The 54,824-nt window shown below is 73.8% G+C and carries 53 protein-coding genes, 1 tRNA gene and 2 pseudogenes (1 of these 56 running past the window's edge); 30 read left to right on the top strand and 26 right to left on the bottom strand.

Annotated features, from left to right (window positions below; genetic code table 11):
• A protein-coding gene (locus tag ACSLTV_RS09615) for a M20/M25/M40 family metallo-hydrolase (RefSeq protein WP_432134575.1) crosses the window boundary here: on the bottom strand, nucleotides 1–1,079 show its 5' portion. It extends 247 nt beyond the left edge of the window; the window shows 1,079 of its 1,326 coding nt (coding positions 1–1,079); the start codon lies at nucleotides 1,077–1,079; the stop codon falls past the left edge of the window.
• A gap of 159 nt (nucleotides 1,080–1,238) precedes the next feature.
• Between ACSLTV_RS09615 and ACSLTV_RS09610 the strand changes: the two genes are divergently transcribed.
• Together ACSLTV_RS09610 and ACSLTV_RS09605 are read left to right on the top strand one after the other, a co-directional pair.
• A tRNA-Leu gene (locus ACSLTV_RS09610) sits at nucleotides 1,239–1,323 on the top strand.
• A gap of 92 nt (nucleotides 1,324–1,415) precedes the next feature.
• Entirely contained in the window at nucleotides 1,416–1,862 is a 447-nt protein-coding gene (locus tag ACSLTV_RS09605) for a YchJ family protein (RefSeq protein ID WP_432155678.1), read from the top strand.
• Between the two features lie 59 nt (nucleotides 1,863–1,921).
• On the opposite strand, the gene ACSLTV_RS09600 is transcribed toward ACSLTV_RS09605, so the two are convergent.
• Nucleotides 1,922–2,623, bottom strand: coding sequence for a FadR/GntR family transcriptional regulator (locus ACSLTV_RS09600; protein ID WP_432134577.1), 702 nt, complete (start codon nucleotides 2,621–2,623; stop codon nucleotides 1,922–1,924).
• A gap of 143 nt (nucleotides 2,624–2,766) precedes the next feature.
• On the opposite strand from ACSLTV_RS09600, the gene ACSLTV_RS09595 reads away from it, so the two are divergent.
• Both ACSLTV_RS09595 and ACSLTV_RS09590 read left to right on the top strand, forming a co-directional pair.
• Complete coding sequence (locus tag ACSLTV_RS09595; RefSeq protein WP_432134578.1) at nucleotides 2,767–3,285, top strand: gluconokinase; 519 nt, start codon at nucleotides 2,767–2,769, stop codon at nucleotides 3,283–3,285.
• Between the two features lie 123 nt (nucleotides 3,286–3,408).
• Entirely contained in the window at nucleotides 3,409–4,806 is a 1,398-nt protein-coding gene (locus ACSLTV_RS09590; RefSeq protein ID WP_432134579.1) for a GntP family permease, read from the top strand.
• A gap of 75 nt (nucleotides 4,807–4,881) precedes the next feature.
• Here ACSLTV_RS09590 and ACSLTV_RS09585 read toward each other — a convergent pair whose 3' ends face one another.
• The 3 genes from ACSLTV_RS09585 to ACSLTV_RS09575 all read right to left on the bottom strand — a co-directional run bounded on the left by ACSLTV_RS09585 (nucleotide 4,882) and on the right by ACSLTV_RS09575 (nucleotide 7,365).
• Nucleotides 4,882–5,508 carry a cytochrome b/b6 domain-containing protein gene (locus ACSLTV_RS09585; RefSeq protein WP_432155676.1) on the bottom strand — a complete coding sequence of 209 codons (627 nt, stop codon included), beginning with the start codon at nucleotides 5,506–5,508 and terminating at the stop codon, nucleotides 4,882–4,884.
• On the bottom strand, nucleotides 5,492–6,220 hold the full coding sequence (locus ACSLTV_RS09580; protein ID WP_432155675.1) for a molybdopterin-dependent oxidoreductase: 729 nt from the start codon (nucleotides 6,218–6,220) through the stop codon (nucleotides 5,492–5,494). Before ACSLTV_RS09580 ends, ACSLTV_RS09585 begins: the two co-directional genes overlap by 17 nt.
• A 206-nt stretch (nucleotides 6,221–6,426) precedes the next feature.
• Nucleotides 6,427–7,365: a hypothetical protein gene (locus tag ACSLTV_RS09575; protein WP_432134582.1), complete on the bottom strand. Its 939-nt coding sequence runs from the start codon at nucleotides 7,363–7,365 to the stop codon at nucleotides 6,427–6,429.
• Between the two features lie 339 nt (nucleotides 7,366–7,704).
• Here ACSLTV_RS09575 and ACSLTV_RS09570 point away from each other — a divergent pair, with 339 nt between their 5' ends.
• The 4 genes from ACSLTV_RS09570 to ACSLTV_RS09555 all read left to right on the top strand — a co-directional run bounded on the left by ACSLTV_RS09570 (nucleotide 7,705) and on the right by ACSLTV_RS09555 (nucleotide 10,044).
• Nucleotides 7,705–8,598, top strand: a complete 894-nt coding sequence (locus ACSLTV_RS09570) for a DMT family transporter (RefSeq protein ID WP_432134583.1) — start codon at nucleotides 7,705–7,707, stop codon at nucleotides 8,596–8,598.
• Between the two features lie 219 nt (nucleotides 8,599–8,817).
• A complete protein-coding gene (locus tag ACSLTV_RS09565) occupies nucleotides 8,818–9,333 on the top strand; it encodes an NUDIX hydrolase (RefSeq protein WP_432134584.1) in 516 nt (171 codons plus the stop codon).
• 10 nt (nucleotides 9,334–9,343) lie between these two features.
• Entirely contained in the window at nucleotides 9,344–9,736 is a 393-nt protein-coding gene (locus tag ACSLTV_RS09560) for a YidH family protein (protein WP_432134585.1), read from the top strand.
• Nucleotides 9,733–10,044 carry a DUF202 domain-containing protein gene (locus ACSLTV_RS09555; protein WP_432134586.1) on the top strand — a complete coding sequence of 104 codons (312 nt, stop codon included), beginning with the start codon at nucleotides 9,733–9,735 and terminating at the stop codon, nucleotides 10,042–10,044. The genes ACSLTV_RS09560 and ACSLTV_RS09555 overlap by 4 nt, the downstream gene beginning before the upstream one ends.
• 130 nt (nucleotides 10,045–10,174) lie before the next feature.
• Here ACSLTV_RS09555 and ACSLTV_RS09550 read toward each other — a convergent pair whose 3' ends face one another.
• Nucleotides 10,175–11,125: an NADP-dependent oxidoreductase gene (locus ACSLTV_RS09550; RefSeq protein WP_432134587.1), complete on the bottom strand. Its 951-nt coding sequence runs from the start codon at nucleotides 11,123–11,125 to the stop codon at nucleotides 10,175–10,177.
• A 103-nt stretch (nucleotides 11,126–11,228) separates the two neighbouring features.
• On the opposite strand from ACSLTV_RS09550, the gene ACSLTV_RS09545 reads away from it, so the two are divergent.
• The 4 genes from ACSLTV_RS09545 to ACSLTV_RS09530 all read left to right on the top strand — a co-directional run bounded on the left by ACSLTV_RS09545 (nucleotide 11,229) and on the right by ACSLTV_RS09530 (nucleotide 14,742).
• Nucleotides 11,229–11,525, top strand: a complete 297-nt coding sequence (locus ACSLTV_RS09545; RefSeq protein ID WP_432134588.1) for a hypothetical protein — start codon at nucleotides 11,229–11,231, stop codon at nucleotides 11,523–11,525.
• Between the two features lie 169 nt (nucleotides 11,526–11,694).
• The gene (locus tag ACSLTV_RS09540) at nucleotides 11,695–12,720 is read left to right on the top strand and encodes a phosphotransferase family protein (protein WP_432155673.1); all 1,026 of its coding nucleotides are present in this window, start codon (nucleotides 11,695–11,697) and stop codon (nucleotides 12,718–12,720) included.
• Nucleotides 12,721–12,726: 6 nt separating this feature from the next.
• On the top strand, nucleotides 12,727–13,941 hold the full coding sequence (locus ACSLTV_RS09535) for an acyl-CoA dehydrogenase family protein (protein WP_432134590.1): 1,215 nt from the start codon (nucleotides 12,727–12,729) through the stop codon (nucleotides 13,939–13,941).
• Between the two features lie 297 nt (nucleotides 13,942–14,238).
• Complete coding sequence (locus ACSLTV_RS09530) at nucleotides 14,239–14,742, top strand: hypothetical protein (protein WP_435611971.1); 504 nt, start codon at nucleotides 14,239–14,241, stop codon at nucleotides 14,740–14,742.
• A gap of 43 nt (nucleotides 14,743–14,785) precedes the next feature.
• On the opposite strand, the gene ACSLTV_RS09525 is transcribed toward ACSLTV_RS09530, so the two are convergent.
• The 3 genes from ACSLTV_RS09525 to ACSLTV_RS09515 are packed head-to-tail and all read right to left on the bottom strand — an operon-like array spanning nucleotide 14,786 to nucleotide 17,832.
• Nucleotides 14,786–15,379: a TetR/AcrR family transcriptional regulator gene (locus tag ACSLTV_RS09525; RefSeq protein WP_432134592.1), complete on the bottom strand. Its 594-nt coding sequence runs from the start codon at nucleotides 15,377–15,379 to the stop codon at nucleotides 14,786–14,788.
• Nucleotides 15,380–15,403: 24 nt separating this feature from the next.
• A complete protein-coding gene (locus ACSLTV_RS09520; RefSeq protein ID WP_432134593.1) occupies nucleotides 15,404–17,071 on the bottom strand; it encodes a class I adenylate-forming enzyme family protein in 1,668 nt (555 codons plus the stop codon).
• Nucleotides 17,068–17,832 carry an SDR family oxidoreductase gene (locus tag ACSLTV_RS09515; protein WP_432134594.1) on the bottom strand — a complete coding sequence of 255 codons (765 nt, stop codon included), beginning with the start codon at nucleotides 17,830–17,832 and terminating at the stop codon, nucleotides 17,068–17,070. Before ACSLTV_RS09515 ends, ACSLTV_RS09520 begins: the two co-directional genes overlap by 4 nt.
• Before the next feature lie 130 nt (nucleotides 17,833–17,962).
• Here ACSLTV_RS09515 and ACSLTV_RS09510 point away from each other — a divergent pair, with 130 nt between their 5' ends.
• Nucleotides 17,963–19,273 carry a serine-threonine protein kinase gene (locus ACSLTV_RS09510; protein ID WP_432134634.1) on the top strand — a complete coding sequence of 437 codons (1,311 nt, stop codon included), beginning with the start codon at nucleotides 17,963–17,965 and terminating at the stop codon, nucleotides 19,271–19,273.
• Nucleotides 19,274–19,291: 18 nt separating this feature from the next.
• Here ACSLTV_RS09510 and ACSLTV_RS09505 read toward each other — a convergent pair whose 3' ends face one another.
• Nucleotides 19,292–22,090, bottom strand: coding sequence for a penicillin acylase family protein (locus tag ACSLTV_RS09505; RefSeq protein WP_435611970.1), 2,799 nt, complete (start codon nucleotides 22,088–22,090; stop codon nucleotides 19,292–19,294).
• A gap of 223 nt (nucleotides 22,091–22,313) precedes the next feature.
• Here ACSLTV_RS09505 and ACSLTV_RS09500 point away from each other — a divergent pair, with 223 nt between their 5' ends.
• Nucleotides 22,314–22,916: a hypothetical protein gene (locus ACSLTV_RS09500; RefSeq protein WP_432155671.1), complete on the top strand. Its 603-nt coding sequence runs from the start codon at nucleotides 22,314–22,316 to the stop codon at nucleotides 22,914–22,916.
• A gap of 245 nt (nucleotides 22,917–23,161) precedes the next feature.
• Entirely contained in the window at nucleotides 23,162–24,229 is a 1,068-nt protein-coding gene (locus tag ACSLTV_RS09495) for an RNA ligase (ATP) (protein ID WP_435611969.1), read from the top strand.
• A gap of 23 nt (nucleotides 24,230–24,252) precedes the next feature.
• Here the strand turns inward: ACSLTV_RS09495 and soxR are convergent, their stop codons facing one another.
• Entirely contained in the window at nucleotides 24,253–24,714 is a 462-nt protein-coding gene (gene soxR / locus ACSLTV_RS09490) for a redox-sensitive transcriptional activator SoxR (RefSeq protein WP_432134598.1), read from the bottom strand.
• A 124-nt stretch (nucleotides 24,715–24,838) separates the two neighbouring features.
• Here soxR and ACSLTV_RS09485 point away from each other — a divergent pair, with 124 nt between their 5' ends.
• Nucleotides 24,839–25,300: a MaoC family dehydratase gene (locus ACSLTV_RS09485; protein ID WP_435611968.1), complete on the top strand. Its 462-nt coding sequence runs from the start codon at nucleotides 24,839–24,841 to the stop codon at nucleotides 25,298–25,300.
• An 89-nt stretch (nucleotides 25,301–25,389) separates the two neighbouring features.
• On the opposite strand, the gene ACSLTV_RS09480 is transcribed toward ACSLTV_RS09485, so the two are convergent.
• The 3 genes from ACSLTV_RS09480 to ACSLTV_RS09470 all read right to left on the bottom strand — a co-directional run bounded on the left by ACSLTV_RS09480 (nucleotide 25,390) and on the right by ACSLTV_RS09470 (nucleotide 27,622).
• A complete protein-coding gene (locus ACSLTV_RS09480) occupies nucleotides 25,390–26,016 on the bottom strand; it encodes a TetR family transcriptional regulator (protein WP_432134600.1) in 627 nt (208 codons plus the stop codon).
• 106 nt (nucleotides 26,017–26,122) lie between these two features.
• A complete protein-coding gene (locus ACSLTV_RS09475) occupies nucleotides 26,123–26,410 on the bottom strand; it encodes a YiaA/YiaB family inner membrane protein (protein ID WP_432134601.1) in 288 nt (95 codons plus the stop codon).
• Nucleotides 26,411–26,470: 60 nt separating this feature from the next.
• The gene (locus tag ACSLTV_RS09470) at nucleotides 26,471–27,622 is read right to left on the bottom strand and encodes an acyl-CoA dehydrogenase family protein (protein ID WP_432155669.1); all 1,152 of its coding nucleotides are present in this window, start codon (nucleotides 27,620–27,622) and stop codon (nucleotides 26,471–26,473) included.
• 89 nt (nucleotides 27,623–27,711) lie between these two features.
• Here ACSLTV_RS09470 and ACSLTV_RS09465 point away from each other — a divergent pair, with 89 nt between their 5' ends.
• From ACSLTV_RS09465 to ACSLTV_RS09455, 3 genes are all read left to right on the top strand, one after another.
• Nucleotides 27,712–28,356, top strand: coding sequence for a TetR/AcrR family transcriptional regulator (locus ACSLTV_RS09465; protein ID WP_432134603.1), 645 nt, complete (start codon nucleotides 27,712–27,714; stop codon nucleotides 28,354–28,356).
• 101 nt (nucleotides 28,357–28,457) lie between these two features.
• Nucleotides 28,458–29,180: an ArsR/SmtB family transcription factor gene (locus ACSLTV_RS09460; protein ID WP_435611967.1), complete on the top strand. Its 723-nt coding sequence runs from the start codon at nucleotides 28,458–28,460 to the stop codon at nucleotides 29,178–29,180.
• 65 nt (nucleotides 29,181–29,245) lie between these two features.
• Nucleotides 29,246–30,217, top strand: coding sequence for a DMT family transporter (locus ACSLTV_RS09455; RefSeq protein ID WP_435612007.1), 972 nt, complete (start codon nucleotides 29,246–29,248; stop codon nucleotides 30,215–30,217).
• A 184-nt stretch (nucleotides 30,218–30,401) separates the two neighbouring features.
• Here the strand turns inward: ACSLTV_RS09455 and ACSLTV_RS09450 are convergent, their stop codons facing one another.
• The 7 genes from ACSLTV_RS09450 to ACSLTV_RS09420 form a co-directional block, all read right to left on the bottom strand.
• A complete protein-coding gene (locus tag ACSLTV_RS09450) occupies nucleotides 30,402–31,484 on the bottom strand; it encodes a zinc-binding dehydrogenase (protein WP_435611966.1) in 1,083 nt (360 codons plus the stop codon).
• Between the two features lie 15 nt (nucleotides 31,485–31,499).
• The gene (locus ACSLTV_RS09445; RefSeq protein WP_435611965.1) at nucleotides 31,500–32,888 is read right to left on the bottom strand and encodes an aldehyde dehydrogenase family protein; all 1,389 of its coding nucleotides are present in this window, start codon (nucleotides 32,886–32,888) and stop codon (nucleotides 31,500–31,502) included.
• Between the two features lie 145 nt (nucleotides 32,889–33,033).
• Entirely contained in the window at nucleotides 33,034–33,933 is a 900-nt protein-coding gene (locus ACSLTV_RS09440) for a class F sortase (RefSeq protein ID WP_432134607.1), read from the bottom strand.
• Nucleotides 33,934–34,012: 79 nt separating this feature from the next.
• A complete protein-coding gene (locus ACSLTV_RS09435) occupies nucleotides 34,013–34,366 on the bottom strand; it encodes a hypothetical protein (protein ID WP_432134608.1) in 354 nt (117 codons plus the stop codon).
• A 317-nt stretch (nucleotides 34,367–34,683) separates the two neighbouring features.
• Entirely contained in the window at nucleotides 34,684–36,942 is a 2,259-nt protein-coding gene (locus ACSLTV_RS09430; RefSeq protein ID WP_435611964.1) for a molybdopterin oxidoreductase family protein, read from the bottom strand.
• 205 nt (nucleotides 36,943–37,147) lie between these two features.
• A complete protein-coding gene (locus tag ACSLTV_RS09425) occupies nucleotides 37,148–37,765 on the bottom strand; it encodes a TetR family transcriptional regulator (protein WP_432134610.1) in 618 nt (205 codons plus the stop codon).
• On the bottom strand, nucleotides 37,762–38,364 hold the full coding sequence (locus ACSLTV_RS09420) for a hypothetical protein (RefSeq protein WP_432134611.1): 603 nt from the start codon (nucleotides 38,362–38,364) through the stop codon (nucleotides 37,762–37,764). Before ACSLTV_RS09420 ends, ACSLTV_RS09425 begins: the two co-directional genes overlap by 4 nt.
• A 156-nt stretch (nucleotides 38,365–38,520) precedes the next feature.
• Between ACSLTV_RS09420 and hmgA the strand changes: the two genes are divergently transcribed.
• The 3 genes from hmgA to ACSLTV_RS09405 are packed head-to-tail and all read left to right on the top strand — an operon-like array spanning nucleotide 38,521 to nucleotide 41,844.
• Nucleotides 38,521–39,897, top strand: a complete 1,377-nt coding sequence (hmgA, locus tag ACSLTV_RS09415; RefSeq protein WP_435611963.1) for a homogentisate 1,2-dioxygenase — start codon at nucleotides 38,521–38,523, stop codon at nucleotides 39,895–39,897.
• A gap of 27 nt (nucleotides 39,898–39,924) precedes the next feature.
• Nucleotides 39,925–40,671, top strand: coding sequence for a GntR family transcriptional regulator (locus ACSLTV_RS09410; protein ID WP_435611962.1), 747 nt, complete (start codon nucleotides 39,925–39,927; stop codon nucleotides 40,669–40,671).
• Nucleotides 40,672–40,698: 27 nt separating this feature from the next.
• Nucleotides 40,699–41,844, top strand: a complete 1,146-nt coding sequence (locus ACSLTV_RS09405) for a type ISP restriction/modification enzyme (protein WP_435611961.1) — start codon at nucleotides 40,699–40,701, stop codon at nucleotides 41,842–41,844.
• Here ACSLTV_RS09405 and ACSLTV_RS09400 read toward each other — a convergent pair.
• Nucleotides 41,831–41,998 (bottom strand): annotated as a pseudogene (locus ACSLTV_RS09400) (TetR/AcrR family transcriptional regulator); the annotation flags it as partial. The gene ACSLTV_RS09405 and the pseudogene ACSLTV_RS09400 overlap by 14 nt on opposite strands.
• A gap of 99 nt (nucleotides 41,999–42,097) precedes the next feature.
• On the opposite strand from ACSLTV_RS09400, the pseudogene ACSLTV_RS09395 reads away from it, so the two are divergent.
• Nucleotides 42,098–42,196, top strand: a pseudogene (locus ACSLTV_RS09395) (ABC transporter permease); the annotation flags it as partial.
• Nucleotides 42,197–42,237: 41 nt separating this feature from the next.
• On the top strand, nucleotides 42,238–43,434 hold the full coding sequence (locus ACSLTV_RS09390; RefSeq protein WP_432134615.1) for a CaiB/BaiF CoA transferase family protein: 1,197 nt from the start codon (nucleotides 42,238–42,240) through the stop codon (nucleotides 43,432–43,434).
• An 18-nt stretch (nucleotides 43,435–43,452) separates the two neighbouring features.
• Here ACSLTV_RS09390 and ACSLTV_RS09385 read toward each other — a convergent pair whose 3' ends face one another.
• The 3 genes from ACSLTV_RS09385 to ACSLTV_RS09375 form a co-directional block, all read right to left on the bottom strand.
• Complete coding sequence (locus ACSLTV_RS09385) at nucleotides 43,453–43,728, bottom strand: hypothetical protein (RefSeq protein ID WP_432134616.1); 276 nt, start codon at nucleotides 43,726–43,728, stop codon at nucleotides 43,453–43,455.
• A 126-nt stretch (nucleotides 43,729–43,854) separates the two neighbouring features.
• A complete protein-coding gene (locus ACSLTV_RS09380; protein ID WP_435611960.1) occupies nucleotides 43,855–44,670 on the bottom strand; it encodes an anti-sigma factor in 816 nt (271 codons plus the stop codon).
• On the bottom strand, nucleotides 44,667–45,209 hold the full coding sequence (locus ACSLTV_RS09375; protein ID WP_432134618.1) for a sigma-70 family RNA polymerase sigma factor: 543 nt from the start codon (nucleotides 45,207–45,209) through the stop codon (nucleotides 44,667–44,669). Before ACSLTV_RS09375 ends, ACSLTV_RS09380 begins: the two co-directional genes overlap by 4 nt.
• Before the next feature lie 178 nt (nucleotides 45,210–45,387).
• Between ACSLTV_RS09375 and ACSLTV_RS09370 the strand changes: the two genes are divergently transcribed.
• The 4 genes from ACSLTV_RS09370 (at nucleotide 45,388) to ACSLTV_RS09355 (ending at nucleotide 51,746) form a co-directional block, all read left to right on the top strand.
• Complete coding sequence (locus ACSLTV_RS09370; protein ID WP_432134619.1) at nucleotides 45,388–46,941, top strand: DUF4331 domain-containing protein; 1,554 nt, start codon at nucleotides 45,388–45,390, stop codon at nucleotides 46,939–46,941.
• 99 nt (nucleotides 46,942–47,040) lie between these two features.
• Nucleotides 47,041–48,459, top strand: coding sequence for a tetratricopeptide repeat protein (locus tag ACSLTV_RS09365; protein WP_435611959.1), 1,419 nt, complete (start codon nucleotides 47,041–47,043; stop codon nucleotides 48,457–48,459).
• Nucleotides 48,456–50,057: a nickel transporter gene (locus tag ACSLTV_RS09360; protein WP_432155660.1), complete on the top strand. Its 1,602-nt coding sequence runs from the start codon at nucleotides 48,456–48,458 to the stop codon at nucleotides 50,055–50,057. The genes ACSLTV_RS09365 and ACSLTV_RS09360 overlap by 4 nt, the downstream gene beginning before the upstream one ends.
• 45 nt (nucleotides 50,058–50,102) lie before the next feature.
• Nucleotides 50,103–51,746 carry a serine/threonine-protein kinase gene (locus ACSLTV_RS09355; RefSeq protein WP_432134622.1) on the top strand — a complete coding sequence of 548 codons (1,644 nt, stop codon included), beginning with the start codon at nucleotides 50,103–50,105 and terminating at the stop codon, nucleotides 51,744–51,746.
• Nucleotides 51,747–51,785: 39 nt separating this feature from the next.
• Here ACSLTV_RS09355 and ACSLTV_RS09350 read toward each other — a convergent pair whose 3' ends face one another.
• Nucleotides 51,786–52,592 carry an SGNH/GDSL hydrolase family protein gene (locus tag ACSLTV_RS09350; protein WP_432134623.1) on the bottom strand — a complete coding sequence of 269 codons (807 nt, stop codon included), beginning with the start codon at nucleotides 52,590–52,592 and terminating at the stop codon, nucleotides 51,786–51,788.
• Nucleotides 52,593–53,126: 534 nt separating this feature from the next.
• On the opposite strand from ACSLTV_RS09350, the gene ACSLTV_RS09345 reads away from it, so the two are divergent.
• Both ACSLTV_RS09345 and ACSLTV_RS09340 read left to right on the top strand, forming a co-directional pair.
• Nucleotides 53,127–53,972, top strand: a complete 846-nt coding sequence (locus ACSLTV_RS09345; protein WP_432134624.1) for a glycosyltransferase family 2 protein — start codon at nucleotides 53,127–53,129, stop codon at nucleotides 53,970–53,972.
• Nucleotides 53,969–54,824: glycosyltransferase family 2 protein (locus ACSLTV_RS09340; protein ID WP_435611958.1), on the top strand; the 856-nt coding region annotated here is incomplete at its 3' end. The genes ACSLTV_RS09345 and ACSLTV_RS09340, both read left to right, overlap by 4 nt.

The raw sequence follows: 54,824 nt of genomic DNA, 5'->3' as shown, positions 1-54,824 counted from the left end.
ACCAGCGCGCCGTCGAAGGAGGTCTCCAGCGCCTTGTCGGAGTGCACGTCCTCGCGGCTGACCCGGGGGCCGAGGAGGCGGTCCAGGTCGGCGAGGAACTCCTCCTCGTGGCCGGGCAGGAACCGCCCGTCGAGGTGGGCCGTGGCCTCGCCGGGGATGACGTTGACCTTGTAACCGGCGCCGAGCTGGGTGGGGTTGGCGGTGTTGCTGAGGGTCGCGCCGATGAGCTTGGCGATGCCGCCCAGCCGGGCGAGGGTGGACTCCATGTCCTCCGGGTCCAGTTCGGTGCCGAGGGCGTCGCCGAGCTCGTCCAGGAAGGCCCGGGTGGTCTTGGTGACGCGCACCGGGAAGGTGTGCCGGCCGACCCGGGCGACCGCCTCCGACAGCTCGGTGATGGCGTTGTCCCGGTGGATCATCGAGCCGTGCCCGGCGGTGCCGGCGACGGTCAGCTTCATCCAGTGCATGCCCTTCTCGGCCGTCTGGATGAGGTAGAGCCGTCGCTGCTCGCTCACCGTGAAGGAGAAGCCGCCGACCTCGCTGATGGCCTCGGTGACGCCCTCGAAGAGGTCCGGGTGGTGGTCGACGAGGTGCCGGGCGCCGTAGGTGCCGCCCGCCTCCTCGTCGGCGAGGAAGGCGAGCACGATGTCGCGCGGGGGCCGGCGGCCGCTGCGCAGCCGGTCGCGTACGACGGCGAGGGTCATGGCGTCCATGTCCTTCATGTCGACGGCGCCGCGTCCCCACACGCAGCCGTCGGCGACCTCGCCGGAGAAGGGGTGGTGGGTCCAGTCGACGGCGTTCGCCGGTACGACGTCGAGGTGGCCGTGGATGAGCAGCGCGGGCCGGGACGGGTCCTCGCCCTCGATGCGGGCCACCGTGGAGGCCCGGCCCGGATGGGATTCGAAGATCTCCGGTTCCAGGCCGACCTCGGCGAGCTTCCCGGCGACGTACTCGGCCGCCGCGCGCTCGCCGGGCCCCGAGTGGTCGCCGTAGTTGCTGGTGTCGAACTGGATCAGCTCGCGGCACAGGTCCACGACCTCGTCCTCGCCGGTGACGCCCCTGGCCGAGTCGGTCTCGCTCACGCTGCTTCCTCCCGCTGTCGCTGCTGGTGGTTCCCTTCATCCTCCCTCCCCCGCCCCCGGCCGGGCACGCCCCCGGGGGCAGCCCGTGATCGGGCACCTCCGAAAGCCTGGTAATGTTTACCTCGTCGCCGCGGGTGAGACCCCGACGACAGACACCTTGTCCGGGTGGCGGAATGGCAGACGCGCTAGCTTGAGGTGCTAGTGCCCTTTATCGGGCGTGGGGGTTCAAGTCCCCCCTCGGACACTTGAACGGCGAGGGCCGCGACGCGAGTCGCGGCCCTCGCTCGTTGTCGTCCCCGGCGAGGTGGGGCAGCGCGGGGCGGCACAATGGTGGCCATGGCCCGTCGCACCGCTCGTCCCGCCCGTCCTCCGCGTTCCGCTCCCCCCGCGAGTCCGGCCGCGTGCCCGTGCGGATCGGCCGAGCCGTACGACGCGTGCTGCGGCCGGCTCCACCGCGGGGAGGCCGCCGCGCCGACGGCGGAGCGGCTGATGCGGTCGCGGTACAGCGCGTTCGTGTGCGGCGATGCGGACTACCTGCTGCGGACCTGGCACCCGCGGACCCGGCCGGCGCGGCTGGAGCTGGATCCGGGGACCCGCTGGACGGGGCTGGAGATCCTGGCGACCGCGGACGGCACGGCGTTCCACACCACCGGGACCGTGGAGTTCCGGGCGTCACACCGGGGCGGTGCGCTGCGCGAGCGCAGCCGGTTCGAGCGGGTGGACGGGGCCTGGGTGTACGTCGACGGGGAGTTCCCCGAGGCCGGGGACGTCCCCGGCAGGTGAAACCCGCGGTGAGATCCGCGCCGCAGCCGGCGCCGGGCGTGCGGGTGCCGCAGGGCGCGCTACGGGGCCAGGATGTCCAGTTCCTGGAGTGCGCCCACCGTGATCTCCCGGGTCAGCTGTTCGGCGCGGGCCGCGTCGCCCTCACGGACGGCGGCGGCGACCTGCACGTGCAGGGTGACGGCGGCCGGATCGGGGTCCTCGAACATCACCTCGTGCTGTGTACGGCCGGTCAGCACCTCCGCGACGACATCGCCGAGCCGGGCGAACATCTCGTTGCCGGAGGCGGCGAGGACGACCCGGTGGAACGCCACGTCGTGGAGCAGATAGCCCTCCAGGCGGTGGCCGCGCGAGTGGGCCACCATGCCGAGCGCCGCCGCGGTCAGCTCGGCACACTGCTCGGCCGTGGCGTGCCGGGCGGCCAGACCTGCCGCCACCGGTTCGACGGCCGAGCGCAGCACGGTGAGCGAACGCAGCTGCCGGGGGCGGTCGGCGCCGGCCAGCCGCCAGCGGATGACCTGCGGGTCGTACACGTTCCACTCGTTCTGCGGGAGCACCGTCACGCCCACCCGGCGCCGCGACTCGACGAGGTGCATGGACTCCAGTACCCGGACCGCCTCGCGCATCACCGAGCGTGAGACGTCGAAACGCTGGGCGAGTTCATCGGTGCGCAGAACGCTGCCCGGCGGGTACTCGCCCGCGGTGATCGCGGGGCCGAGGGTGTCGAGTACATGGCCGTGCAGACCTCGGCCCGGTGTGGTCATGCACACAGAGTACGGGGTACGTCACGGGCTCAAAAAGTCAGACTTATTTGAAGCTGACTCTTGAATTCGTCGTACCTATGGGTTTCAGTACAGGGCGACGCCGGACGGCCCGGCGTCGATGGCGAGGAAGACAGCGAGGCAGCATGCTTACCCCTCACGTCGTCGTGGTGATGGGCGTCTCCGGCACGGGCAAGACCACGATCGGTCCGCTGGTCGCCGCCCGGCTCGGTGTTCCCTACGCCGAGGGAGACGCGTTCCATCCGCCGGCCAACATCGCCAAGATGTCGGACGGTGTCCCCCTCGGCGACGAGGACCGGTGGCCCTGGCTGGACGCCATCGGGGCCTGGGCACACAGCCGCTCGGGGCTGGGCGGCGTGGTCAGCTGCTCCGCGCTGAAGCGGTCGTACCGCGACCGGCTGCGGGCCGCCGCCCCCGACGTGCTGTTCCTGCACCTCACGGGCGACCGGGAGCTGATCGCGGGCCGGATGGGGCAGCGGCGGGGGCACTTCATGCCGACCGCGCTGCTGGACTCCCAGTTCGCCACGCTCCAGCCGCTCGCGGCGGACGAGGCGGGCGTGTCCGTCGACGTCGGCGGCAGCCCCGAGGAGATCGCCGACCGGGCCGTCCGGGCCCTGGACCGGCTCCCCGACACCGCCGTGTAGTACCCGCGGGCGCCCCACCACCGAGAAGTACCTGCCGGCACCTCCACCGCCGCGCAGTGGACCTCCCCTGCCCGCATCCCCGTAAACCCGTAGCCCTGTACTCCGTACCTGCAAGGGAACCCCGTGACCAGACTCAGAGTCGAGATGCTGGCAGCGGACACCGTCGAGCCGATCACCTCGGCCGGCCATGCCCGGCTGGGCGTCGCCGTGCTGGCCGGCATCGCCGTCATCGTCCTGCTCATCACCAAGTTCAAGCTCCACGCCTTCCTGTCGCTCACCATCGGCTCGCTCGCGCTGGGCGCGTTCGCCGGTGCGCCACTGGACAAGGCGATATCCAGCTTCACCGCCGGGCTCGGCGCCACGGTGGCCGGCGTGGGCGTGCTGATCGCCCTGGGCGCGATCCTCGGCAAGCTGCTCGCGGACTCGGGCGGCGCCGACCAGATCGTCGACACGATCCTGGCCAAGGCGGGTGGCCGGGCCATGCCGTGGGCGATGGTGCTGATCGCCTCGGTGATCGGGCTGCCGCTGTTCTTCGAGGTCGGCGTGGTACTGCTGATCCCCGTCGTGCTGATGGTCGCCCGGCGCGGCAACTACTCGCTCATGCGGATCGGGATTCCGGCCCTGGCCGGTCTGTCCGTGATGCACGGCCTGGTGCCGCCGCACCCCGGCCCCCTGGTCGCCATCGACGCGGTCGGGGCCGACCTGGGGGTGACCCTGGCGCTGGGTGTCCTGGTCGCCGTCCCGACGGTCGTCGTCGCCGGTCCGCTGTTCTCCCGCTACGCGGCCCGTTGGGTGGACGTGCCGGCGCCGGACGGGCTGGTCCCGCAGCGCGCGTCGGAGGATCTGGCGCGGCGCCCCGGCTTCGGCGCCACGCTGGCGACGATCCTGCTGCCGGTCGTGCTGATGCTGTCCAAGGCACTGGTCGACATCGTCGTGGACGACCCGGAGCACACCGTGCAGCGCGTCTTCGACGTGGTCGGCTCACCGCTGATCGCCCTGCTCGCGGCCGTGATCGTCGGCATCTTCACGCTCGGCAGGCCGGCCGGGTTCTCCAGGGAGCGGATCTCCGGCCTGGTCGACAAGGGGCTCGCGCCGATCGCGGGCATCCTGCTGATCGTCGGCGCGGGCGGCGGCTTCAAGCAGACCCTGATCGACTGCGGGGTGGGCCGGATGGTCCTGGACATCTCCGAGGACTGGTCGATCCCGGCGCTGCTGCTGGCCTGGCTGATCGCCGTGGTCATCCGGCTGGCCACCGGCTCCGCGACCGTGGCGACCGTGTCGGCGGCCGGTCTGGTGGCGCCGCTTGCCGCCGACATGTCGACCACCCACGCGGCCCTGCTGGTCCTCGCCATCGGCGCCGGCTCGCTCTTCTTCAGCCATGTCAACGACGCCGGGTTCTGGCTGGTCAAGGAGTACTTCGGGGTCAGTGTCGGGCAGAACCTGAAGACCTGGTCCGCGATGGAGACGATCATCTCGGTGGTCGCGGGCGGCCTCGTCCTGCTGCTCTCGCTGATCATCTAGCCGGAGGTCCGGGGACACGACGAGGAGGGCCCGCCCGCGCCGGGAAGCGCGGGCGGGCCCTGGTCCGTCCCGGGTTCACCGGCGCCAGAGGGGGTGCTCCCGCTCGGCCCAGGCCGGGCTGACCGAGCCGGTGCGCATACCGCGGCGGGCCTCGGGGTCGCCGAGGGCCATGCCGACGTGGCCGGCGAGGACGATGCCGATGGTCAGGGCCAGCCAGTCGTGGACGAAGGTCGCGCTGGTGCGCCACTGCACCGGGGTGAGGTGGGTGAACCACATCAGCAGCCCGGTGCCGAGCATCACGAGCGTGGCCCCGGCGATCCAGGAGGCGTAGATCTTCTGACCGGCGTTGAACTTGTCCGCCGGGCGGGACTCGCGTCGCCGGTCCCGGCGCAGCGCCGCCCGCAGCCAGAGCCGGTCGTGCGCGCCGAAGCGGTTCAGCCGGCCGAGGTCGGCGCGGAAGGCCCGGGAGGCGAGGCCGGCCAGGACGGGCACGGGCAGGGCGAGCCCGGCCCACTCGTGGACGCGCACCACCAGGGCACGGCGGCCGACGAGTTCGGCGAGCTGCGGAAGGTAGAGGCAGGCGGCGCTGGCCACGCACACGCCCATCAGCAGGGCGGTGGCACGGTGGATCCAGCGTTCGGCGCGGCTGAAGCGCCGCACGCGGGTGGTGGCCGCCGGGGCCGGATCAAGTCGTAGGGTCATCGTCCCGTCCGTTCGACCGGCCGACCCAGGCGTCGACGTCGTAGCCGCGCTTCTCCCAGTAGCCGGGGCGCACGTCCTCTGTGACGGTGATGCCGGAGAGCCACTTGGCGGACTTGTAGAAGTACATCGGGGCCACGTAGAGGCGGACCGGGCCGCCGTGGTTGTGGCCGAGGTCCTCGTCCTGCATGCGCAGGGCGACGAGGACGTCGGCGCGGCGGGCCTGGTCGAGGGTGAGGCTCTCGGAGTAGGCGCCGTCGAAGCAGGTGAAGCGGACCGCGCCGGCGTCGGCGCGCACGCCGGCCGCGTCCAGCAGCGCCGACAGCCGCACCCCCTCGAAGGGGGTCTGGGGGACCCGCCAGCCGGTGACGCACTGGACGTCCTTGACCAGGCGGGTCTGCGGGAGCGCCTTGAGGTCGGCGAGGGTGTAGGAGCGGGGGTGGTCGACCAGGCCGTCGACGGTGAGGCGGTAGTCGGTGGCGCTCCTGTGCGGGACCGAGGAGGTCACCGAGTAGTAGCGGAAGCCACCGCCGTTGGGGAGCAGGCCGGTCAGGCCGGTGGGGTCCTTCTGGGCGGCGTTGCCGAGCAGGGTCTCCATGCCGCGCTGCAGCGGGGGCGCGGCGGCGACGCCGAGCGCGCCCAGGGCGAGGGTGCCGAGGAAGACGCGTCGGCCGACCGGCGCGCCGCGGCCCTGCGGTGGTGGTTCCTGGTTCACCCGTCCATTCGAGCACCCGGCCGCCGGGCCGGGCCAGGGGCGGGGGCCGGCCGTCAGAATTCCGTCATCACTCGGGAGGGGCTCCGGTCAGCAACGGCCGGGGCCCCGCCGTCACTCGGGTGACGGCCTCGGCCGCCGGCCGCGGCCGGCCTCGGTCCGGCCCGGCTCCGGGGGACTCGTGCTGTCCCGCCGCTCCGGTGAACGTGTCACGACCGGCCCACGGCCACCCGGAGTCCGCTTCTGCCGAGTGCCGCCGCCCGCGCGGTCCGGAACGCGGCGCGCGGATCGCGGTCCGGGTAGGCCCACGGTACGGCGGTGGCGTGGTCGCCGATCCGGTGGAAGAGCGCGGCGGCCTCGGCCCCCTGGCCCTCGCAGACCTTGGCGTGGGCGAGGAAGTTCAGGTCGAGCAGCCGGCGCGGATGGTCGTCGCGCTCCCACTCCAGCCACCAGTCGAAGGCGGCCTTCAGCACGTCCCGGGCCCGGTCGTCCGACCAGTGTCCGGAGGCGAACGGGTCGTCGGGCGCGAAGCCGTGGACGGCCAGGACTCGGTAGCGCTCGGCGTGCGCCACCACCGGCAGGAGGGCGAGCGGCGAGTCGGCGGGTGCGCGCTCGGCGGCCCAGGCGGCGAACTCGTGGACCTCGTGCAGCGGGTCCGGGCCGGCGGCGGCGCGGCGCTCGGCGAGCCGGGCGACCAGCAGGTGGTGGGCCTGGTGGTGGTCGGGACAGCGGTCCCGGACCTCCTCGAACAGCCGGATCGCCGCCGGGCCGCCCTCGCTCTCCAGCATCAGCAGGCCGAGCCAGGGGGTGGGGTCGGCGGGTGCGCGACTCGCGGCGTCCCGGCAGGCGGCGCGGGCCCGGTCGGGGTGCTCCCGGCCGCGCAGCGCCCGGTGGACCAGGGCGAGGGCGAGCAGGGCGAGGGCGTCGGGGGAGCCGGGGTCGGCGAGCAGCCAGTCGCGGGCCCACGGGGCGGCGTAGGGGTCGGCCGCGAGGACGGTGAGCCGGTGGCCGCGGCGGTCCCAGTCGTCGCCGGTGCGGGCGAGCAGGGAGCGGGCGGCGCGGCGGCGGCCCTGGGTGAGCGCGGCCCGGGCGGCGCGCAGTTCCGCGTCGTCCAGGGCGGGGTCGAGCAGGGGCGGGGGTGAAGGCACCGCAAGGTTCCTCGTCAACGGTACGGTTTCGGCGTGCGATCGGCCGATGACGCACAGCAAAGCCCTAGCCGACGTTCAGCGTCAAGTGCCACTGGACCATGACAACCGTCAACTGGACTTTTGACGGCTGAAGTTGACCGGCCCGGCCGTGCCGGGTGCCGCGCGGGGGGTACGCGTGCGGCGCCGGTGTGGCGCACGCCATGGCGAGGGCGGGCCGGGCCGCCCACGATGGCGCGAGACGTTCCCTCCCGGGGGCGCACCCGGAGCGGCGGGGGCGCGGGGCGGCTACAGTCGGCCCCTACGCACCCGCCGTCCGGTCGGATGATCGAGGTATCCAGCGTGTCGGTTCTGGTTCTTGTTCTCGCCGTGAGCGCCGCGTGCTGCCTGGGGTTCGGATTCGTGCTCCAGCAGAGCGCCGCGCAGGAGGCGCCCCTGGGGGACTTCCTCTCGCCCCGGCTGCTGCTCGACCTGATGCGGGTGCCGCGCTGGCTGGGCGGCATCGCCCTGATGGCGGCCGGCATGGCGCTGGGCGCGCTCGCGCTCGGCCTCGGTGAGGTCTCCCTGGTGGAACCGCTCCTGGCGACGAACCTGCTGTTCGCGCTGGTGCTGTCGCGGCGCCGCACCGGACAGCCGCTGGGCCGGCAGGGCTGGGTGGGTCTGGCGCTGCTGGCCGGCGGGGTCGGCGCGTTCATCGTGGCGGGCGAGCCGCGCGGCGGCAGCGCGAGCGCCGGTGGGCTCCGGCAGTGGCTGATCATCGGGGTGATGCTGGGGCTGGCGCTGCTGCTGACGACCTGCGCCAAGCGCTCGCGGCTCGCCGCCGGGCCGGTGCTGCTGGCGCTGGCGGCCGGGCTGGTGTACGGCGTGCAGGACGCGCTGACCCGGGTGAGCGGGGAGCGTTTCGGTCACGGCGGCATGCTGGAGCTGCTGGCAGGCTGGCAGCCGTACGCGGTGCTGGCGCTGGGGGTGACCGGGCTGGTCCTGGTGCAGAGCGCGTTCGAGACGGCCCCGCTGCGGATGTCCCTGCCCGCGCTGACCGCCGCCCAGCCGCTGGCCGGGATCGTCTGCGGGGTGGGCTTCCTCGGCGACCGGCTGCGCACCGGCGCGGGCGCGCTGGCCTGGGAGGCGGCGGGGCTGGCGGGGGTCGTCGTGGGCATCGTGCTGCTCGGGCTGCACCCGGCGATGCCGTGCGGACCGGTGCCGCGGGGCGAGATGGCCGCCGTACGGGTGCGCTGACACCGACGAGGACCCCTCCCGGACGGCTTCCCGGTACGGCCGGCGCTGCGATGGGCGGGCGGACGGGGCGACGGTCACGAGGGCCGGCGCAGTGACGGGCGGGCGGCGCGCGAACGGGCGGGGTGGCGGTGCCGCATACGGGCAGGGCGGCGGGCACGGCGGCGGACGGGCCGGCCCATGACGCCGAGGCGTCCCCCGCGGGCTGGTTGGATGGGCGGTATGAGCGCCGCTGAGGAGATCCTGGACATCGTCGACGAGCAGGACCGGGTCGTGGACCGGGTGCCGCGCGGGCGGGCGTACGCCGAAGGCCTGCGTCACCGCTGTGTGTTCATCGAGGCGCGGGACGCCGAGGGGCGGATCTTCGTCCACCGCCGCACGCCGACGAAGCTGGTGTTCCCCTCGCTGTACGACATGTTCGTCGGCGGGGTCGTCGGCGCCGGCGAGTCCTACGACGACGCGGCGCTGCGCGAGGCCGAGGAGGAACTCGGCGTCACCGGTCTGCCGCGGCCGGCCTTCCTGTTCAAGTTCCTCTACGACGACGGGGCCGGCCGGAGCTGGTGGTCGGCCGTCTACGAGGTGCGCTGCGAGCTGCCGGTCCGGCCGCAGGCGGAGGAGGTCGCCTGGCACGACTTCCTGCCGGAGGCGGAGGTCGAGCGGCTGTTGCCGCGGTGGGAGTGGGTGCCGGACGGGCTGGCCGCCCACGACCGGCTCAGGGAGTTCCGGTCCGCCCGGTAGTGTCCTGGGCGTGATCGAGTTCGTACGGAACGTCCGGCTGTGGTTCGCTCCGGATCGGGTGCGGCAGGAGGGCAGCACTCCCGACTACCGGTTCTCGCTGGCGAACGAGCGCACCTTCCTGGCGTGGCTGCGCACCGCGATGGCCCTGGTCGGCGGGGGGTTCGCGGTGGACCAGTTCCTGCCCGACCTGCGCTGGGGCTGGCGGGTCGGACTGGCGCTCGCGCTGCTCGGGGCCGGAGTGCTGTGCGCGTTGCGCGCGGTGAACCACTGGATGCGCTGCGAGCGGGCGATGCGCCGGGGCGAGGACCTGCCCGTGTCGAGGTTCCCGGCCCTGCTGGGCACGGTGGTGGCGGTGGTGGCCGTCGCCATGGTGATCGTGGTGCTCGTCGGGTGGGAGGGGTGAGCGGCGCGCGCGATCCGGGGCTGCAACCGGAGCGGACGCGCCTGGCGTGGCGGCGTACGACGCTGGCCGGCACCGTCGTCACGGTGCTGGCGGTGCGGACGGCGCTGCACGGGGGGCTGTCGCCGGCCGCTCTCGCCGTGTGCGCGGTGTGCTGCGCGCTGTGGCTGGGGTTCCTGGTGGTCGCGCAGCGCCGCATCCGGGTGCTGGACACCGCGGCGCGGCCCGCCGCGCTGTCGGCCGGACAGGCCCGCGCCGCCGTCCTGTGCACGGTGGCGATGGCCCTCTGCGCCACCGCGCTGCTCTTCTAGGGCTGCCGGTGCGCGCCTTCCGGGTTCTCTGTGCGGGCCCTCCAGGTTCTCTGTGCGCGTCTTCCGGGTTCCGGTGCGCGTGTTCCAGGGTGCCGGTGCGCGTGTTCCACGGTTTCCGGTGGGCGGGTCCTCAGCCGGTGGGCTGCTCCGTCTCCGCGGGGACGGTGACGACGATCTTGCCCCGGGTGCGGCCCTCCTGGTTGAGCCGGTGGGCGTCGGCCGCGCGCTCCAGCGGGAAGGTCTGCGCGACGTGCACGGAGACGACGCCCGCTTCGGCTAGTTCCACCAGCCGGGCGAGGTCGTCGGCGTCGGGGCGCACCCAGCAGTAGCTGCCGCCGTAGCCGACGACGTCGCCGTCCGCGATGGAGGCGAGGCGGCCCTCCGAGGTGAGGAGCTGCGCCGAGACGCGCAGGGCCTCGCCGCCGACGGTGTCGAAGGCCGCGTCGACCCCTTCGGGGGCGAGCCCGCGCACCCGGTCGGCGAGTCCGTCGCCGTAGGTCACCGGCTCACCGCCCAGGGACCGGACGAAGTCGTGGTTGGGCTCGCTCGCCGTGCCGATGACCCGGCAGCCGAAGTGCCGGGCGAGCTGGACGGCGAGGGAGCCGACGCCGCCGGCCGCCGCGTGCACCAGGACGGTCTCGCCCCGCTTGACCCGCAGGGCCCCGGTGAGCACCTGGTAGGCGGTGAGGCCGACCAGCGGCAGTCCGGCGGCCTCCTCGAAGGAGAGGTTGCGCGGCTTGCGCGCCAGGGTGCGCACCGGCGCGGCGACGTACTCGGCGAAGGTGCCCCGGCAGAGGAAGTCCTCCCGGACGTAGCCGACGACCTCGTCGCCGGCCTCGAACTCCGTGACGGAGACGCCGGGCCGCACCACGACCCCGGAGACGTCCCAGCCGGGGACGACGGGGAAGACCGCCTCCAGCATGCCGTCCAGGTAGCCCTCGCGGGCCTTCCAGTCGACGGGATTGACCGCCGCGGCCCGGACCTTCACCAGGACGCCGTCGGGGCCGACCTTGGGGTCCCGCACCTCGCCGTACTCCAGTACCTCGGGGCCGCCGTACCGGCTGTAGCTGATCGCCTTCATGCCCTCGACCCTCCGGGGTACTCAGGCATCACGCAAGACGGAACGCGGGGATGTGCTCCGTTCGACCCAGCGCCCCCGCGGGCTTCACGGAAGGTGAACGCCCATGACCACGACGCACCTGGAACACTCCGCGCACACGCACACCCACGGCCCCGGCTGCGGGCACCCGGCCGTGCCGCACGGCGACCACGTCGACTACGCGCACGACGGCCACCTGCACCGGGAGCACGCCGGTCACTGGGACGAGTGCGAGCCGGGCGGGCACACCGCCCACGCGGAGCACGCGCACCGGCACGGCGAGGACTGCGGACACCCGCACGTGCCGCACGGCGACCACGTGGACTACCTGCACGACGGCCACCGGCACGCCGCGCACGAAGGCCACTGGGACGACCACTAGACCGCCCGGCGAACCCGGCCGACGGCTCCCCGTTCCCCCGCGGGGAGCCGTCGGCCTATCGTGGCCCACGTCACGTTGCTCCTGGAGGCTGGACTACATACCGACCGGTCGGCATCATGAGTCGGGTCATTCACGCGCCCGTACCACGCGCCCGTAGGAGGAGCGACGCATGAGCCCCGCCGACCACCCGCCCGGACTCGACCCCGACCGGCTGCGCGCCCTGCTCGACCGCGAGCGGCCCGGCCTGGTCCGCGGTCCCCTCACCGGCCGGCTGATCGAGGGCGGGCGGTCCAACCTCACCTACGCGGTCACCGACGGCACCTCCCGCTGGGTGGTGCGGCGGCCCCCGCTCGGCCACGTGCTGGCCACCGCGCACGACATGCGGCGCGAGCACCGGGTGATCAGCGCCCTGCACCGCACCGACGTACCGGTCCCGGCCCCGGTCCTGCTGTGCGAGGACGAGGAGGTGCTGGGCGCGCCCTTCTACGTCATGGAGTTCGTCGAGGGCACCCCGTACCGCACCGCCGGCCAGCTGGCCCCGCTCGGCCCCGAGCGCACCCGCAGCGCCGTGCTGTCCCTCGTCGACACCCTCGTGGAGCTGCACGCGGTGGACCCGGAGGCGGTCGGTCTCGGCGACTTCGGCCGGCCCGAGGGGTTCCTGGACCGCCAGCTGCGCCGCTGGGGCAAGCAGCTCGACGCCTCCCGCAGCCGCGACCTGGCCGGCATCGACGAACTCCACGCGGCCCTGGGCCGGGACCTGCCGGGCTCCCCCGCGCCCACGGTGGTCCACGGCGACTACCGGCTGGACAACGTGCTCATCGGCGCCGACGACCGCATCACGGCGATCCTCGACTGGGAGATGTCCACGCTCGGCGACCCGCTGACCGACCTCGGGCTGCTGGTGATGTACAGCATGCCGCTGGAGCTGCCGGACTCCCCCATCTCCACGACCGCCTCGGCCGCCGGGCATCCGGCGCCGGCCGAGCTGATCGAACGGTACGCCGCACGCTCGGGGCGCGACGTGTCCGCCGTCTCCTGGTACACGGCGTTCGCCTGGTTCAAGCTCGCCGTGATCCTGGAGGGCATCCACTACCGGTACACGCTGGGACAGACGGTCGGCCGCGGCTTCGACCGCATCGGCGAACTCGTCCCGGTCTTCATCGAGCACGGACTGACCACTCTTCAGGAAGGCTGACCGGCCATGGATTTCGCGTTCGACGCCCGCACCGAGGAACTGCGGGGCAAGCTGCTCGCCTTCATGGACGAGTACGTTCACCCGGCGGAGGCGGTGGCGCGGGAGCAGCGCGCGGCGCTGGCCTCGCCGTGGGACACGCCGGCCGTGGTGGAGGAGCTGAAGGCCGAGGCGCGCCGCCAGGGCCTGTGGAACCTCTTCCTGCCCGACGAGGAGTACGGCGCCGGGCTGACCAACCTCCAGTACGCGCCGCTGGCCGAGATCACCGGCCGCTCCCCGCAGCTGGCGCCGACGGCGCTGAACTGCTCGGCGCCGGACACCGGCAACATGGAGGTACTGGCGCAGTTCGGCGACGAGGCGCAGAAAAAGCAGTGGCTCCAGCCGCTGCTCGCCGGTGAGATCCGCTCGGCGTTCGCGATGACCGAGCCGGAGGTGGCCTCCTCGGACGCCACCAACATCACCACGCTCATCGAGCGGGACGGCGACGAGTACGTCATCACCGGACGCAAGTGGTACATCTCCGGTGCCATGGACCCGAACTGCGCGGTCTTCATCGTGATGGGCAAGACGGACCCCGACGGCCCCGACATCCGCCGCCAGCAGTCCATGGTCCTGGTCCCCCGCGACACGCCCGGCGTGACCGTGGAGCGCGCCATGCAGGTGTTCGGCTACGAGGACCACTACCACGGCGGTCACGCCGAGGTCGTCTTCGACCACGCGCGCGTGCCGGTCACCCACCTCGTCGGCGAGGAGGGCGGCGGGTTCGCCATCGCCCAGGCGCGGCTGGGCCCCGGCCGGATCCACCACTGCATGCGGCTGATCGGCATGGCGGAGCGGGCGATCGAGGAGATGTGCCGGCGGGCCGTCTCGCGCGTCGCGTTCGGCAAGGCGCTGGCCCAGCAGGGCGTGGTCCACAACTGGATCGCGGACGCCCGGGTCACCGTGGAGCAGCTGCGGCTGCTGGTGCTGAAGACCGCCTGGATGATGGACACCGTCGGCAACCGGGGCGCGCACACGGAGATCCAGGCCATCAAGATCGCCACACCGCGCGCGGTCGTCGACATCATCGACCGGGCGATCCAGTTGCACGGTGCGGGCGGTCTCAGCCAGGACTTCCCGCTGGCCGAGCTGTACGCGGCGGCCCGCACCCTGATGATCGCCGACGGCCCCGACGAGGTGCACCAGCGCTCGCTGGCCCGGCGGGAGCTGAAGAAGTACCGGTGAGGCCCGGGGCGGCACCGGGCGGTCGGCCGCCCGGTGCCGCCCGGTGTTGCCCCAAGCGTCCGCCCGGGCCGGCGCGGTGGTGCCGTAAACCCGTGCGGCAGGGGCGCGGGCGGGCTACCGCGCTGGTTGCAGGCGCATCTCCACCCCGGGTCAACCGCACGGTTGACGTCCACGACCGCCCCCGGGCCCTAGGTTCCAAGGCGTGGCCCGGTCCACGGGCCGCACCGGAATCCGGCCGCGGTGTGCCGGCAGGACCCGACGGGGGAACTCGCGCCGCGGCCCAGGGGAGGAATCGTCATGCAGGCAGCCACGCAGACCCACCGCACGACCCGCACACCGGTGATCCGCACGCCGCGGGCCCGGACCCGGCTGGCGGCGCTGGCCCTGGTCACGGCGGCCGTCGGCACGGCGGGGGCCGTCGCCGCGCCGGGCGCCTCCGCGGCGGACGCCCCGTCCGCCACGTCGTCGGCCGCCTCGGTGAGCGCCGCGGCAGCCGCCGCTTCGGGGCGCGCCGACCGCACCCTGTGGACCAGCAACGGCGCGGGCAGCATCGCCGTCCACTGGGACTGGAAGCGCAGCGCGGACGGCCGGACGTACTACGGCAGCTTCTGGGGGACGTTCTACGACCACAAGAAGGACGGCAAGTACGTGCTGCTGCAGGCCAAGTGGAAGGGGCGGGGCTGGACCACCATCCGCTCGGCCGCGTACGGCGGCACCTTCAAGGGCGACTACAGCAAGCTCTCCGGCCTGAACTTCCGGGCGTGCCTCCAGGGCGGCCACTGCGGCGCCGCGGCCTGGTGACCGGGGCCGCCGCCTCCTGAGGACGCCGGGTGCGCTGAGGGCGCTACGGGCGCAGCGCCCTCAGCAGCAGGTCGGCGAGGTGGTCGGCGACCTGCTGCGGGCTGAGCGGGCCGTCGGGGCGGTACCAGGTGGACAGGTGGTGGACCGAGCCGAAGTGGTAGTCCACGACGAGGTCGGCGGGCGTGGCCGTGGAGAACACGCCGGCCTGCTGGCCCTCCTCGATCAGCGCGCGGAAGCGTTCGTGGTAGCGCCGCCGCTCCGCGCGCACCTGCTTGTTCTTCTCCGGGCTGAGGTGGTGCATGGACCGGAAGAAGATCGACGCGTCGTCGAGGTTGTCGATGGTGGTCACCACGACGTCCGCCGCCGCGTCACGCAGCCGCTTCTCCACCGGCTCGTCCGCGCCGGCGAACGCGTCCAGGCGCTCCTGCTGGACGCGCAGCACGCGCGCGTACACCTCGTGCAGCAGGTCGTCCTTGGAGCCGAAGTAGTGGTACAGCGCCCCCTTGGTGACGCCGGCCGCCTCGACGATCTCCTGCACCGAGGTGCGGTCGTAGCCCTGCTCGGCGAAGAGCCGGGTGGCGGCGGCCAGCAGCCGCTGCGGTACGGGCGTCCCGCCGCCGTCCGTCGTCCTTGGCACTGCCGCCACCTGCCTTCCGAGATCTCACTGGCTGTCGTGCGCGCGGGAACGCAGTTCCCGTCGGAGGATCTTGCCACTCGCCGTCTTGGGCAAGTCGGGCAGGATCTCCACCTGCCGCGGATATTTGTAGGCGGCCAGTCTCTCCTTGCAGTGGGCGGCGAGCGCGTCGGGGTCCGCCTCGGCGCCCGGACGCAGGCTGACGTAGGCCTTGACCGTCTCCCCGCGGTACCCGTCGGGCACGCCGACCACGGCCGCCTCGCGGACCGCCGGGTGCGTGTGGAGGACGTCCTCCACCTCGCGGGGCCACACCTTGAAGCCGGAGGCGTTGATCATGTCCTTCTTGCGGTCGACGACGTAGAGCCAGCCCTGCTCGTCCATGAAGCCGATGTCACCGGTGCGCAGCTCGCCGCCGGGGAACGTCTCGGCGGTGGCGTCGGGCCGCCGCCAGTACCCGGGGACGACCTGCGGCCCGCGCACGACGATCTCGCCCTGCTCACCGAACGGGACCTCCTCGCCGCGGTCGTCGACGATCCGTACGACCGTGTCGGCACCCGGCACACCCACGGCGAGGGTGCCGGAGGCGGGGTCGACGGGCGCCTCCAGCTGGGGCGGCACGGACGCGCAGGGGGCCGTGCACTCGGTGAGGCCGTAGCCGTTGCGGAGGTAGGGCCCGAAGCCCGCCCGGAACTTCTCCACCAGGGCGGGCGGCAGCGGGGCGCCGCCCGAGGAGATGTTCACGAAGGAGGCGAAGTGGTCCGGGGTGGCGGCGGGGTGAGCGGCAAGGGCCATGAAGGCGGTGGACGGGCCGACGGTGTAGTGCGGCCGGTGCTCGGCGAACGCGTCGAGGACGACGCCGGGCTCGAAGCGGTAGGTCAGGACCAGGGTGCCCGCGCCGTTCAGGCAGGCACCGAACTGGCAGACCATGCCGGTGATGTGGAACAGGGGCGCGAGGGCGTGGTAGACGGGCGCCTCGGGCAGCGGCAGTCCGGTGCACTGCCGCTCGGCGTTGACCATGATGTTGCCGTGCGTGTTGGTGGCTCCCTTGGGGGTGCCGCTGGTGCCGGAGGTGTAGCTGATCAGCGCGATGTCGCCGGGGGCAGGCTCGCGCCCCGGCGGCGGCTCGTGCCCGGCCCGGGCGACGGCGGTGAGGTCGTCGGCGTCGTCGGCCGCGGGCAGCCGCTCGAAGGTGAGCACCCGGGCGTCGCCCCGGGTCTGGAAGTCCAGCTCGCAGCCGGTGAGCACGATCCGCACGGGCGAGTCGGCGGCCGTCTCGCGCAGGTACCCGGCCCAGGCCCGGTCGGAGCAGATCAGCGCGGCCACGTCGCCGTCGCGCAGGACGTGGGCGACCTCACCGGACTTGTACATCGGGTTCACGGGCACGACGATCGCGCCCGCCTTCCAGGCGCCGAGCACCGCCAGCACGAACAGCGGGGAGTTCTGCAGCAGGACGGCCACCCGGTCGCCGCGCCGCAGCCCACGCGCGGCCAGGTACCCGGCCACGGAGTCACTGAGTTCGTCGACCTCGCGGTAGCCGAGCCGGCCGTCGAAGTAGGCGAGGAAGGTGCGCTCGGGGCTCTCGGCGACGGCCCGGCGCAGCGCGTGCACCAGGGAGTCGGCGGGGTCGACGGGGGCGCGCTGGGCGTCGTCGAGCAGCGCCAGCCAGGGCCGGTCCGCGTAGCGGAGCGTGGTCACCGCTCGGCCTCCCACTTCTGCTGGATGTGGTTCATGCCGGTCAGCCAGCGGTCGGGTTCGGCGGCCCGGGCGCGGTAGTACCCGGCGACCTCCGGGTGCGGCAGGATCAGGAAGCGGTCCTCTTCGATGCCCTCGAACAGCGCGTCGGCCACGGCCTGCGGAGCGATCGCGGTCGGCTTGAGCACCAGGTCGCCGGCGGTACCGGTGGCGTCCAGCATGTCGGTGCGCACGCCCTGCGGGCAGATGGCGTGCACCTTGACCCCGCGGTGCCGGTAGGTGAGGGACAGCCACTCGGCGAAGGCGTACGCGCCGTGCTTGGTGACGCTGTACGGGGCGGCGCCGATCATCGTCAGCAGGCCGGCGGCGGACACGGTGGACACGAACCGGCCGCCGCCGCGCTCCAGCCAGTCCGGCAGCAGCGCCTGGGCGGCCCGGACGTGCGCCATGACGTTGACGTCCCAGGCGAGCGCCCACACCGCGGGGTCGGCGGCCTCGGTGCCGCCGGAGGCGACGCCCGCGTTGGCGCAGTAGACGTCGACGCGGCCGCCGAGGGCGTCGCGGGCGGCGTCGACCACGGCGGAGGCGTCGCCGGGCAGGGCGATGCCTCCGATCTCGCCGGCGACGGCCTCGGCGCGCCCGGCATCCAGGTCGTTGACGACCACCCGGGCCCCTTCGGCGGCGAAACGGCGGGCCAGCGCGGCCCCTATCCCCCCTCCCGCCCCGGTGACGACGACATGGGCACCCCGCACGGCTTCCACCATCGGTCTCCTTCGACACGACGCGACACGGCTCCGTCCAGCGGACAGACTAACCAGTCGGTATGTAATGAGGGAAGAGTTCGCCCTACGGGAGCTCTGGCCATCTCCGACCGCCCGCAGGACCATGCGCGACATGGTGGACCCGCCGATGAGTGTGACCCCGTACTGGGAGCTGACGTTCGACGCGGACGGCGACGTGGACCGGCGGCAGCGGGACCGGCTGTCGGCCGAGGCGGTGCGGCGCCGGGTCGAGGACGTGATCGTCTTCTGCCACGGCTGGAACAACGACCGCTCCCTCGCCACCCGGCTCTACGACCGTTTCTTCGCCCTGGTGCCGCCGCTGGCCCCGGCGGCGCGGATCGGCTACGTGGGGGTGATCTGGCCGTCGATGCGCTTCCCCGACGAGCCGGTCCCCGACTTCCCGAGGTCGTCGGCGGAGAAGGACACGGCCCGGGCCCTGATCGCGGCCTTCCCGGACCGGGCCGCCGTGGTGGAGCAGCTGCTGCGCACACTGGAGCAGCGACCGCCGGACGTGGACCTGAGCGGGTTCGGGCGGCTGGTCCGGCTGCTGGTGGACGCCGTACCGCCGGACCCGCGGGCGCCGTACGCCGCGGACACCGTTCCCGGCGAGGAGCCCGGGATGTTCTCGGACCCGGTGGCGGCCTGCTCCTGGTTCGCGCGGGCGTCGGCCGAGGGGTTCTCCGTCCCCAACCCGTGGGACGGCGCGAAGGAGTTGCTGCGGCAGGCGGCGTACCACGCGATGAAGCGCCGCGCCGGCACGGTCGGGGAGCGCGGGCTCGGCCCGGTGATCGGACGGTTGGCGCGCGCGGCGCCAGGGGTGCGGGTGCACCTCGTCGGGCACAGCTTCGGCGCCCGGCTGGTGTCGTTCGCGCTACGCGGACCGGCCACGGACGTCCGGGCGGTGAAGTCGGTGACCCTGCTGCAAGGAGCCTTCTCGCACTACGCGTTCGCCCCGCGGCTGCCGCACGACAACCGCGGGGCGGGGGTGCTGCGGGATGTGCAGCGGCGGGTGGACGGCCCGGTGGTGTGCTGCCACTCCCGGCACGACACGGCGCTGGGGACCTTCTACCCGCTGGCCTCGCGGATGGCGGGCGACGACCGGAGCGCGACCGCCGGACCCGGGATCGAGGGGCCCGGCATCGGCGGACCCGCGATCGCCGGACCCGGCTTCGACGGACCCGGCATCGGCGGGGTGCTCGGTGCCCGGTGGGGTGCGCTCGGGTACGGGGGTGTCCGGGCGGTGCCGGGCACCCCCGGCCTGACGCTCGCCGAGGCGCTGCGCGGTCCGCTGCCCGCGGCGGGGTGCGTGAACGTGGATGCCGCGTCGGTGGTGCGGCGCGGCGGGCCGCCGTCCGGGGCGCACAGCGACATCGTGCACCCCGAACTGGCGCGGCTGGTGCTGGCGGCGGGCCGGATCGGCTGAGGCCCGCCGCGGGGGCGGTCACCGGTGCGAGGTGAACTCCACCACCTGCTGGTAGGTGGGCCGGTTCTGCCAGCTGATGCCGTGGTGCTTGATGCCGCCCAGGGTGCGCTGGACGATCGAGTCGGCGCACCACTGGTCGCCGGCCGCGCACTGGGCGTCGCCCGGGTAGACCTGGGCGGCGGTCCGGCCGGCGGCCTCCTTCAGGGTGGTGATCAGGGTGTCCCGGCAGGCGGTGAGGGAGCCGTTGCCGCAGTAGGTCCGCGCCAGCGGCCCCTGGACCCGCTCGCCGAGCACGGCCCGGATGTCCTTGTCGACATAGCTCCACCAGCCGTACTGGAAGGAGCTGCCCGCGTGCGAGCCGGTGGGTCCGTGGCCGGCCGACGGGGACTCGTCGATCGGCAGGTTGCGGGTGAAGGCGGTGTACAGGTCGCTGCCGAGGCCGGGTTCGAACTCGGCCTTCACCAGGAGCGGCCACCAGGCGTCCAGAAGCCGGATCGCGTCGGCGTGGGCGTACTTCTTCGAGCCGGCCGAGGTCTCGGTGCGCAGTGCGCCCGCGGTGAGCCAGGTCCTCAGCGCGCTCACGGCGTTCGCCGCTGCGGGGTCGGTGACCGGGGCGCTGTCGATCACCTTGAGCAGATCCGGCAGGACGTCCTCGGCGCGCAGGTCGGCCAGGGCCGCCTCCGCCATCGCCTTGGTCAGGGAGGCGCGGGTCACTCCGCCGGCCCGCACCAGCCGCTGCACCCGGTCCTCCAGCAGATTCCCGCGGTGCACCGAGCCGTTGCCCCAGGGCGCGGCGGTGTAGTCCTCGGCCTGCTTGTTGTTCCAGGAGATGTAGTACGCCTGGTCGACGGAGTGGGGGTGCTGCGAAGGCGGGGTGTACGCGGCCGTGTTGGTGGCCGGGTCCCAGTCGCGCCATTCGTGGGCGGGCGTGGCCCACACCGGGAACTCGGCGTCGACGCCGCTCGCGCGCACCGGGTTGTCGCCGCTGTTGTAGTACGCGGTGTGCTCAGCGTCGGCGTAGAACCAGTTGAAGGTGTAGTTGATGTGCTGCGTCGCGCGCTGGAAGCTCTCCGGGCCGGTGACGTAGTCGGGGTCGTTCAGCATCTGGAAGCCGATGATCGAGTCGGCCTCGTGCAGGTAGGAGGAGCGCAGGGTGGTGTAGGCGACCTTCTTGCCACCGACGGTGGCGCGGTGGGTGACGGGGCCGTAGGCGGTGCGCCAGGCCCGCATGGTGTAGGAGCCGGCCGCCGTGCCGTCGGCCACGGTGGGCTTCCAGGCGTTCTTCCGTTCGACGAGCTCCATGGCGGTGCAGGTGCCGCGGTACAGGTAGTGGTGGTCGTCCTGGCAGAGCTCGACGGCGTACGTGTCGATGATGTCCTGGCCGGAGGTGGTGGCGCTCCACGCGTAGTCCTGGCCGCGGCCGAGCTCGACGTACATGCTCAGACCGGCGAAGGAGGCGCCGCGGGCGCTGATGCCGGGGCCCTGGAGCTCCTGCAGGAGGAGCAGCTGCGGGGCGAAGTAGCCGGTCTGCGGCCCGAAGACGGCGACGGGGTGGCCGCTCGCGGTGTGTGCGCCGGAGACGACCAGGGCGTTGGACATGCCGCGCCGGGCGGAACCGAGGACGCTCGCGGTGGCCTTGGCGGAGGCGGTGGCCGCGCCGGCGGCCGCCGCGCCGCCGGTGCGGTCGTACACCAGCGGCTCCTCGACCACGGACCCGGCGTCGGGGAGCGCGATGCCCTGCGGGTTCTCGGGCCGGGTGGCGTAGGGGAAGCTGCCGTCGTGGACGGTGAGGACCGCCTCGGGGTCGTTGCGCTCGCGGAAGGACTCCCAGAGCCGGGTGCCCTCCACGACGCCGTACCGCTGCTGCGCGGCGAGCAGGGAGAGGGCGTTGTTCACCTCTCCGCCGCCTCCGGAGCCGAAGAGCGCGCCGATGACCGAGCCGAGCGCCACCATGTCGGTGATCTTGAAGTGTTCGATGGTGCCGGCGTTGGTGATCGAGTCCTTGTGCCCGGTGAGGACGTACTCGCCGGGGAAGTAGCGGCCCTTGTCGGAGGCGTCGATGTAGGCGTTGATGCCGTCGAGGTAGGCGCGCGCGTCGGCGAGGGCGAGCTGCCCGCGGGCGCCGTTGCGGGCGACCGCGTTGTCGATCTGGGCCTGCAGTTCGGCCTCGGTGTAGGGGGCGTTGCGCCAGAACTGCTGTTCAAGGCCCTGGTTGGCGGGGTCGCCGCCGGCGAAGGAGGTGAGCTGTCCGCGGCCCACGTGCCGGAAGACGTCCATCAGCCAGAGCCGGTCCTGCGCGGCGGCGTACCCGGCGCCGAACTCGGTGCCGTAGCGGGTGGTTCCGGTGATGTGCGGCACACCGGTCTTCTTGTCGCGCACGATCGTGACGTCGGTGCGGCCGGCCGGCTTCACGGTGGAGGCGACCTGGTCGGCGGGGACGCCGAACGAGGCGTCGTTGAAGAAGGTGTCGAGGGTGGCGTCGGTGAGCGCCGGATAGCCCTTGGCCAGGCCGGCGTAGGGGCCGAGCTGGTCCTCGGCGTGCTCGGGCTGGGTACCGAAGACCTGGTTGAGCAGGATCTGGGCGAGGGTGGCGTTGCCGTTCTGACCGGGCGGCAGGATGTCGGAGCAACGGCCGCCGCAGTGGTCGGCGACCGCCGCGGGGCCGGTGGCCGCGGGCTCGGCGGCCGACGCCGAGGGGGCGAGCGGCGACAGCAGCCCGGCGACGAGGACGCATAGCGAGGCGGTCTTCAGGAACCCGGGGAATCCGCCGGGAGTTCTCAGTCTGTCGAGCGCGGTGCGGGGAGTTCGCCGAGGCATGGGCAGCTCCTAGCGAGGTGGGGGTGGCCGGAAGGTTACCGCCGGTATCCCCGGGATTGAAGATGAGCATGCGTCACTTTTTTCAAGTCGGCGTCGGCACAGGGAGATCGGATGGAGCCGAATCGGCTGTCGATACGTCTATTCGGCGACGCCGCGCGACGACCTGTGCGGTGACGCCGAAGTGACCGAAGTGCAGGTGCAGATGTGACGGAGGTGCAAGGCGATGGCCGGTTTCCGGAGTCTGGCGAGACAGGTGCGCGACCCTCGGTGCGATCTCGCACTGCGGCGGTACTCCCTGCGCAAGTGCCTTGAGCGGTTCGCCCCCTACGGGCACCGGGCGACCTGGGACCACCTGTGCTCCCGGGCCGGTTTCGGCCCCGAGGACCGCTCCCCCGACCCAGCGCGGCTCGTGGCCGCGTTGGACGAACTGGAGGAGGCCCGCGCGGTGTGGCTGGCCTATGAGGCGGAGTTCGCCGAGCGGCGCAGGAAGGAGAAGCACGACGGGCTGCGCAGGCCGGGCAGTATCGACGACTGGCACCGGCTGACCTGGGGCGGTTTCGGCGTGGCGTGGTGCGACGACCCGCGGCTGCACCCTCGCGAGCCGCTGGCCGAGGTGCTGCGCCGGCTGATCGCCGCGCTGGAGCGCGCGCCGGGCGCGGCCTGCCCGGTGTGCGGCGGCGCGCGGCTGCGGTGGACCTACGGGCTGGACCACGAGCCGTCGTCGGGGCCGGTCTGCACGGACTGCGGGATCCTGGTCCCGCGACCCGTCCTCACCCCCGAGGCGCTGGAGTCCGCCCGGCGCGCGCGGCTGCTGGTGTCGGCCTGACGGGCCGGCGGTCCGGTGGCCCGGGCAAGGCCACGGCCCGGCCGCGCGTCCGACGGGGTGCGCCGGGGGTGCGCCGGGGATGTCGCGCCCCCGCACACCCGACGGCCGGCGCCCGCAGCGGGACCGGCCGCCGACCCTAACAGCCGGAAATCCGCTCGCTCCACCCTTTTGCCGTCCGCAGAGTGGGAGGCGATGAGACCCGTCGAACGGCCTTGAGCCGTCACCGAGTTGAGCTGGAGAACCGCATGTCGACGCTGCGCGTCACCGCCGAGGTGCTGACCGTGCACGAGCATCCGAACGCCGATGCCCTGGAACTGGCCCAGGTGGGCCTGTACCGGGCGGTCGTGGCGAAGGGTGCCTACCGCACCGGCGATGTGGCCGTGTACATCCCCGAGCAGTCCGTGCTCCCGGCGGACCTGATCGAGGAGCTGGGGCTGACCGGACGACTGGCGGGCGGCAACGCGGACCGGGTGAAGGCGGTGCGCCTGCGGGGCGAGCTGTCGCAGGGCATCGTCTGCCGGCCCGAGGCGCTGGCGGACGTCGATCTGACGCGCGCGGCGGCGCAGGGCACGGACTTCGCGGAGAGGCTGGGCATCACCAAGTGGGTGCCGCCGATCCCGCCGACCATGAACGGCGACGTGGAGTCCGCGCCGGATCTGCTGCCCTGGGTCGACATCGAGAACATCCAGCGGTACCCGGACATCTTCGCGCCCGGCGAGCCGGTGGTGCTCACGGAGAAGCTGCACGGCTCGGCCTGCCTGCTGACCTATGTGACCGACGAGGACCGCGTGTACGTCTCCTCCAAGGGCTTCGGGTCCAAGTCCCTGGCGCTGCGGGAGGATCCGCGCAACCTGTACTGGCGGGCCGTACGCGGCCACCGGGTCGCCGAGGCCGCGGCCCGGCTGGCCCGCCGGCTGGGCGCCCGGCGGGTCGGCGTCTTCGGGGAGGTCTACGGGGCGGGTGTCCAGGACCTGACGTACGGGGCGGACGGGCGGCGGGACACGCTCGGGTACGCGGTGTTCGACGTGTCCGCGGAGATCGGCGGACAGGTGCGGTGGCTCGATCCGGCGCAGGTGCTGGAGGGCGAGCTGCCGCTGGTGCCACGGCTTTTCGAGGGGCCCTACGACAGTGAGCTGACCCTGGCGTACGCGAGCGGGCGGGAGACCGTGTCCGGGCGGGAGCTGCATCTGCGGGAGGGCGTGGTGATCCGGCCCGCGGTGGAGCGCCGCAGCGCGGTGACCGGGGGCCGGGCCATCGCCAAGGCGGTGAGCCCCGCCTATCTGACACGGAAGGGCGGCACGGAGTTCGAGTGACCGGCGGCCGGGGGGGACGGGGGCTACCCGCGCCCCTCCGGCATCAGCCGGGAGCCCACCCGGCGGGCGCCGGACTCGTCGTCCGGGTTGGACAGCACACAGCTGCTCAGCGACAGACATCCGCAGCCGATGCAGTCGGTGAGGTGGTCCCGGAGCCGGTTGAGCCGGTTGATCCGGTCGTCCAGTTCGGACCGCCAGCGCTCGGACAGGCGGGCCCAGTCCTCGCGCGTCGGGGTGCGCTCCTCGGGGAGTTCGGCCAGGGCCTCGCGGATCGTGGCGAGCGGGATGCCGACGCGCTGGGCGGCCCGGACGAAGGCGACCCGGCGCAGGGTGTCGCGGGTGTAGCGCCGTTGGTTGCCCGGGGTGCGGCGGCTGCTGATCAGTCCCTTGGACTCGTAGAAGTGCAGGGCGGAGACGGCGGCCCCGCTGCGCGCGGACAGCTGGCCGACCGTGAGCTCGTGGATCTTCTCGGGTATCTGGGGCACCCCTCGAAGCCTACCCATCCGGTCCCGGAGCCGCCGTTGACACCGCCCCTCCGCACCACCATGCTAAGCAGTCGCTTAGAGTTGTGGGCGGAGCAGTCCGCGTGACGCGAGAGGCCGGGACAACATGGCAGAGCCGAGGATCTTCACCTCCGTCGACGACCTGCGGTCGGCGGTGGGCGAGCAGCTGGGGTACACCGACTGGGTGGAGGTCGACCAGAAGCGCATCGACCTGTTCGCGGAGGCCACCGGCGACCACCAGTGGATCCACGTGGACCCGGAGAAGGCCGCCGCCGGACCGTTCGGGACCACGATCGCGCACGGCTATCTGACCCTGTCGCTGCTGCCGCTCTTCGGCCCCCAGCTGATCTCGGTGGAGGGCGTCAAGATGGGCGTCAACTACGGCACCAACAAGGTGCGGTTCCCCGCCCCGGTGCCGGTCGGCTCCCGGCTGCGCGCCACGGCGACCGTCACCGGTGTCGAGGACGTGACGGGCGGTGTCCAGGTCACGGTGGCCTTCACCGTCGAGCGGGAGGGCGGCGACAAGCCGGTCTGCGTGGCGGAGTCGGTGTCGCGGTACTACCTGTAGGTCCGCACCGCCCGCGGGTGGCACGGACCACGCGTCCGGTACCCGCGGGCCCGGGCCGGCCGGCGCTCGCGGGCCGGCCCGGCCGACGGCTACTTCCCGGCACCGACCATACGCAGGACGAGGTCGGCGTAGAGCGCGCCGACCTCCTCCGGGGTGCGCGGGCCGTCCACGTTGAACCAGCGGGCCACGTCGATGCAGAGCGACAGCACGGCGAGCGTGGTGCCCCGCACGTCCGGCACGTCGAACTCGCCGCTCGCGACGCCGTCCTCGATGATCCCCCGGATCTCCGCGTTCACCTGGCGGCGCAGACCGACGATCTCGGCGCGGGCGTCGGGTCCGAGGGAGTCCAGCTCGTACTGCACGACCCGCGCGGTGGTGCGGCCACCGGCGTGCCAGCGGACGAAGGAGCTGACCGCGTCGGCGAGCCGCTCGGTCGGGCTGCCCTCGCGCCGGGCGGCGGTCCGCAGGATCTCCAGCGCCTTCTCGTGGCCGATCCGGCTGATGCGGTGAAGGAGCTCTTCCTTGGTCTTGTAGTGGATGTAGAGGGCGGCCGGGCTCATCCCGGCACGGCCGGCGATGTCCCGGGTCGTGGTGGCGTGGTACCCGCGCTCGGCGAAGGCCTCCACGGCGGCGACCAGCAGCCGCCGGGCCGCGTCCGGCGTGACCTCGCCCCAGCCCTGCGACTCGCCGCCGCCGGTCTCCTCCGCCGCACTCATCGCTTCCTCGCCCCGTTCCTCGTCGCCGACACAGGGGCACCACCATACCGCCGAAGGTGAGCGGGCGCTTAGCGAGCTGCCGCCCGGGCGTCGTCCGGGTGCCGCCTCACAGTTTCTCGAACGGGTCGTGCTCGGCCAGCAGCTTCTCCAGCCGCGCCTGGTCGACCCGGCTGACGATCTGCCCGGCCTCCTGCCGGTCCCGCACCACCTTCGCCAGGGTGAACGCGGAGGTCACCAGGTACAGGACGGCGATCGCCAGGAAGGCGCGCACCCAGGCGTCGGCGCTCAGCCGGTAGATGCCGATGGCGGTGGCCGCCATGGCGACCGAGAAGGAGGCCACCGCCTGACCGTAGAACGCGACCGTGCTCTGCTGCTTGACCGGTGTGTCACTCATGCGCCCCAGCATCGGCGGGCGTGGCCGACGCCACATCCGCCGGGATACTCAGGAGGGTACTCAGAACGCCGAGACCCCGGTCAGCGCCCGCCCGATGACCAGCTTCTGGATCTGGCTGGTGCCCTCGTAGAGGGTCATCACGCGGGCGTCGCGCAGCAGTTTGCCCGCCGGGTACTCGTCGATGTAGCCGTAGCCGCCGAACACCTGGAGCGCGTTGTTGGCGGCACGCACGGCCGCCTCCGAGGCGAACAGCTTGGCCTTGGAGGACTCCACCGCGAAGGGCTGCCCGCGGTCGATCAGGTCGGCGACGCGCCAGGTCAGCAGGCGGGCCGCGTCCACGTCGACGGCGATGTCGCTGAGCAGCTCCTGGACGAGCTGGTGGCGGGCGATCGCCTTGCCGAACTGCTCCCGTTCGCCCGCGTAGCGCACGGCGGCGTCCAGGGCGGCCTGCGCTATGCCCACGCAGCCCGCGGCCACCGACATCCGGCCCTTGGCCAGCGCCGACATGGCGACGGCGAAGCCCCGGCCCTCCTCGCCGAGGACCGCCGAGGCCGGCACGCGGACGTCCTGGAGCACCAGCTCGGCCGTCGCCTGGCCACGCAGGCCGAGCTTGCCGTGCACGGTGCGGCGGGTCAGGCCGGGGGTGTCGGCGGGGACGAGGAACGCGGTGACGCCCTGGTGGCCGGGGGCGTCGGTGGAGCGGGCGAACAGCAGCACGACGTCGGCCCAGGTGCCGTTGGTGATGAACATCTTGCTGCCGTTGACGACGTACTCGTCGCCGTCGCGCACCGCCCGGGTGGCCAGGTTCCCGGCGTCGGAGCCGGTGCCGGGCTCGGTGAGGCCGAAGCAGCCGACCAGGTCGCCCGCGGTGAGCCCCGGCAGCCAGCGCCGCTTCTGCGCCTCGCTCCCCCAGGCGGCGATCGTCTTGGCGACCAGCCCGAGGGAGACCGACACGATCCCGCGCACCGACGAGTCCCCCCGGCCCAGCTCCTCGGTGACCAGGCAGTACGCGAGGTGGTCGCCGCCGGAGCCGCCGTACTCCTCGTCGATCGTCAGCCCGAGGAAGCCGACCCCGCCGAGCTTCTTCACGATCGAGCGGTCGACCTCCTCGGCCCGGTCCCAGTCGACCACGTGGGGAGTGATCTCACCCTCGACGAAGTCCCGGGCGAGCTGCCGCACGGCGGTCTGCTCCTCGCTGAGCTCCAGGTTCACCAGGGATCACCCCACAGATCGCGGCCCTTGAAAGCCGTACCTTTAAATTAGCACTGCTAGTTTCCAGTCGCAGCCCTACTATGTGCGCCATGGCCCGACCGCGCAAGCCCCTCCTGAGCACCGACCTGATCGTCGGGGCGGCACGTGAACTCGTGGACGCGGAGGGCCTGGCGGCGGTCTCCACCCGCCGGCTCGCCGCCGAGCTGGGGGTGAGCGGGCCGTCCCTGTACAACCACTTCCGCACCAAGGACGAGATCCTGGAGGCGGTCGCCGACTCGGTCAGCGCCCAGGTCGACCTGTCGATGTTCGACCACGCCGGCCGGGACTGGCGGACCGCGCTGCACGACTGGGCCGTCTCCTACCGGGCCGCGCTGCGCGACCACCCGAACATCGTGCCGGTCCTCGCCCGCGGCCCCGGCCGCCGGCCCGCCGCGCTGCGGCTCGCCGACGCGGTCTACGGCGCGATGGTCCGGGCCGGCTGGCCGCCCGCGCAGGCCACCTCGATCGGCGCGCTGATGCGGTACTTCGTCATGGGCTCCGCGCTGGGCTCCTTCGCCGGGGGCTTCGTCGACGACGCCGGCGCCTACGACCCGGCCGACTACCCGCACCTCGGGCAGGCCCACCTCCTCGCCGAACAGCAGGAGAAGATCGACGAGCGTGCCTTCGAGGCCGGGCTGACCGCCCTGCTGGACGGCCTGGCGCAGCAGTACGAACAGCTCGCCCGGTCCGGATGACCGGCCGGCGACGGCGCGGACGCTCACGTCGGGGAGAGCCGGCGGCACCCGCACCGGCAGGACCGGGGACCGTTCGGCGAACACCGAAGCGTCCCTGACGGATGCTGGACGCCATGACCACCAGGGACCCCCGGGCCGGCCGGCTGGCCGCCCTCGCCGGGCTCGTCGCCGACGAGACCCGGGCCGTGTGCCTGCTCGCGCTGCTCGACGGGCGGGCCTGGACCGCCGGTGAGCTGGCCCGCCACGCGGGCGTCGCCGCCTCCACGCTCAGCGAGCACCTGGGCCGGCTGGTCGCCGGCGGGCTGCTCACCGAGGAGCGGCAGGGACGCCACCGGTACGTCCGGCTGGCCGACGCCCGCGCGGCCCATCTCGTGGAGGACCTGGCGGCCCTCGTGGCCCCCGATCCCGCCCTGCGGCCCCGCACCCTGCGGGCGGCGAGCACCGACGCGGCGCTGGTCCGCGGCCGCACCTGCTACGACCACCTCGCCGGACGCCTCGGCATCACGCTCACCGACGCCCTGACCGCGCGCGAACTGCTCAGCCAGGACACCGGGTTCGCGCTGACGGACGCCGGGGTGCGGTGGTTCGGCGCGGCCGGCATCCCGATCCACCGTTCGACCCGCCGGCCGCTCGCCCGGGCCTGCCTGGACTGGACCGAACGCCGGCCCCATCTGGCAGGCGTCGCGGGCGCCGCCCTGTGCCGGCACGCGCTGGACTCCGGCTGGTGCGAACGGGTCGGCTCCGGGCGGGCCGTGCGGGTCACGGCGAGCGGCGAGCGCGCCCTGTCCGCCCTGCTGGGCATCGAGCCGTCGGCGCTGCGCTGACCCGCACGTCGACGTCCGGTTCCCGCGAGCCCTCGAGCCGTCTCCCTCCCATCCTCTGGAGCATGATGAGCACTGCGCCTGGTACGGACCGCAACACGGACCGACGCACGGACCGCCGCGGGGGCCTGGCCGCGGCCGGTGCGGCCGGCGTCACCGTCGTCCTGTGGGCTTCCGCCTTCGTCTCGATCCGCAGCGCCGGCGAGGTGTACTCGCCGGGCGCGCTGGCCCTCGGCCGTCTGCTCGCCGGGGTCCTGGTGCTCGGCGTCCTCTGCCTCGTCCGGCGGGAGGGGTGGCCGCCGAGGTCGGCATGGCGCGGCATCGGGCTGTCCGGGCTGCTGTGGTTCGGGGGCTACATGGTCGTGCTGAACTGGGGCGAGCGGCAGGTGGACGCCGGGACGGCGGCCCTGGTGGTGAACGTGGGCCCGCTGCTGGTGGCCCTGCTCGCCGCACGGCTGCTCGGGGACGCGATGCCGCCCCGGCTGATGGCGGGCATGGCGGTGTCGTTCGCGGGCGCGGTGACCGTCGGGCTGTCCATGTCGGGCGGAAGCGGCTCGTCCGGCCTAGGGGTCGCACTGTGCCTGCTCGCCGCCGTCTGCTACGCGGCCGGGGTGGTCGCGCAGAAGCCCGCCCTCGGTACGGCGAGCGTGCTGCAGGTGACGACGTTCGGGTGCCTGGTCGGAACGGTCGCCTGCCTGCCGTTCGCGGGACAACTGGTGCGGGAGGCGGCCGACGCGCCGCTGTCCGCGACGCTCAACATGGTGTACCTCGGGGTGTTCCCGACCGCGCTGGCCTTCACGACCTGGGCGTACGCGCTGGCCCGGACGACGGCCGGCCGGATGGGGGCGACCACGTACGCGGTGCCCGCGCTGGTCGTGCTGATGTCGTGGCTGGCGCTCGGCGAGGTGCCGGCACCGCCGGCGCTGCTGGGCGGGGCGCTCTGCCTCGCCGGAGTCGCGGTCTCGCGCTCCCGGCCCAGTCCGGCCGCCCCCGTCACCCCCACCCCGTCGGACGACACGCGGCCGGAGCGGGTGGGGTGAGACGGCGGCGGCGCCGGGGGAACGCCCCCGGCCGACGGGCGCCGGCGTACGGCGGCCCGGGTCACGTGCCGGGCGACGCGTGGCAGCGCCCGGGCAGGCACGTGGGGCCGTAAGTACGGGAGGATGCCGGGGGTGCGGGTACGCCCCGGGGGGCGAGGGGTGCCGGGCAGAGGGTGTCCGGGGGTCAGAACACGACCAGCGCTCGGCCGCCCTTGCCGGCCAGCATGTTCCCGAAGGCCGCCGGTATGCCGTCGAGACCGATCCGCTCGGTGACCAGGGCGCCCAGGTCGAGCCGGCCCGCGCGGACGTGCTCGGCCAGTACCGGCAGGTCGGCGGCCGGGTCGGCGTTGCCGTAGACACAGCCGGACAGGGTACGGCCCCAGTGGAAGATCTCCAGCGCGTTGAAGGTGACCTGCTGGTCCTTGCCGCCGATGCCGACGACCGTCGTGCGGCCGCCCCGGCGGGTGGACTCCCAGGCCGTGCGGATGGTGACCGCGCGGCCCACGCACTCCACGGCGACGTCGACGCCCTGCTTCCCGGTGAGGCCGCGTATCTCGCGGGCGGTGTTCGCGGAGGCGACGAGGTAGTCGGTGGCGCCCGCGCGCCGGGCCAGCTCCTCCTTCGCCGGGGAGACGTCGACCGCGACGATCCGTGAGGCGCCCGCGATCCGGGCCGCCTGGAGGGCGGCGAGGCCCACACCGCCGACCCCGAAGACGGCGACCGTCTCGTCCGCGCGGACCCGGGCGGAGTGGTGGACCGCGCCGTACCCGGTGAGGACAGCGCAGCCGAGCAGGGCGGCGTCGGTGAGCGGGATGCCCGGCGGGAGGGGCAGCAGGCACGACACCGGTACGACGGTCTCCTCGGCGAACGCGGCCACGTTCAGGCCGGGATGGAGGTCGGTCCCGTTGACCGTACGGGCGTACACCGCGGCGGAGCCGCTCAGGGCGTCGGCGCACAGCCAGATCTCGCCGAGCCCGCAGGCGTGGCAACGGCCGCAGGCGGGAGCCCAGTTGAGCACGACCTCGGCGCCGGGCGCGACCTCGGTGACCCCGTCGCCCACGGCCACGACCGTGCCCGCGCCCTCGTGACCGAGGACCGCCGGGAGGGGCACCCGCATGGTGCCGTCGGCCAGGGACAGGTCGGAGTGGCAGACTCCCGCGGCGGCGAGGCGGACGCGCACCTGGCCGGGGCCCGGGTCGGGCAGGTCGACGGCGGTGATCTCCAGGGGCGCCCCGATGGCGGGCACGACGGCGGCACGTACGGCCATGAGTGAGGAACTCCTCTAGAACTGGAGGGACTTGGTCTGCAGGTACTCGGTCAGCCCGTGGGCGCCGAGTTCCCGGCCGACGCCCGACTGCTTGTATCCGCCGAAGGGCGCGAGGGGGTTGAAGCGGCCCCCGTTGATGTCGACCTGTCCGGTGTCCATGCGGCGGGCGAAGGCGACCGCCTCGGCCTCGTCGCCCGCCCAGACGGCGCCCGCGAGGCCGTAGACGGTGCCGTTGGCGATGCGCAGGGCGTCCTCCTCGTCGTCGTAGCGCAGGACGGACAGGACCGGGCCGAAGATCTCCTCCTGGGCGACCGTCATCTCGGGGGTCACGTCGGCGAGGATGGTGGGGCTGACGAAGTAGCCCCGCTCACGCGGGGGTTCGGTGGAGCCGGCCACCAGGCGGGCGCCCTCAGCGACGCCCTTCTCGATGTAGCCGAGCACGCGGGCCTGCTGCTTCGCGTTGACGAGGGGGCCGATGCGGTCGCCGTACTTGGCGGCGGCGGTGCGCGCCAGCTCGACGGCCTCGTCGTACCGGTCGCGGTGGACCAGCATGCGGGTCCAGGCGCTGCAGGTCTGGCCGGAGTTGGACATCACGTTGGCCACGCCGACGTTGACGGCGCGCGCGAGATCGGCGCTCGGGAGGATGACGTTGGCTGACTTGCCGCCGAGTTCGAGGGCCACCTTCTTGACGGCCGCGCCCGCGGTCGCGCCGATCACACGGCCCACGGCGGTGGAGCCGGTGAAGGAGACCAGGTCGACGCCCGGGTGCTCGGCGAGTGCCTGGCCGGCGACCGGCCCGCGGCCGGTGACGAGGTTGAGCACACCGGCCGGGAGCCCGGCCTCGTGCGCCGCCTCGGCGAAGAGCTGGGCGACCAGCGGGGTGTCCTCGGCGGGCTTGACGACGATCGTGCAGCCGGCGGCGAGAGCCGGGGCGGCCTTGGCGACGATCTGGTGGAGCGGGTAGTTCCACGGGGTGATGGCGGCGACCACGCCGATCGGCTCGTGGAGGACGGTGGAGTTGCCGACCGTCTCCTCAAAGCCGTGGCTCGCCGCGAGTTCGGCGTAGGAGCCGGCGACCGCGATCGGCACGGCCGCGTGGACCGCACGGGAGAAGCCGATCGGGGAACCGAGTTCGGCGGTGACGGTCTCGGCGATCTCCTCCTGGCGGGCCGCCAGGGCGTCCCGCAGCGCCGTCAGCCGGGCGGCCCGCTCGGCGGGCGCGGTCGCCGCCCAGCCCGGCAGGGCGGTCCGGGCCGCGCGTACGGCCGCGTCCACGTCGTCCGGCCCGGCCGCCGGGACCCGGGCGACGACCTGCTCGTCCACCGGGTCGACGACGTCGATCAGGTCCCGGCTCAGGGCCGGGCGCCATGCGCCGTCGAGATAGATGCCGTCGTGTGCCTTCATCGCGTGCCTGCGTCCCTTCGCACGACCTCGTCCGTCCGCCACCCAAACTAGCGCTGTTAGTTTTCTGGCACCAGAGGTGATCCGCCACAGCCGCGGGGGCGTGGCGGCGCGGGGAGGGCGGGCCGTGCGGGGGGCCTGGGGACGGTCACGGCGGGCGGACCGCCGTGAGGTGGGCGTAGACGACGATGTTGCCGAGGTAGCCCTTGCGGCGGTCGTAGTCGCCGCCGCAGGTGATGAGGCGGAGTTCGGGGCGGCCCCGGTCGCCGTAGACCTCCTCGTTGGGGAAGTGCGCCTTCTCGTAGGACTTGACCGCGTCGACGGTGTAGACGGCGGTCCGCCGGTCGGCGCGCCGCACCTCGACGACGCGACCGCGCTTCAGCTCGGTCAGCCCGGCGAAGACCGCCGGCCCCCGGTCGGTGTCGAGATGGCCGACGGCGACGGCGGTCCCCCGCAGGCCGGGTGCCGGACCGCCCTCGTACCAGCCGACGAGGTTGGAGTCGTCGTCGGGCGGCGCGGGCAGCCGCCGGTCGCTGCCGAGGCGCAGGCCCATGACCGGGGCGTCGATGTCGAGGTAGGGCACGACGAGGCGGGTGGCGCGGGACGGCGGCAGGGGGCGGGGGGTGCGGGGCCGGACGGCCGGGGTGCGGCTCGCGGCGCCGGGCCGCTGCCGTGCGCCGGGCTCGGCGGCCGGGGCTGCTCCGGTGGCCGGGGCCGTTCGCCGGGCACCCTCGCCCGCCCGGGCGCCGGGAGCCGGGGAGCCGCGGCCGGTCGCCGGCCGGCCGGTCGCCCCGCCCGGTGTCGCGTCCGGCGTCGCGCCCACCGGCCGGGGCTCCCCCGCGCCGTGGAGGCCGGTCCCGCCGCCCCGGAACGCTCCGGCGGCCCCCGTGCCGCCGCCGGGCCGTCCGGCGGCGGCAGGGTCGGCGGGTGCCCCGGGGGCGGCCGGGGGGACACCCGGGGAGCCCGGGGAGGCAGCGACCGCCGCTCCCCCGGGCTCCTCGCCCTGGGACCACCACGTGCCGCCCGCCACCAGGGAGGCGGTCACCACGGCCGTCCGGGTCAGCCGGTAGGCGCGGGTCCGAGGCCAGGGCCTGCGGGTCCGTCCTCGGATGGGCCTGCCGGCCTGCCTACGCGGAACCATGCGGACGGCGGCGGAGCCGCAGCCAGACCGCCCCGGCGACCGCGGCGAGCCCGACCCCCGCGGCGCCGGCGACCGGCGTGAACGCCTCCTCCTTCGCGAGGCCGCCCCCGCCGGCGGGCGGACCGCCGTTGGGCCTGCCGCAGTCGACGCGGAACACCTTCTGCTTGGCGGCCCCCTGCTGGCCCTGGAAGGTCCAGGTGAGCTTGTACATGCCGTCGGGCAGCTGCGGCAGGACCCGCCCGGTGTGCCCGGTGCCGATCGTCAGCACGATGGCGCCCTCACGGGTCTCCCCGTTCGCCACCGGGGGCTGGGGTGCGATGGACCACTGGGCCCGCTGCACCGTGTCGAAGTTGAAGGCCGCGAGGTAGAACTCGCAGACCTTCGGATCGTTCCGCTGGTCGAGGTAGTCCGTCTCCGCGGAGTGGATCTTGACATCGCCGTTGTCGCCCGGGGCCGCGACGGCCGTCGGGGCCCCGGCCAGGACGCCGCCCGTGACGGCGAGGACCGCGAGCGGGGCCGCGGCGCGGCAGGGACATGGTGGGCATGCACACTCCTCCGAGTCAGACGATTTTCATACAAATCGTTCGTGTTCTGACTCTTTGTCACACATCGCCCGGCCGGTGCGGGAGAAGCGCCCAGGAGTGCCCCTACGGGCCGTCAGTTTCCCTCGTACGACCCCGTGGCGGCCGGTGTCGCGGTCAGCTCGACGGGCACTCCGTTGAGGACCGCGTTGCCGGACAGCGGGTCGAGCGCGCGGCCGTCGAGGAGCTGGTTGACGTTGACGCCGGGCTCGGTCGCGGCGTGGCGCAGCCGGGTGCCGGGCCGGTCGTGGCCCCAGCCGTGCGGGAGGCTCACCACTCCGGGCCGGACGGTGTCCGTGACCTCGGCCGGGGCGGTCACCTCCCCGCCGGCGCCCCGCACCCGTACCGGAGCGCCGTCGCGCACGCCGAGCCGTTCGGCGTCGGCCGGGTGGATGTGCAGGGTGCAGCGGTTGGAACCGCCGGTCAGGGCGGGGATGTTGTGCAGCCAGCTGTTGTTGGAGCGCAGATGGCGGCGGCCGACCAGGAGCAGCTCGGCGGGCGGGGCGTCGAGCGCTCGCCGTAGCCGCGGCAGGTCGTCGGCGATCGGCGCCGGCAGCAGCTCGACCCTGCCGCTGGGGGTCTTCAGGGGCTGCGGCAGCCGGGGGCGCAGGGGTCCGAGGTCGATCCCGTGCGGGTGGGCGAGCAGCCGCTCCAGGCTCAGCCCGTCGGGCCGTGCGCCGAAGCCGTCGCCGTAGGGGCCGAGGCGCAGCATCATGTCCAGCCGGCGCTCGGGACCGGTGTCGCCGGTGAGCTGGGCGGCCAGGTCCTCGGGGGCCCGGCCGTGCACGGGTGAGTGCTCGTCGCGGACGGCCTTGCCGAGGGTCTGTTCGACGACCAGCGCGTCCACGGCGGTCGGGTCGGCCCCGTGCATGCCGGTGGCGGCGAGGGTGAGCCGGGCGAGTATCTCGGTCTCGGCCATCCTGCCGGGCTCCAGCGGGACGGCGGGTCGGGTGTAGCGGACCTGGTTGCGGATGGCGAGGGTGTTGAAGGCGAAGTCGTGGTGCGGGCTCTGGGCCGGCGGGGGCGGCGGCAGGACGACGTCGGCGTGGCGGGAGGTCTCGTTGAGGTAGGGGTCGACGCTGACCATGAAGTCCAGGGAGTCCAGCGCCTTGTCGAGCCGGTCGCCGTCGGGTGCGGACAGCACCGGGTTGGCGGCGACCACGACGAGGGCACGGATCGGCTCGCCCTCCTCGGTGGCGGTGTCGATCTCCTCCGCGAGCGCGGACAGCGGCAGCTCGCCCTTCGCCTCGGGGTGCCGGCCGACCCGGGAGTGCCAGCGGCCCAGCCGGAAGCCGCGGCCCGGTCCGGCGGGACGGGGTGTGCGGTCGGTGGCCGCCTGCGGGAAGAGGGCACCGCCGGGGCGGTCGAGGTTGCCGGTGAGGATGTTGAGCACGTCGACGAGCCAGCTGGCGAGGGTGCCGTGGGCGACGGTGCAGCTGCCGATGCGGCCGTAGACGGCGGCCGTGGGGGCGGCGGCCAGTTCGCGGGCGAGGATGCGGATCAGCGGTGCCTCGACGTCGCAGGCGACGGCCACCGCCTCGGGGGTGAAGTCCCGCAGGGCGTGCCGGAGTTCGTCGAGCCCGTGCAGGTGCGGGGCCAGCTCGCCCGGGTCGGCCAGGTCCTCCTCGAACAGGGCGTGGGCCATCGCCGCGAGCAGCAGGGCGTCGGTGCCGGGGCGGATCGCGAGGTGCCGGTCGGCGAGCGCGGCGGTGCGGGTGCGGCGCGGGTCGACGACGGTGAGGGTGCCACCGCGGGCACGCAGCGCCTTGAGCCGGCCGGGGAAGTCGGGCGCGGTGCACAGACTCCCGTTGGACTCCAGGGGGTTCGCGCCGATGAGGAGGAGGTGGTCGGTGCGGTCCAGGTCGGGTACGGGGATGGCGTTGGCGTCGCCGTAGAGCAGCCCGCTGGAGACGTGCTTGGGCATCTGGTCGACCGTGGAGGCGGTGAAGAGGCTGCGGGTGCCGAGGCCGGCGATCAGGACCGGCGGGTAGAGGGCGCCGGCCATGGTGTGCACGTTGGGGTTGCCGAGCACGATGCCCACGGAGTGCGGTCCGTGCCGCTCGACGACGGGCCGGATCCGGGCGGCGACCGCGTCGAAGGCCTCCTGCCAGCTGACCTCGCGCAACTCGCCGTCGACGCGGAGCAGCGGGGCCCGCAGCCGGTCGGGGTCGCCGTCGACGGCCGCGAAGGAGGCGCCCTTGGGGCAGATGAACCCCTTGCTGAACACGTCCTCGCGGTCACCGCGGGCCCCGGTGACGGTGGTTCCCTCGATGGTCAGGGTCAGCCCGCAGGTGGCCTCGCACAGGGGGCAGATACGCAGGGCGGTGCGGGACACGGGTCCTCCCGGTGGGCGCGGCGGTGACGCTCGTACGAGGGGCGAGCATACCGACCGGTAGGAACGTTGGGGAGGGTCCGGCACCGACGGTCGTCGGCGGTCGGCCGCGCCGGGCGGCGTCCGTCGCCGGCCCGCGCGGCCGGCGACCGGTTTGCGCGAGCGGCATCCGGTTTCCGCGAGCGGCGTCCGGCGTCCGGCGTCCGGCTCAGTCCAGGACTCGCGCCAGGTAGGCCCGCAGCAGCGCCCGCATCTCCGCGATGACCTTCTCGTCGCCCTGCGGGTCCACCCGGAAGGCCAGGTGGACCAGGGTGTCGGCGGTCTCCACGGCGACCAGGAAGGTGCGGCGGAGGTCGTCGTCGGGGTGGAGCCCCAGATGGCCGGCGAGGAGGGCGGTGAGGCGGTCGGCGACGCGGGTGTTGGGCTCGGACTGCCGGGTGCCGATCGGAATCTGGTTGCCGAAGTCGACCAGGGCGAAGCCGGGGGCGGTGCGCTTCATCGCCAGGTACTCGTCGACGACGGCGTCCATGACCGCCCGCCAGTCGCCCGACCGGGCCTTCGCCAGCCGTTCGGTGACCCGCTCCGACCAGCGCTCCAGGTTGCGCTGCGCGAGGGCGTCGGCCATCTGCCGCTTGTTGCCGAAGAAGCGGTAGACCGAGCCGATGGGGACGCCGGCGCGCTGGGCGACGGCCCGGGTGCTCAGCGCGTCGTAGCCGACCTCGTCGAGCAGGTCGGCGCAGGCGTCGAGGATCCTGCTCAGCCGTTCGGCGCTGCGCCGCTGCACGGGGGCGCGCCGGAGCGGAGTCGCTTGGGGCACGGCGTTCATGATGCCTTTCGGTCCGGATCCGGTGATGCTCCCCCTGCTGTACGGGTGCCGGCGGCCGGGGCACTCAACGCGGAGGGGGTGGCGGCGGGCGACGTCCCCGGCTCGGAGGCCGTGATGTCCGCGGTGGTCTCGATCGGTTTGCCGTCGACCGCCCAGACCGTGCCGTCGTCGGCGTACAGGCGCACGGTGACGTGGTGGGTGCCCTTGGACAGCGAGCCGGCCGGGATCCGGTGGTCGGGGGTGCGCAGGTCGGCGAGGGGCCGCTCGTCGACGAAGAGCCGGGCGATGCCGTGCCCGGCGGTCGCCTCGGCGGCGGTGCCCGCCGGGGAGAGGGTGAAGCGGTGCAGATCCAGCCGGACCGCCCAGCTGCCGTCGGCGGCGTCCGAGGTGACCTCGGCCTCGACCTCGGGAGCCCTCTTGCCGTCCACCTCCCGGTAGTGCCGCCCCTCCTCGTCGGTCTCGTCGAGCAGCTTGCCCACGGGGGCGACGGACGGGCTCTCCGGGCCTCCGCGGGCGTCGCCGGAGCCGCAGCCCGCGGATCCGGCCAGCACCAGAACACAGACCGCGACCGCGGCAGGGAATCCACGCGTCCACGACATGCGGGGAGCGTAGAACACGGGTCCGACACAGGGATCCCCCCGGGGTCGGGTTCCGGACGGCGGTGATCGTTCTTCCGAACGACGGGCGTCCATGTCTTGCGTCCGGGAAAACGCAATCCTACGGTGTCACATAGGAATAAGAGCGAGGGAGCGACGATGATCGATGGGGGCACCGCCCGCGTGAGCGGGTCCGAGCACGAGGGAGCGCGGAAGGCCACCGAGGAACCGGCCTATCTCCACGGCTTCGGCAACGAGCACAGTTCGCAGGCCGTGCCCGGCGCCCTGCCCGAGGGCCGCAACTCCCCGCAGCGCGCCCCGCTCGGGCTGTACGCGGAACAGCTGAGCGGTACCGCCTTCACCGAGCCGCGCGCCCACAACCGCCGCTCCTGGCTGTACCGCATCCGCCCGTCGGCCGCGCACCCGGCGTTCACCCGCGTCGGCAACGGCGGCCTGCGCACGGCGCCCTTCGCCGAGACCGTGCCCGACCCCAACCGGCTGCGCTGGAACCCGCTGCCGCAGCCGCCCGCGGGCACGGACTTCCTGGCCGGCCTGTGGACCCTCGGCGGCAACGGCGACGCCACCCAGCGGACCGGCGTCGCCGTGCACCTCTACCACGCCACCGCATCGATGGACCGGGTGTTCGGCAACGCCGACGGCGAGCTGCTGATCGTGCCCGAGCAGGGCGGGCTGCTGCTGCGCACCGAGTTCGGCCTGCTGCGCGCCGAGCCGGGCGAGGTGGCGCTGATCCCGCGCGGGGTCCGCTTCCGCGTGGAGCTGACGGACACCGCGCGGGACGGCGGGCGGGGCCCGGCCGCGCGCGGCTACGTCTGCGAGAACTACGGCGCCCCGTTCCGCCTGCCCGACCTCGGCCCGATCGGGGCCAACGGCCTGGCGAACCCGCGGGACTTCCGGGCACCGGTCGCGGTGTTCGAGGACGTCGAGGGCCCGGTGGAGGTGGTCAGCAAGTACTGCGGCAACCTCTGGCGGGCCGAGTACGACCACTCCCCGCTCGACGTGGTCGCCTGGCACGGCAACCTCGTGCCGTACGTGTACGACCTGCGCCGCTTCAACGTCATCGGCTCCATCTCGTACGACCACCCGGACCCGTCGATCTTCACGGTGCTGACCTCGCCGTCCGACACCCCGGGCCTGGCCGGCGTGGACTTCGTGGTCTTCGCGCCGCGCTGGCTGGTGGGCGAGGACACCTTCCGGCCGCCGTACTTCCACCGGAACGTGATGAGCGAGTACATGGGCCTGATCGAGGGCGCCTACGACGCCAAGGCCGAAGGCTTCGTGCCCGGCGGCGGCTCACTGCACAACATGATGTCGGCGCACGGACCCGACCGGGAGACGTTCGACCGGGCCAGCGCCGCCGAGCTGCGGCCGCAGAAGGTCGACGACGGGCTGGCGTTCATGTTCGAGACCCGCTGGCCGATCACCCTGACCGAGCAGGCGGCGGCCGCGGACCACCTCCAGCAGGGGTACGACGACGTGTGGCGCGGCCTGGAGCGTCATTTCCGTCCCTTGCGCTGAAAGATTCCCTCCAGGTACGGATGGCCCGTGACCTCCTTCGCCCCGGACTCCGTCGTCCTGAACCGCAAGCTGCCGCTGTGGTACCAGGTGTCCCAGTCGCTGCGCGCCTCGATACTGGGCCGCTCGCCCCACGACCCGCTGCGGCTGCCCACCGAGGAGCAGCTGGCGGGGCACTACGGCGTGAGCGTGCTGACCATGCGGCAGGCGCTGAAGGAGCTGGAGGACGAGGGGCTGATCACCCGCCACCGCCGGCGGGGCACGTTCATCGAGCCGGACGCCCGCCGTGGCGCCCCCGTACGGCTGCTCGGCTCGGTGGACGCGATCGTGGCCCAGCAGTCCGGCATGACGACCGAACTGCTGGACCACGGCCGCGCCGCCGTGCCGGGCGAACTCGCCGAGCACTTCCCGGACCTGGCCGAGGTGACGGCGTACCACCGGCTGCGCGGCGACGAGCGCACCGGTGAGCCGACCAACCACGCCCGCAACTGGGTGCGGCCCGAACTGGCCGACGCCATCGACCCCGACGACCTGGTGCGCTGGCCGATGACCAAGGTGCTGCGCGACGTGGTCGGGGCGGACATCAGCCGGATCACGGACACGGTGGAGGCGAGGCTGGCCGATCCGGAGACGGCCCGGCTGCTCGCGGTGCCGCTGCTGAGCCCGATCCTGCACTACACGGGGGTCACCTACGACGGGCAGGGGCGGGTGCTGGACGTGGTGGTCATCCACTACCGCGGGGACCGGTTCTCGTTCACGGTGACGCTGGAGGCGTAGCGGGTGGGTGCCGGGGCGCTCGGTACGATGCCCGGCGTGACGCACGACGACGCTCCGCCGCTGGCGGACCTCATGCCGTGGTCCGTCGCAGCGCCGCGGCTCGGCCGGGACTGGCCGGCGGCGCCCGACGCGGGCTCGCTGAGGGCCCGCTGGGACGCGCTGATGAAGGCCGCGGGGCCGGACCGGGAGGCGCTGTTCCGGCCCAGCCGGGCCCGTACGACGCGGTCGGCGGTCGGGCAGCTGCCGGGGCGGTCCGGAGGGACCGAGCGGCTGGAGCGGGCCGACGGCCCGTGTCCGGAGCCGGTGCGGGTGCTGCGGGCCCCCTTCGACGAGCAGTGGCTGATTCCCGACCACCGGCTGATCGACGCGGCCCGGCCCGAGCTGTGGCGGGTGGCGGACGAGCACCAGGTGTTCCTGGTGGAGACGGCCGACGCCGTGTACGCGACGTCCTGCCTGCCGCTGCTCCGCCCGGCCCGGGTCCGGCCGCTGTTCCGCCGCCCGGGCGGCGCCGAGCCCAATCTGGCGCCGGGCCTGCTGGAACATCTCGCGGCGCGGCTGGGGCACTCCCCCGCCCCCGTCGACGTCCTCGCCTGGATCCTCGCCGCCGCCCGTCCCGATCTGACCGTGCCGCTGACCGGGGACCCCGGGCTGTGGACGCGCGGGGTAGCGCTCGGGCACCGCGCGTTGTGGCTGATGCGGCGCACCGGGGAGCGCCCCAAGCTGCCCGGCGGCCGCCGCCCGTACGTCCGCGCGCCGCTGCCCGCCCGGCCGGTGTCCCTGCGCTACGACCGGGACGAGGAGAGTCTGTACCTGGACGGGGGCCGGATCTCCCCGGTCCCGCCGGAGGCGTGGGACTTCGAGGCGGGCGGGCTACGGGTCCTGGAGCAGTGGTTCGCGGCCCGTACGGACGCGGCCGAGCCCGGCACCCTGGCCGCGATCCGCCCGGCGGCCTGGCCGCAGACCTGGACGTCGGAGCTGCTGGAGCTGATCACGGTGCTGGCGCTGCTGGCGGAGGTGCGGCGGTCGCAGGCCCTGCCGGAGCCGGCGGAACCCGTCACGGCGGGTGGCCTGCGGGCTGCGGGGGTGCTGCCGCCGCCGGACCGCTCCCGCCGCCCGGCGTCGGTGCTGGACCATCAGGAGGAAGGCCCCGAGGGGCAGTTCACCCTGCTCTGACGAACGCGTCGAGCACCCGGTGCAACGCCGTCTCGAACACGGCCTCCATGCCGATCGGCCCCGGGTCCTCCGCGAACGCCGCCGCCATCCTGGGACAGGCCCCACTGGCGACCTGACCACCCAGGTAGGCGATCCGCACGGCCTGCTCCTCCTCGGCCGGTCGGCCCGTCCGTTCGGGGCGGGACCAGATCACCGGACACTCCGTACCTTTGCTCGGTGAGGGTCTGGAGAAGCGTTTCGGTGAGGTGCGCGTGCCGGACCTGGCGGTCCCCCGGTCGCCGGTTCGCCGGCGTGGTGCGCGGTCCTGCCGGCGGTGTGCGTTCCGCTCGCCGTGCGGCGGTACGCGCGATGAGCTGCTGACAAACCACCCGGCCGGAGGTGATGATCCACCTCATGCGTGGACTTCCCCTGCCCCTGGAGGGCATCACCGTCGTCGCCGTCGAACAGGCCGTCGCGGCCCCCTTCGCCACCCGGCAGCTCGCCGATCTCGGCGCCCGGGTCGTCAAGGTGGAGCGGATCGACGGCGGCGACTTCGCCCGCGGCTACGACACCGCGGCCGGCGGGCTGGCCTCGCACTTCGTGTGGTGCAACCGCGGCAAGGAGTCCATCGCCCTGGATCTGAAGGACCCGCGCGGCCTGGACGTCGTACGGCGGCTGGTCGCGGACGCGGACGTGTTCGTGCAGAACCTGGCGCAGGGCGCGGCGGCCCGGCTGGGCCTGGACGCGGCCACGCTGTGCGCGGCGCACCCGCGGCTGGTCGCCGTGGACATCTCCGGCTACGGGACGGGCGGGCCGTACGCGGACAAGCGGGCCTACGACATGCTCGTGCAGTGCGAGGCGGGGCTGGTGTCGGTGACCGGGACACCGGAGCAGCCGGTGAAGGCGGGAATCCCGGCGGCGGACATCGCGGCGGCCATGTACGCCTTCTCGGGGGTGCTGGCCGCGCTGGTGCGGCGGGGGACGACCGGGCGGGGTGGGCCGGTGGAGATCTCCATGCTGGAGGCGCTGACCGAGTGGCTGGGGCATCCGCTGCACCACACGATGCACGGCGGCAGCGCCCCGGTGCGCACCGGGCTCGCGCACGCGGTGATCGCCCCGTACGACGCCTATCCGACGGCGGACGGGGGCCGGGTGCTGCTGTCGGTGCAGAACGACCGGGAGTGGCGGCGGCTGGCGGAACGGGTGATCGGGCGGCCGGAGCTGGGGGCGGATCCGGCGTTCGCGACGAACGCGGCGCGGGTGGCGCACCGCGGGCGCACGGACGAGCTGGTGGGTGCCGCGCTGGCGCGCCTCGGGGCCGACGAGGCACTGGAACTGCTGGAGGAGGCGGGCATCGCCTGTGCCCGGCTGCGGGATCTGACCGAGGTGGCGGACCATCCGCAGCTGGCGGCCCGCCATCGGTGGCGGGAGGTGGGGACGCCGGTGGGGCCGCTGCGGGCGCTGCTGCCGCCGATCACCTTGCCGGGTGGGGCGCAGCCGCGCATGGACGCCGTACCCGCGCTCGGAGAGCACACCGGGGCGCTGCTGCGCGCCGTGGGGATGACGGACGACGAGATCGCAGCGCTGCGCCGGGACGGTGTGGCCGCCTGAGCGCGGGCCGTCGGTGGCTCAGTGCCGGTGGCCGCCGAAGAGGGAGCGGCGCAGTCGGCGCAGGGGGGCGAACAGCGACACGCGTCCGACCCGGGTGCCCCGGTCGCTGGGCCGGCGCGCGGCGTCCCGGGTGGTCAGCTCCCGCATCAGGGAGGTCGCCTCGACGGTCTCCCGCTGCGGTATGGCGGGGCCCGCGAGCACCGAGAGGTGGCGGTCGAGACGCGAACTGGTCGCGCTGCTCCCGCAGGTGATCGCAGGGACCCTCGCCCTGCTGCGCACTGTTATCTGTTCCATGTCACTCCCCACCCGTACGAGTCCACCCGGCCCGGGCAGGTTAACCCTATCGCCCCGTCGAGGCACTCGTGTATCGCGGTCACAGGATTCACCTTCCCCGTAAGGGGGTTGACGACCCGTCCGCGATTACTCTCCGAATCCAACCGATTCCAGGGCGAGTTGGACAATGGGCTGAGTGGTGGGCTGAGCCGACCCGCCGTCGGGTTCGACGGTCACAGCGAGTGATGTCGCCGCCTTGTCAAGGCCGGTGGCGACCAAGGGCGTGTCGCCGTCGAGGAGCCCCAGGGAGCGTGGTGGCGCACCGGGGCGCATCAACCACAGCTGGTGCGCCTTGCCGTTCGGGGGGTCGCCGTAGCCGCGCAAGGTGACGACCGCTTCCCGGGTGGAAGCGGAGGCGATTACTCCGATACTGCGGCCCTCGGCGTCCCGGCCGGTGCCCGCCCGGACGTCCGGAGCTGCGAGAACGTGGGCGATCTCACGTGCCCGGTCCCGTTCGGCGGCCAGCTGGTCCTGGGTCCGGCCCGCTTGCACGGCGAACAGTGCGGCGACGACCAGCGCCGCCGCCGCGGTCACGGTGGCGAACGGCACGAAGAGCGGACGGCGCCGACGGGGCGCACGGGAGCGCGCGGGCGGCGGCGGGGTGCCCCAGACGTGCGGCGGAAGCCGCTGCGTGCGCGCCTGCCCCGGCGCGGCCTGCTCCTGCGGGGTGGCGCGCACCGCGGCCAGCACCCGGTCGCGCAGCTCGGGCGGCGGCGGCACGGCCGCCGACCAGGCGAGGCGGACGGCGTCCTCGGACAGCGCCCGCACCTCGGCGGCGCAGCGGTCGCAGGAGCGCAGATGCCGCTCGAAGCGGTGCCGCTCCGCGGGGTCGAGGGCGTCCAGGGCGTAGGGCGCGGCCAGCGAGTGCGGATCCTCGCGGCGCAGCCGGGCGAACAGGCTCATGCGGCCCCTCCGAGACAGTCACGCAGCCGGGTGAGTCCGTCGCGCATCCGCGTCTTGACGGTGCCCAGCGGCAGTCGCAGCCGCTCGGCCACCTCGCGGTAGGTGTAGCCGTCGTAGTAGGCGAGGGTGACCGACTGGCGCTGCAGCGCCGTCAGCCGGCCGAGGCAGCGGCGCACCCACTCCCGTTCCAGGCCCGCCTCCACCTCCTCCGCGACCTGGTCGAAGGCGGGGTGGTGGGCACGCCGCGCCTCGCGCTCCTCGCGCTCTCCGGCGGCCCGCGCGCTGCGCACCCGGTCGACGGCCCGGCGGTGGGCGAGGGTGAGGATCCACGACAGGGCGCTGCCCCGGTCCGGGTCGTAGCGGCCGGCGGTGCGCCAGCACTCCAGCAGCACCTCCTGGGCCACCTCCTCCGACTGCGACGGGTCGCGCACCACCCGGCGCACCAGCCCGAACACCGGCCCGGCGACCATGCCGTACAACCGCTCGAACGCCCTGTGGTCGCCCCCCGCGACGAGCACCAGGAGCTCGTCCGCCTCCATGCGGCCCCCCCATCTCCGATCACCTGTCCGCGGACACACCTCCGGGGGAAGTACGGATGAGCGGCGCCGAAACGCGGGTCCGGAGCGGGAAAGATTTTTTTTCGTGCGGACCCATCCGATCGGGTGGTCCGCTCCGTATATCCGTCCGTCAGGCAAGTTGGCACTGAGGACGGACGGCATGACACCAAACTCCAGGACCGGCGCACAGCGCGGAGGCACGGCCAGGCGCCGGAGCGTCGCGACCCTGATCTGCGGGGCGCTGGCCGCCGGAGGGCTCGCGGCCGCCGGCGTGGCCACGCTGGAACCGGGGGCGGCGCACGCCTCCAGCCACCGGGAGGCCCCGCTGATATCGGGAGCCCCGCAGTACGACAACACCGACGTGTACGCGTTCGTGAGCCCGGACAAGCCGGACACGACGACGATCATCGCGAACTGGATCCCGTTCGAGGAGCCGGCCGGCGGACCGAACTTCTTCACGTTCGCCGAGGACGCGCAGTACGACCTGCACGTCGACAACAACGGCGACGCCCGGGACGACCTGCTGTTCCGGTACACGTTCAAGACGCACACGAAGAACAAGAAGACGTTCCTCTACAACACCGGTGCCGTCGAGAGCCTCGACGACCCCGACCTCAACGTGACGCAGACGTACGACCTGGAACTGGTCAAGCTGCGCCACGGCAAGGCGGTCCACCGGACCAAGCTCGCCGACGACGTCCCCGTGGCGCCGTCCAACGTGGGCAAGGCGTCCATGCCGCACTACGCCAAGCTGCGCGAGCAGGCGGTGTACAAACTCCCGGGCGGCGCGCAGACCTTCGCCGGGCAGGCCGACGACCCGTTCTTCCTCGACCTGCGCGTCTTCGACCTGCTGTACGGCGGGAACCTCTCCGAGGTCGGCAACGACACCCTCAAGGGCTACAACGTCAACTCCATCGCCCTTCAGGTCCCCAACGACCTGATCACGGAGTCCAAGGACCAGCCGGTCGTGGGCATCTGGTCCACGACCCAGCGCCGCACCGCCCAGGGCCACTACGCGCAGGTCTCGCGGCTGGGCAACCCGCTGGTCAACGAGGTCGTCAACCCGATCAAGGACAAGGACCGGTTCAACGCGTCCGACCCGAAGGACGACGCGCAGTTCCTCAAGAACGTCACCAACCCCGAACTGCCCAAGCTCATCGAGGCGATCTACAAGATCAAGGCGCCGGCCGAGCCGCGCAACGACCTCGTCGACGTGTTCCTCAAGGGCGTGAGCGGGCTGAACCAGCCGCCGCGCGTCACGCCGTCGGAGCAGCTGCGGCTGAACACCTCGATCAAGCCGGCCATGCACCCCAAGCGGCTGGGCGTCCTCGACGGCGACAACGCGGGCTTCCCCAACGGCCGCCGGCTCACCGACGACGTGATCGACGCCTCGCTGCAGGTCGTCGAGGGCGAACTGGTGGGTGCGAAGAACGACCTGGGTGACGCCGTCGACAAGAACGACAAGGAGTTCGAGAAGTACTTCCCGTACGTCGCCCTGCCCACCGAGGGATCCCGCGGTCCGCTCGGCAAGGGTGTCTCCGGCGGCAACGACGTCCGCAGCCAGCTCGGCGACGCGCTCGCCCCCGGCGGTACGGCCGGCGGCGGCACCGACACCGCGCTGGTCGCCGGGTCGGCGGGCGCCGGGGCCATCGGCGTGCTGCTGATCGGCGGCGGGCTGATGTGGTGGCGGCGGATGCGGGGGCGGGCGTACTAGGCGCTCCTCCCGGGCGCCCCGCCGACCCGGCGCCCCCGGCGGTGTGCGGCGAAGCCGTACACCGCCCCCTTCCCACCTGACCGACGAAGGAGAGACCCCGTGCCCCCGCACCCGAACGACGACCGCCCAGGCAGCGGCACCCCGCCGGCGACGCGCGTGAGCGCCTCCGGACCGCGCCGGTACGGGCGACTCGGTCTGTGCGCGGGCCTGTTGGCCGTCGCGCTCACCGCCGGCGCGATCGCGGTGGGCGCCACGCGGGACGACGGGCGGGCGGCGGCGCCGGTGGCGGCCGCCGTCGATCCGGGGCTGCTCGGCGGGGGCGACCTGGACGCCGGGGTCCGCTCACTGCAGGCCCACCTGCGGACCCAGCCGAAGGACCACGCCGCCTGGGCCACCCTCGCCCTCGCCTACGTGGAGCAGGCCCGCACCCAGGGCGACCCCTCCCGCTACCCCCTCGCCGAGCGGGCCGCGCGCCGCTCGCTCGACCTGCGCCCGGGCAACGACCAGGCCCTGTCCGCGCAGGCCGCGCTCGCCGCCGCCCGCCACCACTTCGCGGACGCGCTGGCGTACGCCGACCGGGCACTGAAGGAGAACCCGTACAGCGAGCGTGCGCTGTGCTCCCGTATCGACGCCCTGGTCGAACTGGGCCGCTACGACGAGGCGTCGACGGCGGCCGGGACCGCGGACGCCCGCCGCCCCGGCGTCCCCGTGTTCACGCGCTACGCCTACGTCCACGAGCTGCGCGGCGACCTCACCACCGCCCGCCGCGTCCTCACCCAGGCCCTCGGCGCGGCGACCGCCCCGGGCGACATCGCCTACGTCGCCACCCAGCTCGGCCACCTCTCCTGGCAGCAGGGCGAGTACACGGCCGCGCTGGACCTGTATGCCCGTGCGCTGGCCGCGGACGACACCTATCTCCCCGCCCTGGAGGGCCGGGCCCGCGCCCAGGCCGCCCACGGCGATCGGGACGCCGCCGTCAAGGGGCTGGAGGCGGTCGTGGCGCGTGCCCCGCTGCCCGGCCCCCTGGTCGCGCTCGGCGAGCTGTACGAGGCCCGCGGCCGGGCCGGCGACCGGGAACGGGCCGAGCAGCAGTACGCCCTCGTCGACGCCTGGACCGCACTCGCCCGGGCCGGCGGCGTCGACGCCGACCTGGACACCGCCCTGGCCGCCGCCGACCACGGCGACCGCGCGGCGGCCCTGCGCGCGGCCCGCGCCGAGTGGTCCCGTCGGCAGACCGTGCACACCGCCGACGCCCTCGCCTGGGCGCTGCACGTCAACGGCCACAGCGCCGAAGCGCTCCCCCACGCCCGGCGGGCCGTCGCCACCGGCTACCGCAACGCCCTCTTCCTGTACCACCTCGGCATGATCGAGGCCGCCACCGGACACCCCGAGGACGCCCGCGCCCACCTCTCGGCCGCGCTGGACCTCAACCCGGGCTTCTCCCCCCTGGGCGCCCGCACCGCCCGCAGCACGCTGCGGACCCTGGAGACGACGACGGACCGGGAGGCCCACCGGTGAACCTCCGCCGCCCGCTCGCCGCCGGCACGGCCGCGCTCACGGCCGGGTGCGCGCTCGCCCTGCTGCCCGCCGCCCCCGCGAGCGCGCATCCCCTCGGCAACTTCACCGTCAACCACTACGACGGTCTGGTGGCCGCCCCCGGCCGGCTGCGCGTCGACCACGTCGAGGACCTCGCCGAGATCCCGGCGACCCAGGCCCGGCCCGACATCGAACGGCTCGGCGGGCTCACCGCCTGGGCACGGGAGCGCTGCGCAGCGGCCGCCGCCGGCAGCCGCCTCACCGTCGACGGCGGCACCGTCGCACTGACGGTCACCGCGGCCCGGGCCGCCGTACGCCCGGGACAGGCCGGCCTGGACACCGTGCGCGTGGAGTGCGCCCTCGGCGCACCGCTGCCCACCGGTGACACCGTCACCGTCGAGTTCCGCAGCGCGAGCGACTCCGCCGGCCCCGGCTGGCGGGAGATCACCGCGCGCGGCGACCGCATGACGCTCACCGGCACGGATGTGCCGGGCACCTCGGTCTCCCGTGAACTCACCACCTATCCGGAGGAGTTGCTCTCCTCCCCCGCCGACACCACGACGGCCTCCCTGCGGGTGCGCCCCGGCGGCCCGGCGCTGGCCGACGAGGACCGGGACGCGCCCGCCGCGTCCGTCCTGCCCCGCGGCGCCGACCGGTGGACCCGGGCCCTGGACCACCTCGTCGCCCGCCAGGACCTCACCGTCGGCTTCGCCGCCCTGGCCCTGCTCCTCGCGGTGGGGCTCGGCGCGCTGCACGCGCTGGCGCCGGGCCACGGCAAGACCCTGATGGCCGCGACCGCCGCCGCCCGGGGCGGCAGGGCCCGCCTCAGGGACGTCCTGCCCCTGGCCGCCTCGGTGACCGTGACCCACACCCTCGGTGTGGTGGCCCTCGGCCTGCTGGTCACCGCCGGCTCCGCCGCCGCTCCCTCGGTGATCGCCTGGCTGGGCCTGGCCAGCGGTGCCCTGGTGATGCTGGCGGGCACCACCCTCGTCCGACGGGCCTGGCGCGCCCGGCACCCGGCGCACGACCACCACCACGCGCCCGTGAAGACCCCCGAGCGCCGCCTGGCCACCGTGGGCGCCCCGGCCCCGGACCACGAATCGCACCCGCACCCGCACGGCCACGACCACGACCACGACGGTCACGGCCATCACCATCACCACGAGCACCACCACGATCACACCCACACCCACACCCACACCCACGGTGGTGTCACCCACTCGCACCCGGTCGCGCCCACCCTGCGCGGCACCCTGCTGCTCGGGTTCGCGGGCGGGATGGTGCCCAGTCCGTCGGCCGTCGTGGTGCTGGTGGGCGCGGCCGCGCTCGGGCACGCCTGGTTCGGGCTGCTGCTGGTCGTGGCGTACGGCGCCGGACTGGCCCTGACGCTCACCGCGGCCGGGTTCGCCGTGGTCCGGCTGGGGGCCGGGGTGACCCGGGTCCTGGACCGGCGCCCGCGCTGGACCGCGCACCCGGTCGTCACCTCCGTACGCCGGGCGGCGCCCCTGTGGTCGGCGCTGGTCGTCGTGGTGATCGGCGCAGGACTGGTGCTCAAGGGGGCGGCATCCGTAGTCGGCTGAGCTACTTTGGGGAGATATCGCGCGGAGTGCGAAGAGGGGGCGGCCGTGTCCGAGGAACCGGGCAGTGAGCGTCTGATCGCGGGCCGGTACCGCCTGCTGTCCCCGCTCGGCCAGGGCGGTATGGGCACCGTGTGGCGGGCCCGGGACGAGGTGCTGCACCGCGAGGTCGCCGTGAAGGAGGTCCGCGCGCCCGCCGGGCTGCCGACGGCGGAGGTCGAGCGGATGTACGCGCGGCTGGAGCGGGAGGCGTGGGCTGCGGCCCGGGTGTCGCACCGCAACGTGGTGACGGTGTACGACGTGGCGGCGCAGGACGGCCGGCCCTGGATCGTGATGGAACTGGTCCGCGGGATCTCGCTGGCCGAACTGCTGGACGCCGAGGGGCCGGTGGAGCCGCGGCGCGCCGCGCACATCGGCGCGGAGGTGCTGGCCGCGCTGCGCGCCGCGCACGACGCCGGCGTGCTGCACCGGGACGTGAAGCCGGCCAACGTACTGCTGGCGAACGACGGCCGGGTGGTGCTCACCGACTTCGGCATCGCCCGCGTCGAGGGCAGTTCGGAGCTGACGATGACCGGGGAGGTCATCGGCTCCCCGGAGTTCCTGGCGCCGGAGCGGGCGCTCGGGCGGCGGCCGGGCCCCGAGTCGGACCTGTGGTCGCTGGGCGTGCTGCTGTACGCGGCCGTGGAGGGCAACTCGCCGTTCCGTCAGGACACTCCGCTCAGCACGCTGCGCGCGATCGTCGACGAGGAGCTGCCGCCGGCGCGCCGGGCCGGCCCGCTGACACCCGTGATCGAGGGGCTGCTGCGCAAGGACCCCGCCGACCGGCTCGCGGCCGGCCCGGCCGAGCAGGACCTGCGGATCGTGGCGGCCGGGGGCGTCGCGTCCGGTACCGGCACCGTGCGCGCGGCACCGCCTGCCGCGCCGACGGCGCCGTACCCGCATCCGCCGACGCACACCACCGGGCCGCTGCGGGGCGAGCCCCCGCCCCGTCCGGGTTCCGGCACCGGTACCCGGCCGTCGCCGGTGACGGCCACCGCCCCGCGCCGCGACCGGCGTACCGCCGCCGTGCTCCTCGCGGGCGCGCTGCTGCTGGCCCTGGCGGTGACGGGCCTGACGTACGGCCTGCTCGGCCGGGACGGGGGCGGGGGGAACGAGGCGGGCGGTGACGGCGGCCCGAGCGCGGAGGTGACTGCGTCGGCGCCGGGGGACCCGACGACCGCGACCACCCCGGCCGGTGACGAGAGCTCGGGGGAACCCGGCCCGTCGCCGAGCACCGGCTCGTCGGAACCGGCGCCGCCGCCGCAGTCCGTGTCGGTCACCGTCACCGGCACGCACGCCGACTACGCGGGCGCGTGTCCGCCGCCCGACGAGCGGGCGCCCGCCTTCACGGCGGTGTTCACGGTGGGCCGGCTGCCGGCGGAGGTCAGCTACCGCTGGGTGACCGGGGACGGGAAGGTGATGGACCCCGGCTGGAAGACGCTGCGTTTCCCCGAGGGCGGCGGCCGGACCCGGCAGGACCGGGTGATCGTGACGACGTACGCCGAGAGCGGGACGTACCGTTCCACGCTCGGGGTGGAGGTGCGCGAGCCGGTGACGGCGAGGTCGGACGCGGTGCCGTTCTCGGTCACCTGTGAGAAGGAGACCCCGACGGGCGGGGCCTCCTCTTCTCCTTCCGGCTCGCCCGGCTCCTAGGACGGAACACCTGGGCCTGTCGCAGGCCTGGTCGCCGGCCTAGTCGTTGGCGTTGAGCACCGGCAGGTAGCCGCCCGACTGCCCGGCGGCGGTCGGGTGGTAGGAGTCGCCGATGTTCAGCCAGTTGAGGCTGTGCAGCCAGGAACTGCCGGAGCAGATCTCGTGGCCGGTGAAGGTCGGGCGGACGTCGCCCCAGGCGAAGCCGTGGGCGGAGGCCCGCCGGGCGACGGCGGCGTCCAGGTAGTCCGCCGCTTCGTTGATGGCCCTGCGCTTGGTTTCGGACAGGCCGATGCAGAACGTGCCGAGCTTGTAGAAGCGGGGGTAACCCAGGACGACCACACGGGCGTTGGGCGCCCTGTCCCGGATCGCGGTGTACACGCTGTCGAGCTTGCCGGGCAGCGTGGAGTCGACGTAGGCCTTGGCGGTGTTGATGCGGGCGACGCAGGTACTGTCGGAGCTGGTCACACAGGTGGTCATGACGTCGGCGAAGCCGGCGTCGTTACCGCCGATGCTGATGGAGACGAGGCCGGTGGACGAGGAGAGGCCGCCGAGCTGGTTCGCCAGAACATCACCCGTTCGGGCACCCGAGCAGGCGGCGAACGTGAAGGACGAGGGGGAGTGGGCGGCGTTCCACAGGTAGGGATACGCCTTCGTGCTGCGCTTGCAGTCGCCGCTGGAGCTGATGTAACTGCCCGCGCCGACGCCTGAGGAGTAGGAGTCTCCGAGGGCCACATAGCCCCCGCTTGCAGCGAGTTGGGACGCCTGCGCCGTGACGGCACCGGTGAGGGCGGTGCCGACGGCGAGGAGGACTGAGCTGACGAATGCCGCGATTCGGGAACGTCTCATGGAACCTCCCTTAGCAGGATCTCTGCCACAACCGTCGTAGCAACTACGCGTGTTGACGGGAAGTGTCCATGCCAAAACTGATGGGGGTTCCGGTGCGGGTTCTTGACGCGTTTTCGGACAATCCGGGAACCATGACGGGACGAGCCGTAGTGTAACGGTCAAATGAACGAAAAGGTGAGGGTCACCCCGGCTCTTGCCATACAGGCGCAATCGTCAATACCGTCATACATCTCACCCGCATCGGTCCGTCAGCACACGGCTCAAGGGGAGGGCTCGAGAGCCACGACGGCTCCCGGCGCGGGGCGCGGTAGGGGGGTGCCGTGCTCGGTGACCGCACAGGTGATGACCGAGCCGTGCCGCGCGACCGGCGGCCGATTGCTGAAAGCCGGTCAGTTCTGCCAACTCACCCGGGGTCCGTGCGGACGGCGTCGCCGTGCCCGCGGGCCGGACGGGTGGGAAACCCCCCTTTCGAACCGGACGTGGATCCGGGCCGCCCAGGGGCGGGCGGCCCACCGGACGAGAGGGACCACTTTCATGAGTTCCGTTCTGCAGCCGGCGACATCGACCCAGGACCACCGGGACCAGGAGCACCCGGATCCGTCGACCGCCGGAAAGTACCGGCCCGTCTCCTCTCACCTGGCGATCGCACCGCCGGTGAGCGTCGTGATCCCCGCCATGAACGAGGCGGAGAACCTCCCGTACGTCTTCAAGAGCCTGCCGGACTGGATCCACGAAGTGGTCCTGGTCGACGGCAACTCCACCGACGACACCGTCGACGTCGCCCGGCGGCTCAGGCCCGGCGTCCGGATCGTCGGGCAGCAGGGCAAGGGCAAGGGGGACGCCCTGATCACCGGGTTCGAGGCGTGCACCGGTGACATCATCGTGATGGTCGACGCCGACGGCTCGGCCGACGGCAACGAGATCGTGTCGTACGTCTCCGCGCTCGTCTCCGGCGCCGACTTCGCCAAGGGCTCCCGCTTCGCCAACGGCGGCGGCACCGACGACATGACCTTCGTCCGATGGCTGGGCAACCGGGTGCTGTGCGCCCTCGTCAACCGCAAGTTCGGCGCCCGCTACACCGACCTGTGCTACGGCTACAACGCCTTCTGGCGGCACTGCCTGGACAAGATCGACCTCGACTGCACCGGCTTCGAGGTCGAGACCCTGATGAACATCCGGGTCGTCAAGGCGGGCCTGAAGGTCCAGGAGATCCCCAGCCACGAGTACCTGCGCATCCACGGCGTCAGCAATCTGCGCGCCGTGCGCGACGGACTGCGGGTGCTGCGGGTCATCCTCGGGGAGCGGTCCAACCGGCGGGCACTGCGCCGCCGTCCGGGTCACTCCCCGCTGCTCGACCCGGCACGGGGAGAGGCGCGTTGATCCCGGTCGACATCTCCGTGGTGATCTGCGTGTACACCGAGGACCGCTGGGCGGACATCCTCGCCGCGGTGGCCTCGGTGCGCGCGCAGAGCCACCCGCCGCTGGAGACTGTGCTGGTCGTCGACCACAACCCGGCGCTGCTGGACCGGCTGGAGCGCGCGTACCGGGGGGCGGGCGCGGTGCGGGTGCTGCCGAACGCGGGCCCGCGCGGGCTGTCGGCCGGCCGCAACACCGGGGTCGCGGCCTCGCGTGGCGAGGTGATCGCCTTCCTCGACGACGACGCCGTCGCCGAGAGGGACTGGCTGCGCCGCTTCGCCGACCCCTACAGCGACCCGCGGGTGCTGGCCGTCGGCGGAAGGGCGCAGCCCGTCTGGTCCACCGGGAAGCGGCCCGTGTGGTTCCCGGAGGAGTTCGACTGGGTGGTCGGCTGCTCCTACCGGGGGCTGCCGCCCGGCCGGGTACGGGTGCGCAACATCCTCGGCGGCAACGCCTCGTTCCGGCGCACGGCGTTCGACCTGGTGGGCGGCTTCGCCACCGGCATCGGACGGGACGGCGACAAGCGTCCGCTGGGCGGCGAGGAGACGGAACTGTGCATCCGGCTCGGCAGGGCGAGACCCGACGCCGTCCTCCTCGTCGACGACAGGGCGGTGATCCACCACAAGGTGCCCGAGGGACGCGAGCGCTTCCGGTACTTCCGCACGCGCACCTACGCCGAGGGCCTGTCCAAGGCGCTCGTCGCGCGCAGCGTCGGCGCCGGCAAGGGCCTGGAGTCCGAACGCCGTTACACCACCCGGGTACTGCCCGCGGGCGTGGCCCGCGGGCTGCGCGACGCCGCCCTCGCCCGGCGCGGGG

Source organism: Streptomyces sp. bgisy159 (assembly GCF_965341775.1).
GTDB lineage: Bacteria > Actinomycetota > Actinomycetes > Streptomycetales > Streptomycetaceae > Streptomyces.
This window is presented reverse-complemented; position numbering and strand designations above follow the sequence as displayed.

Bases quoted from the DNA above. Each gene is read 5' to 3' on its own strand.
- ACSLTV_RS09605 (WP_432155678.1), top strand. From the start codon at position 1,416: ATGGCCCGTCGCACCGCTCGTCCCGCCCGTCCTCCGCGTTCCGCTCCC.
- ACSLTV_RS09455 (WP_435612007.1), top strand. From the start codon at position 29,246: ATGAGCACTGCGCCTGGTACGGACCGCAACACGGACCGACGCACGGAC.
- ACSLTV_RS09385 (WP_432134616.1), bottom strand. From the start codon at position 43,728: ATGGAACAGATAACAGTGCGCAGCAGGGCGAGGGTCCCTGCGATCACC.
- ACSLTV_RS09485 (WP_435611968.1), top strand. From the start codon at position 24,839: ATGGCAGAGCCGAGGATCTTCACCTCCGTCGACGACCTGCGGTCGGCG.
- ACSLTV_RS09450 (WP_435611966.1), bottom strand. From the start codon at position 31,484: ATGGCCGTACGTGCCGCCGTCGTGCCCGCCATCGGGGCGCCCCTGGAG.
- ACSLTV_RS09345 (WP_432134624.1), top strand. From the start codon at position 53,127: ATGAGTTCCGTTCTGCAGCCGGCGACATCGACCCAGGACCACCGGGAC.
- ACSLTV_RS09460 (WP_435611967.1), top strand. From the start codon at position 28,458: ATGCTGGACGCCATGACCACCAGGGACCCCCGGGCCGGCCGGCTGGCC.
- ACSLTV_RS09475 (WP_432134601.1), bottom strand. From the start codon at position 26,410: ATGAGTGACACACCGGTCAAGCAGCAGAGCACGGTCGCGTTCTACGGT.
- ACSLTV_RS09465 (WP_432134603.1), top strand. From the start codon at position 27,712: ATGGCCCGACCGCGCAAGCCCCTCCTGAGCACCGACCTGATCGTCGGG.
- ACSLTV_RS09530 (WP_435611971.1), top strand. From the start codon at position 14,239: ATGCAGGCAGCCACGCAGACCCACCGCACGACCCGCACACCGGTGATC.
- ACSLTV_RS09550 (WP_432134587.1), bottom strand. From the start codon at position 11,125: ATGAAGGCGATCAGCTACAGCCGGTACGGCGGCCCCGAGGTACTGGAG.
- ACSLTV_RS09500 (WP_432155671.1), top strand. From the start codon at position 22,314: ATGGCCGGTTTCCGGAGTCTGGCGAGACAGGTGCGCGACCCTCGGTGC.
- ACSLTV_RS09505 (WP_435611970.1), bottom strand. From the start codon at position 22,090: ATGCCTCGGCGAACTCCCCGCACCGCGCTCGACAGACTGAGAACTCCC.
- ACSLTV_RS09515 (WP_432134594.1), bottom strand. From the start codon at position 17,832: ATGGTGGAAGCCGTGCGGGGTGCCCATGTCGTCGTCACCGGGGCGGGA.
- ACSLTV_RS09565 (WP_432134584.1), top strand. From the start codon at position 8,818: ATGAGCGCCGCTGAGGAGATCCTGGACATCGTCGACGAGCAGGACCGG.
- ACSLTV_RS09350 (WP_432134623.1), bottom strand. From the start codon at position 52,592: ATGAGACGTTCCCGAATCGCGGCATTCGTCAGCTCAGTCCTCCTCGCC.
- ACSLTV_RS09420 (WP_432134611.1), bottom strand. From the start codon at position 38,364: ATGTCGTGGACGCGTGGATTCCCTGCCGCGGTCGCGGTCTGTGTTCTG.
- ACSLTV_RS09375 (WP_432134618.1), bottom strand. From the start codon at position 45,209: ATGGAGGCGGACGAGCTCCTGGTGCTCGTCGCGGGGGGCGACCACAGG.
- ACSLTV_RS09495 (WP_435611969.1), top strand. From the start codon at position 23,162: ATGTCGACGCTGCGCGTCACCGCCGAGGTGCTGACCGTGCACGAGCAT.
- ACSLTV_RS09595 (WP_432134578.1), top strand. From the start codon at position 2,767: ATGCTTACCCCTCACGTCGTCGTGGTGATGGGCGTCTCCGGCACGGGC.
- ACSLTV_RS09585 (WP_432155676.1), bottom strand. From the start codon at position 5,508: ATGACCCTACGACTTGATCCGGCCCCGGCGGCCACCACCCGCGTGCGG.
- ACSLTV_RS09535 (WP_432134590.1), top strand. From the start codon at position 12,727: ATGGATTTCGCGTTCGACGCCCGCACCGAGGAACTGCGGGGCAAGCTG.
- ACSLTV_RS09540 (WP_432155673.1), top strand. From the start codon at position 11,695: ATGAGCCCCGCCGACCACCCGCCCGGACTCGACCCCGACCGGCTGCGC.
- ACSLTV_RS09390 (WP_432134615.1), top strand. From the start codon at position 42,238: ATGCGTGGACTTCCCCTGCCCCTGGAGGGCATCACCGTCGTCGCCGTC.
- ACSLTV_RS09405 (WP_435611961.1), top strand. From the start codon at position 40,699: ATGCCCGGCGTGACGCACGACGACGCTCCGCCGCTGGCGGACCTCATG.
- ACSLTV_RS09510 (WP_432134634.1), top strand. From the start codon at position 17,963: ATGGTGGACCCGCCGATGAGTGTGACCCCGTACTGGGAGCTGACGTTC.
- ACSLTV_RS09445 (WP_435611965.1), bottom strand. From the start codon at position 32,888: ATGAAGGCACACGACGGCATCTATCTCGACGGCGCATGGCGCCCGGCC.
- ACSLTV_RS09425 (WP_432134610.1), bottom strand. From the start codon at position 37,765: ATGAACGCCGTGCCCCAAGCGACTCCGCTCCGGCGCGCCCCCGTGCAG.
- ACSLTV_RS09480 (WP_432134600.1), bottom strand. From the start codon at position 26,016: ATGAGTGCGGCGGAGGAGACCGGCGGCGGCGAGTCGCAGGGCTGGGGC.
- ACSLTV_RS09370 (WP_432134619.1), top strand. From the start codon at position 45,388: ATGACACCAAACTCCAGGACCGGCGCACAGCGCGGAGGCACGGCCAGG.
- ACSLTV_RS09600 (WP_432134577.1), bottom strand. From the start codon at position 2,623: ATGACCACACCGGGCCGAGGTCTGCACGGCCATGTACTCGACACCCTC.
- ACSLTV_RS09380 (WP_435611960.1), bottom strand. From the start codon at position 44,670: ATGAGCCTGTTCGCCCGGCTGCGCCGCGAGGATCCGCACTCGCTGGCC.
- hmgA (WP_435611963.1), top strand. From the start codon at position 38,521: ATGATCGATGGGGGCACCGCCCGCGTGAGCGGGTCCGAGCACGAGGGA.
- ACSLTV_RS09545 (WP_432134588.1), top strand. From the start codon at position 11,229: ATGACCACGACGCACCTGGAACACTCCGCGCACACGCACACCCACGGC.